Source organism: Flagellimonas myxillae (assembly GCF_023502235.1).
GTDB lineage: Bacteria > Bacteroidota > Bacteroidia > Flavobacteriales > Flavobacteriaceae > Flagellimonas > Flagellimonas myxillae.
The window spans coordinates 461,371-519,041 of record NZ_JAMFLY010000003.1; the positions used below are offsets into that span (position 1 = coordinate 461,371).

51 protein-coding genes and 1 tRNA gene (2 of these 52 only partly in view) are annotated in these 57,671 nt (G+C 38.5%); 20 read left to right on the forward strand and 32 right to left on the reverse strand.

Going from position 1 to position 57,671, the window contains the following annotated elements; genetic code table 11:
- Positions 1-382, reverse strand: partial view of a DUF6786 family protein gene (locus M3P07_RS14700; RefSeq protein WP_249970691.1) — the 5' end (the start) only. Its footprint begins 959 nt before the window's first position; the window shows 382 of its 1,341 coding nt (coding positions 1-382); its start codon is at positions 380-382; the stop codon falls past the left edge of the window.
- A gap of 466 nt (positions 383-848) precedes the next feature.
- Here M3P07_RS14700 and M3P07_RS14705 point away from each other — a divergent pair, with 466 nt between their 5' ends.
- From M3P07_RS14705 to M3P07_RS14715, 3 genes are read left to right on the forward strand one after another with little or no spacing between them, the layout of a single operon-like run.
- A complete protein-coding gene (locus tag M3P07_RS14705) occupies positions 849-1,844 on the forward strand; it encodes a formylglycine-generating enzyme family protein (protein WP_249970692.1) in 996 nt (331 codons plus the stop codon).
- Positions 1,845-1,849: 5 nt separating this feature from the next.
- A complete protein-coding gene (locus M3P07_RS14710) occupies positions 1,850-3,196 on the forward strand; it encodes a Gfo/Idh/MocA family protein (RefSeq protein WP_249970693.1) in 1,347 nt (448 codons plus the stop codon).
- Between the two features lie 17 nt (positions 3,197-3,213).
- The gene (locus M3P07_RS14715; protein ID WP_249970694.1) at positions 3,214-4,131 is read left to right on the forward strand and encodes a hydroxypyruvate isomerase family protein; all 918 of its coding nucleotides are present in this window, start codon (positions 3,214-3,216) and stop codon (positions 4,129-4,131) included.
- A 223-nt stretch (positions 4,132-4,354) separates the two neighbouring features.
- Here the strand turns inward: M3P07_RS14715 and M3P07_RS14720 are convergent, their stop codons facing one another.
- The 9 genes from M3P07_RS14720 to M3P07_RS14760 all read right to left on the reverse strand — a co-directional run bounded on the left by M3P07_RS14720 (position 4,355) and on the right by M3P07_RS14760 (position 12,514).
- A complete protein-coding gene (locus M3P07_RS14720; protein WP_249970695.1) occupies positions 4,355-4,924 on the reverse strand; it encodes a carboxymuconolactone decarboxylase family protein in 570 nt (189 codons plus the stop codon).
- Between the two features lie 54 nt (positions 4,925-4,978).
- Positions 4,979-5,326 carry a DUF983 domain-containing protein gene (locus M3P07_RS14725; RefSeq protein ID WP_249970696.1) on the reverse strand — a complete coding sequence of 116 codons (348 nt, stop codon included), beginning with the start codon at positions 5,324-5,326 and terminating at the stop codon, positions 4,979-4,981.
- Between the two features lie 38 nt (positions 5,327-5,364).
- The gene (locus M3P07_RS14730; RefSeq protein WP_249970697.1) at positions 5,365-6,750 is read right to left on the reverse strand and encodes an alginate export family protein; all 1,386 of its coding nucleotides are present in this window, start codon (positions 6,748-6,750) and stop codon (positions 5,365-5,367) included.
- A gap of 10 nt (positions 6,751-6,760) precedes the next feature.
- Positions 6,761-7,615 carry a phosphatase PAP2 family protein gene (locus tag M3P07_RS14735; RefSeq protein WP_249970698.1) on the reverse strand — a complete coding sequence of 285 codons (855 nt, stop codon included), beginning with the start codon at positions 7,613-7,615 and terminating at the stop codon, positions 6,761-6,763.
- A 159-nt stretch (positions 7,616-7,774) separates the two neighbouring features.
- Entirely contained in the window at positions 7,775-9,148 is a 1,374-nt protein-coding gene (locus tag M3P07_RS14740; RefSeq protein WP_249970699.1) for an FAD-containing oxidoreductase, read from the reverse strand.
- Between the two features lie 184 nt (positions 9,149-9,332).
- The gene (locus M3P07_RS14745; RefSeq protein WP_249970700.1) at positions 9,333-9,890 is read right to left on the reverse strand and encodes a sigma-70 family RNA polymerase sigma factor; all 558 of its coding nucleotides are present in this window, start codon (positions 9,888-9,890) and stop codon (positions 9,333-9,335) included.
- 613 nt (positions 9,891-10,503) lie between these two features.
- The gene (locus M3P07_RS14750) at positions 10,504-10,992 is read right to left on the reverse strand and encodes a YHS domain-containing (seleno)protein (protein WP_249656892.1); all 489 of its coding nucleotides are present in this window, start codon (positions 10,990-10,992) and stop codon (positions 10,504-10,506) included.
- 182 nt (positions 10,993-11,174) lie between these two features.
- On the reverse strand, positions 11,175-11,585 hold the full coding sequence (locus tag M3P07_RS14755; protein ID WP_249970701.1) for a nuclear transport factor 2 family protein: 411 nt from the start codon (positions 11,583-11,585) through the stop codon (positions 11,175-11,177).
- Positions 11,586-11,872: 287 nt separating this feature from the next.
- On the reverse strand, positions 11,873-12,514 hold the full coding sequence (locus M3P07_RS14760; protein WP_417952750.1) for a peroxiredoxin: 642 nt from the start codon (positions 12,512-12,514) through the stop codon (positions 11,873-11,875).
- An 84-nt stretch (positions 12,515-12,598) separates the two neighbouring features.
- Here M3P07_RS14760 and M3P07_RS14765 point away from each other — a divergent pair, with 84 nt between their 5' ends.
- Positions 12,599-13,351 carry a LytR/AlgR family response regulator transcription factor gene (locus tag M3P07_RS14765; protein WP_249656889.1) on the forward strand — a complete coding sequence of 251 codons (753 nt, stop codon included), beginning with the start codon at positions 12,599-12,601 and terminating at the stop codon, positions 13,349-13,351.
- A 58-nt stretch (positions 13,352-13,409) separates the two neighbouring features.
- Here the strand turns inward: M3P07_RS14765 and M3P07_RS14770 are convergent, their stop codons facing one another.
- The 4 genes from M3P07_RS14770 to M3P07_RS14785 form a co-directional block, all read right to left on the reverse strand.
- Positions 13,410-14,264, reverse strand: a complete 855-nt coding sequence (locus M3P07_RS14770; RefSeq protein WP_249970703.1) for a sulfite exporter TauE/SafE family protein — start codon at positions 14,262-14,264, stop codon at positions 13,410-13,412.
- A 142-nt stretch (positions 14,265-14,406) separates the two neighbouring features.
- Positions 14,407-15,114, reverse strand: coding sequence for an isochorismatase family protein (locus tag M3P07_RS14775; protein WP_249970704.1), 708 nt, complete (start codon positions 15,112-15,114; stop codon positions 14,407-14,409).
- Between the two features lie 270 nt (positions 15,115-15,384).
- Positions 15,385-16,434, reverse strand: coding sequence for a response regulator (locus tag M3P07_RS14780; protein WP_249656886.1), 1,050 nt, complete (start codon positions 16,432-16,434; stop codon positions 15,385-15,387).
- Positions 16,424-22,210 carry an ATP-binding protein gene (locus M3P07_RS14785; RefSeq protein WP_249970705.1) on the reverse strand — a complete coding sequence of 1,929 codons (5,787 nt, stop codon included), beginning with the start codon at positions 22,208-22,210 and terminating at the stop codon, positions 16,424-16,426. The genes M3P07_RS14780 and M3P07_RS14785 overlap by 11 nt, the downstream gene beginning before the upstream one ends.
- Positions 22,211-22,467: 257 nt before the next feature.
- Here M3P07_RS14785 and M3P07_RS14790 point away from each other — a divergent pair, with 257 nt between their 5' ends.
- From M3P07_RS14790 to M3P07_RS14835, 10 genes are all read left to right on the forward strand, one after another.
- Positions 22,468-23,253, forward strand: a complete 786-nt coding sequence (locus M3P07_RS14790; RefSeq protein WP_249656884.1) for a helix-turn-helix domain-containing protein — start codon at positions 22,468-22,470, stop codon at positions 23,251-23,253.
- Positions 23,254-23,282: 29 nt separating this feature from the next.
- Positions 23,283-23,426, forward strand: coding sequence for a hypothetical protein (locus tag M3P07_RS14795; protein ID WP_249656883.1), 144 nt, complete (start codon positions 23,283-23,285; stop codon positions 23,424-23,426).
- Between the two features lie 42 nt (positions 23,427-23,468).
- Entirely contained in the window at positions 23,469-23,828 is a 360-nt protein-coding gene (locus M3P07_RS14800) for a VOC family protein (protein ID WP_249656882.1), read from the forward strand.
- 512 nt (positions 23,829-24,340) lie between these two features.
- Complete coding sequence (locus M3P07_RS14805; protein WP_249970706.1) at positions 24,341-25,072, forward strand: cysteine hydrolase family protein; 732 nt, start codon at positions 24,341-24,343, stop codon at positions 25,070-25,072.
- Positions 25,073-25,241: 169 nt separating this feature from the next.
- On the forward strand, positions 25,242-26,063 hold the full coding sequence (locus M3P07_RS14810; protein ID WP_249970707.1) for a CPBP family intramembrane glutamic endopeptidase: 822 nt from the start codon (positions 25,242-25,244) through the stop codon (positions 26,061-26,063).
- Positions 26,064-26,202: 139 nt separating this feature from the next.
- Positions 26,203-26,790, forward strand: a complete 588-nt coding sequence (locus M3P07_RS14815) for a Crp/Fnr family transcriptional regulator (protein WP_249970708.1) — start codon at positions 26,203-26,205, stop codon at positions 26,788-26,790.
- A 226-nt stretch (positions 26,791-27,016) separates the two neighbouring features.
- Positions 27,017-27,976 carry an NAD(P)H-dependent oxidoreductase gene (locus tag M3P07_RS14820; protein WP_249970709.1) on the forward strand — a complete coding sequence of 320 codons (960 nt, stop codon included), beginning with the start codon at positions 27,017-27,019 and terminating at the stop codon, positions 27,974-27,976.
- Positions 27,973-28,683, forward strand: coding sequence for a GNAT family N-acetyltransferase (locus M3P07_RS14825; protein ID WP_249970710.1), 711 nt, complete (start codon positions 27,973-27,975; stop codon positions 28,681-28,683). The genes M3P07_RS14820 and M3P07_RS14825 overlap by 4 nt, the downstream gene beginning before the upstream one ends.
- Before the next feature lie 10 nt (positions 28,684-28,693).
- Entirely contained in the window at positions 28,694-29,818 is a 1,125-nt protein-coding gene (locus tag M3P07_RS14830; RefSeq protein ID WP_249970711.1) for a serine hydrolase domain-containing protein, read from the forward strand.
- 308 nt (positions 29,819-30,126) lie between these two features.
- Complete coding sequence (locus tag M3P07_RS14835) at positions 30,127-30,948, forward strand: endonuclease/exonuclease/phosphatase family protein (RefSeq protein ID WP_249970712.1); 822 nt, start codon at positions 30,127-30,129, stop codon at positions 30,946-30,948.
- A gap of 4 nt (positions 30,949-30,952) precedes the next feature.
- Here M3P07_RS14835 and M3P07_RS14840 read toward each other — a convergent pair whose 3' ends face one another.
- The 12 genes from M3P07_RS14840 to M3P07_RS14895 form a co-directional block, all read right to left on the reverse strand.
- Positions 30,953-31,330 (reverse strand): hypothetical protein, encoded by a 378-nt coding sequence (locus tag M3P07_RS14840; RefSeq protein ID WP_249970713.1) that lies wholly within the window; start codon positions 31,328-31,330, stop codon positions 30,953-30,955.
- 21 nt (positions 31,331-31,351) lie between these two features.
- Positions 31,352-33,220, reverse strand: a complete 1,869-nt coding sequence (locus M3P07_RS14845; RefSeq protein ID WP_249970714.1) for a hypothetical protein — start codon at positions 33,218-33,220, stop codon at positions 31,352-31,354.
- On the reverse strand, positions 33,157-33,405 hold the full coding sequence (locus M3P07_RS17865; RefSeq protein WP_417952747.1) for a DUF4236 domain-containing protein: 249 nt from the start codon (positions 33,403-33,405) through the stop codon (positions 33,157-33,159). The genes M3P07_RS14845 and M3P07_RS17865 overlap by 64 nt, the downstream gene beginning before the upstream one ends.
- Before the next feature lies 1 nt (position 33,406).
- Complete coding sequence (locus tag M3P07_RS14850) at positions 33,407-34,318, reverse strand: hypothetical protein (protein ID WP_249970715.1); 912 nt, start codon at positions 34,316-34,318, stop codon at positions 33,407-33,409.
- Positions 34,319-34,323: 5 nt separating this feature from the next.
- Positions 34,324-35,583 carry an ABC transporter permease gene (locus tag M3P07_RS14855; RefSeq protein WP_249970716.1) on the reverse strand — a complete coding sequence of 420 codons (1,260 nt, stop codon included), beginning with the start codon at positions 35,581-35,583 and terminating at the stop codon, positions 34,324-34,326.
- A 1-nt stretch (position 35,584) separates the two neighbouring features.
- Entirely contained in the window at positions 35,585-35,983 is a 399-nt protein-coding gene (locus M3P07_RS14860; protein ID WP_319946578.1) for a hypothetical protein, read from the reverse strand.
- 9 nt (positions 35,984-35,992) lie between these two features.
- Positions 35,993-36,292: an excalibur calcium-binding domain-containing protein gene (locus tag M3P07_RS14865; protein WP_249970717.1), complete on the reverse strand. Its 300-nt coding sequence runs from the start codon at positions 36,290-36,292 to the stop codon at positions 35,993-35,995.
- Between the two features lie 145 nt (positions 36,293-36,437).
- Positions 36,438-36,626, reverse strand: coding sequence for a YegP family protein (locus M3P07_RS14870; RefSeq protein WP_249970718.1), 189 nt, complete (start codon positions 36,624-36,626; stop codon positions 36,438-36,440).
- Positions 36,627-37,048: 422 nt separating this feature from the next.
- Positions 37,049-37,423, reverse strand: coding sequence for a hypothetical protein (locus M3P07_RS14880; RefSeq protein ID WP_249970720.1), 375 nt, complete (start codon positions 37,421-37,423; stop codon positions 37,049-37,051).
- 484 nt (positions 37,424-37,907) lie between these two features.
- On the reverse strand, positions 37,908-38,573 hold the full coding sequence (locus tag M3P07_RS14885; RefSeq protein ID WP_249970721.1) for a response regulator transcription factor: 666 nt from the start codon (positions 38,571-38,573) through the stop codon (positions 37,908-37,910).
- 11 nt (positions 38,574-38,584) lie between these two features.
- Positions 38,585-40,525, reverse strand: a complete 1,941-nt coding sequence (locus M3P07_RS14890) for a tetratricopeptide repeat-containing sensor histidine kinase (RefSeq protein WP_249970722.1) — start codon at positions 40,523-40,525, stop codon at positions 38,585-38,587.
- A 71-nt stretch (positions 40,526-40,596) separates the two neighbouring features.
- A complete protein-coding gene (locus M3P07_RS14895) occupies positions 40,597-40,761 on the reverse strand; it encodes a hypothetical protein (protein WP_249970723.1) in 165 nt (54 codons plus the stop codon).
- A gap of 383 nt (positions 40,762-41,144) precedes the next feature.
- Between M3P07_RS14895 and M3P07_RS14900 the strand changes: the two genes are divergently transcribed.
- Positions 41,145-41,864 (forward strand): hypothetical protein, encoded by a 720-nt coding sequence (locus tag M3P07_RS14900; RefSeq protein ID WP_249970724.1) that lies wholly within the window; start codon positions 41,145-41,147, stop codon positions 41,862-41,864.
- 33 nt (positions 41,865-41,897) lie between these two features.
- On the opposite strand, the gene M3P07_RS14905 is transcribed toward M3P07_RS14900, so the two are convergent.
- The 3 genes from M3P07_RS14905 to M3P07_RS14915 all read right to left on the reverse strand — a co-directional run bounded on the left by M3P07_RS14905 (position 41,898) and on the right by M3P07_RS14915 (position 44,300).
- Positions 41,898-42,695 carry a hypothetical protein gene (locus M3P07_RS14905; protein WP_249970725.1) on the reverse strand — a complete coding sequence of 266 codons (798 nt, stop codon included), beginning with the start codon at positions 42,693-42,695 and terminating at the stop codon, positions 41,898-41,900.
- 107 nt (positions 42,696-42,802) lie between these two features.
- Positions 42,803-44,173 (reverse strand): tyrosine-type recombinase/integrase, encoded by a 1,371-nt coding sequence (locus M3P07_RS14910; protein ID WP_249970726.1) that lies wholly within the window; start codon positions 44,171-44,173, stop codon positions 42,803-42,805.
- Positions 44,174-44,227: 54 nt separating this feature from the next.
- Positions 44,228-44,300 (reverse strand) — tRNA-Met (locus tag M3P07_RS14915).
- Between the two features lie 362 nt (positions 44,301-44,662).
- Here M3P07_RS14915 and M3P07_RS14920 point away from each other — a divergent pair.
- Positions 44,663-46,030: an alanine/glycine:cation symporter family protein gene (locus tag M3P07_RS14920; RefSeq protein ID WP_249970727.1), complete on the forward strand. Its 1,368-nt coding sequence runs from the start codon at positions 44,663-44,665 to the stop codon at positions 46,028-46,030.
- Positions 46,017-46,901 carry a GTPase Era gene (gene era / locus M3P07_RS14925; RefSeq protein WP_249970728.1) on the forward strand — a complete coding sequence of 295 codons (885 nt, stop codon included), beginning with the start codon at positions 46,017-46,019 and terminating at the stop codon, positions 46,899-46,901. Before M3P07_RS14920 ends, era begins: the two co-directional genes overlap by 14 nt.
- Positions 46,902-46,908: 7 nt before the next feature.
- Here the strand turns inward: era and M3P07_RS14930 are convergent, their stop codons facing one another.
- Positions 46,909-47,409, reverse strand: a complete 501-nt coding sequence (locus M3P07_RS14930) for a GTP-binding protein (protein WP_249970729.1) — start codon at positions 47,407-47,409, stop codon at positions 46,909-46,911.
- Between the two features lie 76 nt (positions 47,410-47,485).
- Between M3P07_RS14930 and der the strand changes: the two genes are divergently transcribed.
- On the forward strand, positions 47,486-48,787 hold the full coding sequence (der, locus tag M3P07_RS14935; RefSeq protein WP_249970730.1) for a ribosome biogenesis GTPase Der: 1,302 nt from the start codon (positions 47,486-47,488) through the stop codon (positions 48,785-48,787).
- A 6-nt stretch (positions 48,788-48,793) separates the two neighbouring features.
- On the opposite strand, the gene pbpC is transcribed toward der, so the two are convergent.
- Positions 48,794-51,166: a penicillin-binding protein 1C gene (gene pbpC / locus M3P07_RS14940; RefSeq protein WP_249970731.1), complete on the reverse strand. Its 2,373-nt coding sequence runs from the start codon at positions 51,164-51,166 to the stop codon at positions 48,794-48,796.
- 10 nt (positions 51,167-51,176) lie between these two features.
- On the reverse strand, positions 51,177-56,732 hold the full coding sequence (locus M3P07_RS14945) for an alpha-2-macroglobulin family protein (RefSeq protein ID WP_249970732.1): 5,556 nt from the start codon (positions 56,730-56,732) through the stop codon (positions 51,177-51,179).
- A 216-nt stretch (positions 56,733-56,948) separates the two neighbouring features.
- Here M3P07_RS14945 and M3P07_RS14950 point away from each other — a divergent pair, with 216 nt between their 5' ends.
- Positions 56,949-57,356, forward strand: coding sequence for a nuclear transport factor 2 family protein (locus M3P07_RS14950; RefSeq protein ID WP_249970733.1), 408 nt, complete (start codon positions 56,949-56,951; stop codon positions 57,354-57,356).
- Positions 57,357-57,382: 26 nt separating this feature from the next.
- A protein-coding gene (locus M3P07_RS14955) for a nuclear transport factor 2 family protein (protein ID WP_249970734.1) crosses the window boundary here: on the forward strand, positions 57,383-57,671 show its 5' portion. It continues 182 nt past the right edge of the window; the window shows 289 of its 471 coding nt (coding positions 1-289); the start codon lies at positions 57,383-57,385; the stop codon falls past the right edge of the window.

Genomic DNA, 57,671 nt, shown 5'->3' on the forward strand with positions numbered 1-57,671 from the left:
TTTCCCCGGACTCATAATGCGCCTTGTTGATCCAACCATAACTTGATCCCTGCATGCCGTTGGCAGAGCTTGTCATGATTCGTCCTTGCAAGGAAGGAGACACCAGCACCAAGCCGTTTCCATTTTGCAATAATGCAAGTTTTGGGTCGTGCTGTTGAAGGAAATCATAATCCGCCTGGAAGGATTCCGCTACCGGTGCATTTTCCAATACTGAGGGTTCTTCAGTGTTGTTCTTTGCTTTGTTTTGGCAGGCAATGACCAAAATCGCCAATAGAAAAATCTGGCCACTTTTCTGAAGTGTTTTAAAAGTTGGGTTGTGCATGCTATTCTTTAATGCTACTGAATCGTCAGCGCGAAAACGGTCAAATTTAGGAGATTGCATATATGTCAACCTGTTGAAAAATAACTTTGACCGATACTTTTTTAACAATAGGCTTCTTAATGAATTCAGATAAGGTATGGCATGGGCTTTGTTTCCTATTCAAGAAAATCCGATTTATGAAAAAAACGCATCAAAAATCGTCTAACAAAATGAGGTAAATAAGTTAAAATTAAAGCATTGAAAAAACCGTTTCCGGTGATTAATTGTACGCTTTTGGTGTCTCTTAGGAGGAAGCCTGTAAAAGGCGTTACCGACTTTAACTATAAAGGGTTGTAGGGTTTTTGATGGTTCAGGTGTACTAATTTTTGAACACGGGGTTGATCATTGGATCCGATCTGAAGTTGAAATAAAAGAAGTTATATTTACTACCGAAATATTTTTCAGGCTCTAAATCCTGCATAAAATATGATAGTTTCCGAATGGAAGACTTCAAAAAATTATAACTAATAAAGATTCTTAACCAAATATGGTAAAAAGACAAAACCTGCTCTTCGCAGCAATTTTTACTTGTGCTATTTCTGTTAACGTTAACGGCCAAAAAAAATCATTTCAGGCCTATGAACAAAAAATTTCCGGGACAGAACTAACGGTTTCCATGTTACCCATTCCTGGTGGAAGTTTTTCCATGGGCAGCCCTAGTTCCGAAAACGGAAGGTCCGATGATGAAGGGCCGGCCCACAAGGTGAATATTGCCCCTTTTTGGATGGGAGAGTTTGAGATTACCTGGGACTTATACCAATTGTTTATGTCCCGTGAAATAGATAAAACGGACGGAAAAGTTGCCAAAGGTGGGGAAGTTTCCTTGGACGTGGATGCAGTTTCTGGCGCTACCACCCCCTACGTGGAAATGAGTTTCGGTATGGGTACCGAGGGGTATCCCGCGATTTGCATGACCCAATATGCCGCCTCCAAGTTTTGCGAATGGTTATCGGCTATGACCGGAAACTTTTATCGCCTTCCCACCGAAGCCGAATGGGAATATGCCTGCAGGGCAGGGACGGAAACGGCCTACTCTTTTGGAGGGAGTGCCTATAGAATCAATGATTATGCTTGGTATGCGAACAATAGTGGCAACAAATACCAGAAAGTAGGACAGAAAAAACCAAATTTGTGGGGATTGCACGATATGCATGGAAATGTTGCCGAATGGACGTTGGATGCCTATAGCGCTGACACTTATGGCGACCGCAAGGGCGGGAATAGTGCAAATCCTTTTATTAAACCTGTTAAAACCTATCCCAGAGTAGTTCGCGGTGGGTCATGGAAAGACAGCTCGACCAAATTGAGAAGCGCTGCTAGGGTATTTTCAGAAAAGCGTTGGAAAATGCGCGACCCGCAAATTCCCAAGAGCAAATGGTGGCATACGGATGCTACCTTCGTTGGCTTCCGAATTGTAAGACCTTATAACACTCCAAGTCAAAAGGAGCAGAAAATATATTGGAAAGAAAAACATTCAAACTAAATATCATGGGCAAGCAAAAAACAAATCAAAAGAGCGACGCGTTTACTCGCAGATCGTTCGTAAAAACAACCGGATTGGCCACCGGCGGAATATTGGCCAGCAGCATTCCGTTTGAGTCAATGGCTCAAACAGGAAAAGTGGAAAAATTAAAACTAGCGGTAGTTGGTTGTGGTGGACGAGGTACCGGAGCCACTGTACAGGCACTTACCGCAGACCCAGATGTGGAATTGGTAGCTATGGCGGATGCCTTCCAGGATCGTTTGGAAGGAAGTCTAACTGCCATCCAAGAGCACTTTGACGGGGAACGAAAAATCAATGTCAAGGAAAAAAATCGTTTTGTTGGGTTCGATGCCTACAAGAATGCCATCGATAGTGCGGATGTAGTGGTTTTGGCAACTCCTCCCGGATTTCGACCCTTGCATTTTGAATACGCCATCGCCCAAGACAAGCATGTGTTTATGGAAAAACCCGTTGCCACCGATGCAGCAGGGGTTAGGAGAGTGCTTCAAGCGGCCAAGTCGGCCAAGGAGAAAAAGCTAAATGTTGTTGTGGGACTTCAAAGACATTACCAGAAAAAGTATACCACGCTTTATGATCAAATCCAACAGGGAGCCATGGGTAAGATTGTTGGAGGTCAGGTATACTGGAATAGTGGTGGTGTTTGGGTAAGACCACGTAAAGAAGGGCAGAGCGAATTGGAGTATCAAATGCGAAATTGGTATTATTTCAACTGGCTTTGCGGAGACCATATTTTAGAGCAGCACATCCACAATATTGATGTGGCCAACTGGTTTATCGGTGAATATCCTTCAATGGCGCAAGGTATGGGCGGTAGAGAAGTCCGTAACGGAAAAGACCATGGAGAGATATTTGACCATCACTTTGTAGAATACACCTACCCAACAGGGGCTGTAATATCAAGTCAGTGCAGACACCAAAAAGGATGTCACAGTAGAGTGGATGAAGCTTTCCAAGGAAGCAATGGTAGCGTTGTGGTCAGCAAGGGAATTATTGCCGATTTGAACGGGCAGGAGAAATTCAATTACTCCAAAATGAACGAAGGTCAGCACGACCCAAATCCATATCAGGTAGAACACGACAGACTTTTTGCGGCCATTCGTACGAAGTCAGAATTGTTGGCTGATGCGGAAAATGGTGCCAAATCCACTTTGGCGGCGATTATGGGACGTATGGCTACCTATTCAGGTGATATTATCACTTGGGACCAAGCCTTGAACTCTGACTTGCAATTGGTCCCCGACAATTTAAGCTGGGATTCTGTAGCCCCAACTTTGCCGGATGCCGATGGAAAATATAAGATTCCAGTTCCTGGAATTACCAAGTTTTCATAAGACCTAAATAGAAAAAGATGAAACGAAGAAAATTTGTAGGCTCTGTTGCAGCAACTTCTGCCTTGGGATTTGTTCCCGGAATACTATCGGCACAACAGGGGAGCGAACCTGCTTATAAGGGATTCAACTTGAAATATGCCCCACATTTGGGAATGTTCAAAAATCTGGCAGGGGACGATCCCATTGATCAGCTCAATTTTATGGCGGATCAAGGATTTATGGCCTTTGAAGATAATGGTATGAAGGGAAGGTCACTTGATCTTCAGGAAAAAATGGCTTCCACAATGGCCAAAAGAGGGATTTCCATGGGAGTTTTCGTTGCGCACAAAATTTATTGGAAGGAGCCCAACCTAGCAAGTGGTGACGAAAACTTGAGGGAGGAATTCCTGTCCCAAATAAAGGAATCGGTGGAAGTGGCCAAAAGGGTGAACGCAAAATGGATGACCGTAGTTCCCGGACATGTGGATCTACGACAAAATATTGGATATCAAACGGCCCATGTAGTCGAATCCTTGAAAAGGGCATCCGAAATTTTGGAGCCACATGGATTGGTCATGGTCTTGGAGCCCTTGAACTTTAGGAACCATCCTGGACTGTTTTTATCCGAGAGTCCGCAGGCGTATGAAGTATGCAAAGCTGTGGACTCCCCTTCCTGTAAAATACTTTTTGATATTTACCATCAACAGATACAAGAGGGTAATCTTATTCCGAATATCGATGCGTGTTGGGAGGAAATCGCCTATTACCAGATTGGTGACAATCCTGGAAGAAACGAGCCCACTTCCGGGGAGGTCAATTATAAAAATGTCTTCAAATTTATCCACAGCAAAGGGTTTAAAGGTATCCTTGGAATGGAGCACGGAAATTCCATTAAGGGTAAAGAGGGGGAACAAAGAGTAATTGACGCATATAAGGAGTCGGACAGCTTTATCTGATTTTTCGCTTGCCCATAAAAAAACCGCCGAATTAGATTTTAATAGATTCTAATTCGGCGGTTTGTAGTAGCGGGAACAGGACTCGAACCTGTGACCTTCGGGTTATGAGTTCCAAAAAGTACACACTTTTCAAGATTTCCCGGCTCAATTTTGTACAAAAACGTGTACGGTATCGTGTACGGTTTTCATGACAAATATAATCATTTGTTTTAGCTAGATACTTTTATTTAGCTTCCCATAAATTGGCCTGAAAAGGTACGTCCACTGGAGTTTGGGCTAAATGGTCCATATAATTGGTCATTACTTTGAAGCCTACAATGGTAATTACTTCTAGAATTGCCTCTTTTGGATAGCCAGCGTTTAAAAACTTATTGATGTCTTCATTGCTTACTTGACCTCTTTTGGTCGTTGTCGCTTTGACATATTCACTCAGAGCATTCAGTTTTTTATCTGGTAATTCCCGTCCTTCACGCAAAGCATCTATGTTTTCTTGAGAAACCCTATGCATTTGTGCAATACTGGAATGGGCAGCCATGCAATACTGGCAATTGTTTTCATAACTCGATGCCAAAAATGCAATCTGCCTTTCTTTTGCCGTAAGCACGCTGTTTTTGGTTAAAAATTTATCACCTTCCCAGTAGGCGTAAAGTAATGCTGGGTGATTTGCCATCAAACCCAACAAATTTGCGTCAAATCCATAGGCTGATTTAGCAGCTGTTAGTATGGATTTTGATGCCTCTGGGGCATCTTCGATAGTTCTGATTTTGAATTCTACATTTTGCAACGTTTCCATTTTACTGATATTTAATTGACTTTATTTATAAATAGATTATGTTTTCCGTTAAGACTAGATGTCTTTCAATAGATAGATCCATATGATCCTTGAAATGCGCATATTGAAAGAGGAGAGCGCTATTAAAACAACCGCAATCCAAATGAAAATTTGGTAATTGAAGATGTTTTCATAATAAAAGGTAGCAGCAAAAACAACCATAATAGCTTCTATGATTCCTATTGCATAACTGACATACATGGCACCAAAAAAGAAGCCTGGCTCTTTTTCAAATACATAACCGCAGTGGGTACAACTTTTATGCATTTTCGGTTTATACCAGTTCTCCAAAAAGTTATTCTGTTTGTAGATTTTACCTGTGTGGCAGTTAGGGCATTTATTTGAGAGTATATTCTTAATCATTGGATTGTGTTTTTTGATCATTGATTATTATATCCTCTTCAAAACTTAAACTCAGTGGTAAATACAAAGTGAAACAGACTATTTGTTAAACCACTTTCCTTTAGAAAGGAACCTGGAAATATAAAATTGGTTTCCAGTTCCAAACTCACATATTCATTTAACTCAAAACTTGTGAAAGTACCGAGTTGTGTACCTATATAGGGCTGGTTGTTTAAAGAGGGATACTCTAGTTGCAGGGCGGGATTGTAAACCCCATCCTTTGTAGATTCACGCCAAAAAAAGTCGATGTCAAATTCATAAAAGAAACGGTCCTTTTTAAAATTGACATAAGGATGGATGTCGATAAGATTTGATGGACCAAAACGTGCTACACGTCCAAAATAGGCTCCCTTAGGGTAAAAGGCATCAAAAGTTCCAACCTTGTTGTCTGCCGGGTCGTCATCCCCATCAATGACTTCAAATTTCAATCCTGTTTTTAGGTTGTTTGGCGTATTTCGAAATGCATACTCGACTTGAAAATAATAGGCCAATGCTGAAATTCTGGAATCCTCAAAGCTTCCAAATTGGTGGATAATTTCATTGTTGTAACTCCAGCCTTTCAAAGTGCCGTAATGGTGAATGCCCACAGCGCTTCTCCGTTCATTTCCCGTAATGTTGTTATAAACTACATCATTCTGCTTCTGGAAGAAATAGTACGCATCTAAATTGATTAAACCAGAGATGTAATCGGAAAAATGAAAACCATAAAAAGACTCCTTGAATTCGAAAAAGTCATTGTCTAGAACACCTACTTCATTTCGAACTATCGAGGCTGTGAAAATATCCGCTTCAAGTGTATTTTTTTTGAATTTAAGTTGTAGAAGGTCAAATGATCTCCTCACATTTGGGAGGTTGCGGACATCTACTAATCTTCCAGAGCCATAACTCAAGTTCTTCCTGCCAACTGCCATTTGGAGTTCGGGCATGAACTTGTATTGGACAAAGATTTGGTTGAAGGCAAGTACGTCTTTATCCACTGCGGTTAAATCATCTTTTCCAATCACTGTGCTGGAGGAAAGCTCAACAAAGGCATTTAGGTTTTTACCAAAATTCCAGTCTGTGTTTAGCATAATGCGATTAAGTAGCCAAGCATTATCTTGTCCATCATGGGAGCCAAATTCCTCATTAATGAATGATTCTGCTTGGAAACGGTAGTCACCCCCAATGGATAGTGTGGTGTTTTCACCTAGTTTAATCCCCTTTAACCCGCTCAGAATTAGGCGTTCTTCAGTTTTTTCGGTAGCATCAATATGTTGAATGTGCTGACCATACAACAGATTACTCCAGAACAATAAGAGTATAATAAGCTGGACACATCGGTTGTATTCAAACATCAACCGAATTATATATGTGCAAAAAGCTTTGTGCTGCGTTCCTTTTTTCATAATAAATCGATTAAAAATTCATGGCCACTCCAAGCCCGTTTCCTTTTATAATCATTCTCCAGGCCACCCTCTTTTTATTCTTGTGTGCGTTCTCTTTGGATTGATTTTGATAGCGCCCATCCAGATACTTGTCAATTGCTTCAACGTTAGCAACGCTTAGCACAACACTAAGTGCAATATCTGTGAGCCAATGAGCTCCATTCCAAAGACGGGTCAATGGTGGAATACTGCCTAGCAGATATATACCGCCTTTGATCCATGGATTTTTGAATTGTTTGGCCAAGGCATGGGCATTACTAATTGCAAGTGCAGTATGACCGGAGGGAAAAGAATGAAAATCAGAGTCTCGTTGAAAAGGCCGAAAGTCATTTTTATTCAGACCAGACCTTGGTCTTGCCCTACCGACCAAGGACTTGGAAATTTGTTGCAATACCCCTGTAGCGGTAGCAGATGAAATCATAAGCACACCTGTGCGACGTATTTTGTCATTTTTGCTGAACAAGCCTGTGAGGTATACAATACCATTGAACGCATAATTGTTTTGAGGATTCCCATAGTACCAGCCGTAATCTTTTAGGAGTTCGGGAATATGTGGTTCTTGATTTCTGAACCACCTGTCAGCTTCATCATCAATTGTATACAACCCCATTGTTCCTAAAATTGTACCTGCAAAAAACCCTACTTGATTGTTTTCCCATGAAAGAGGACGTGTATAAGCATGGCCAACCCCTCCTAAAATGCTGTTCAAATCATAGGTGAACTTTTGCCAATTTGATTGTGATGTTGTTTTGTTAAGCTGTTGGGTAAACACAGCGGAAGTTTGCATCAGTAATAGTAAGGCGGTTATGAGTTGGTTGTTTTTCATGATTCAAATCTAGAATCATGGACGAAGATGTTTTTTAAGGAAATGAGCTACTTGTTCAATTATTGCTCCTTCCTTTAAATGGAAAAACCCAAGCAATTGCCTGGGCTTTTTGAAAATGTAATGTTTTTTGATTTTATAGCTTATTCCTCTTAACTGCTTTTAGAAATTTAAGGGTTTAAGTTCGCCCAAAATGGTAGGAATAAGTTCCGAAACTGTTGGATGTATATGCACGGCGTTCAATATTGTTCTATACGAAGCTTTTGCGTACATTATGTCCAACATACCATGAATAATTTCATCACCATTAAGGCCAAGAATAGTTGCACCAAGAATTCGTTCTGTGTTTGCATCGATGATTACTTTCATGAATCCTTTTTCCTCGCCATTTTCCTTGGCTCTTGAAATCTTGGAAAAAGGACGATGTCCTATTAGTAATTTTTCAGTTGATTTAAGGGCCTCTTTTTCAGTAATTCCAATTCTTGCCAATGGTGGATCGGTGAACAAAGCATAACATGGAATTCTATCGTTAATGCTTCTTTTGGAGTCTTGAAAAATATGATTTTCAACAATTTCAAAATCATTGTATGCGGTATGCGTAAAAGCACCTTTGGCATTCACATCTCCCAATGCCCAAATACCTTCAACGTTGGTTTTTAGGTGTTTATCTACCGCTATATATCCATTTTTATTTAGAATTAGGTCAGTATTTTCCAGGCCTAAATCATGGGTATTGGGTAGCCTTCCTGTTGCTGCAAAAATGTGTGACCCTATTATTTTTGTTGGACCATTGTTGGTATCAAGATTTATTTCAATTCCTTTGGAATGTTGTGAGGCATTAAGGTTGGTTGCTCCCAATTTAAATTCAATCCCTTCTCCTTCCAAAATATTTTTTAGCTCCTTAGAAACATCACCGTCCTCTCGAGGTACAAGTTCCGTGTTTGTTTCGATTACAGTTACTTTACTACCAAACCTTCGATACATTTGTGCAAATTCCAATCCAATGTAACTTCCTCCTAAAATAATAAGATGTTCAGGTACAAAATCAACATCCATGATCGTACTATTTGTGAAATGGGGCACTTGTTGAACTTCCTGGGGGACCCGCGCTCTCGTTCCTACATTAATAAAAATCTTAGGTGCTGAAATTTTCCTTTCACCGACTTGGATTATCGTATTAGCCAAAAATTTTGCATGGCCTTCAATGATTTCAAGGTTAGTTACACTTGACAACCAATTTTGAAGACCTTTTGAGGACCTTTGCACTATTTGGTCCTTTCGCCTTTTTACGAGTTTCATGTCCGTTTTAATTTCCCCCTGCACGTTAAAGCCAAATTCAGCTCCTCTTTTTGCGGTGTGAATGGCTTTTGCACTTGCTATCAGTGTTTTAGTAGGAGTACAGCCATTGTTGACACAAGTACCGCCCAACCATTTTCGTTCAACCAGCGCTGTTTTGTGGCCTTGTGTGGCAAACTTGGCTGCTAGTGATGGCCCGGCTTGTCCAGCTCCTATAATTATTGCATCGAAATTTTCCATTGTATGAATCTGTTTTGTTCGTAGTGGTGTGTTAAGCTACAATCGGTTTGAGTGTGTAATTTGTACAACCCAATTGATTTATTTTAATCTTATTCTAATCGCTCTGAAGAATTCAATTAATTTGATTCCTACAAAGTACAAATACAGTTGTAGGTTGGTCCATGTTTTCCAAAGGACTTCGTTATTAGGCCACATTATACCAATTTTCACTTAGATATTGTTGAAGTTTCTTCCGAGCCCTATGCAAAAGTACCCAGCAATGCGTGCGACTGATTTGCAACTCTTCACAAATTGCCTCAGTACTGAAACCGTTTTGTTTCAATTCCAATATTTGGTTTTCACTTTTGGATAATGTGCTCATGCCAGTATTGAGTACTAGTTTTAAGTCATCCTCATCAAGGCTTTCAGGAATAGGGTCGTAGGTAAACCGGTGATTGGATTCTATTTTTCTTTCAGAACTCAATCTGGATTCGATATTTTCCCTTATGTGGTATTGCTTGCCGTTGTTGCCTCTGTAATGGTCTGCAATTTTGTATTTTAAAATAGCAGTAAGCCAAACTCTTTCGCTGGAGGTACCCTTAAATCTGTGCGCAGAATTCAAAGCAGCTAGAAATGTATCCTGCACAATGTCTTCTACAAGGTCTTGTGGCAGTTTTTTGTAGGCGAAATGGAATAAATACCCTTTGTGTTTGTTTACCCAATTCTGGGGTTCCAATTGTCGTAGAGGTTGCGTGGAATGCATTATTGTTCTTATTGGTTGTTAATTAAAATTTTAATGGACAACTACATTTATTAGCTTGAGTATTGACCTACTCTCACATAGTTTAGTAGTTGCTTGTTCGTTTTTAAGTGTTTAATAATGGCAGGACACTGTGTAAAAACCTCATACTCCATTCTTCGAGCATGAACCATAATTCTCTCAATCAATGCTAGTGTAACGTCTTCAGCCAAATATTTTGATTTATTGATGTTCATGAGCATTAGCTGATTTTTATCTATAAACCGATATTCAATTGAAGCGGACTGACCATTTAGAATGAATTCATAGAACAATTGATTTTCATCGCTTCTGAAGATTAACGGGATAATAGCGTTCTCGTACATGATCCTTTTATTTTCTTATGCTAAAGCTCCCAAATATTCAAGATGTATTTATGGCAGATTCTGCTGTTTTGTTGTCAAATTGATCTTATGAATATGAAGCATAGTCGTAATCAGGATTGATTATTTTATGATGAATAGCCTAAATCAAAAAAGGAGTAGATCCCCGATCTACCCCTTCTTCCATGGTACTTCTAAAAGAAACTTAATTTCCGTATTAAATATTCAACATTATTGAATTACAACACGGTAAATTAACTTTTGAACTTCTCCATTGTCTCCCAGTTTTTGTCAGCCTGCGAGATGTGTTTTCCACGACCTTCTTTTTCCCAAACTTTTACGAAATCCCCTTCAACGTTGCGAGTGAACATATATAGTTTCCCGTTCACAACCCGGAACCTGAATGGATCTGGTTGGAATTTACCGCCAAGAGAAACAGCAAAAGCACACCAACCTCCATACTGTGGTTTGTATTTCAATGGATTGGCGTCAAAAGCCTCCTGTTGTTTCTTGTTTGTGAAATAGTAGGCAACACCATCGTATGTGGATTTGTATTTCTTATTACCTAATTCTGCTTTTCCAAGATCAACGTAGGAAACAGGACTATACCCTTCCAGAGCAATTTTACTGTCATCAATGCTGTAGCTATGGGATTGAGCGGATAGTGTACCTAAACCCATAAATAAAATAACAGCTAGCCCACTAACTGCTTTAATTAAATTAAGATTACCAATAGTTTTCATTTGATATAATTTTAATAATGAATATGATTTATTGGTAAAAGTATATCGATGGTAAAGCTGGAAATTTAGTGTATTAACCGTCCTATCGAATACTTGCTATTATTGCTTTGAATTTTTGGAATGGAGCAACAAAAAAAGCAGGACTAGATTGTCCTGCTTTTTTTGTTTAAGGTTTATTATGTTCAAAGAAGTTTTCGCTCTGATTCTTGAATTGGAACGTCATTGATGCTGGCATATCTTTTTCGCATATAGCCCTCATCGTCAAATTCCCAGTTTTCATTTCCGTATGCTCGGAACCACTCACCAGATGGGTTACGATATTCATATTCAAATCGGACAGCAATCCTGTTCTCTGAATGTGCCCAGTATTCCTTTTTCAATTTATAGTCTAATTCGTTTTCCCATTTGTTGGTCAGAAATTTTTGGATTTCCTCTCGTCCATTGATGAACTGCGACCGATTACGCCATTCGCTATCAATTGTGTAGGCCTTAGACACCTTTATTGGATCTTGACTGTTCCAAGCATCTTCTGCTAATTGTATTTTCTCCTCCGCGCTTTGCCTTGTGAATGGAGGTATAGGATTTTTTACCATTTTAAATATGCTATTGTTATTACTAAAAAAAGGTCATCCGGACGACCGTTCAAACCACTAACTCAAACTATGAAAAAACTAAACTTTGTGCGCGCAGCTTCTTAAGCTTAAAGTATAGGACAAAATTCGCCGAAGATTCGATTGTAATACATTTAGAAATTGCCTCTATATTCAGATTTTGCGTTCATCAGGGGTGGACCAAATAATTTTGATAGAAATCACTTGAATTAATTGGCTATGAATTGTGAGAGGGAAGGCCTTGGATCACGGATTTTATCCGAATAGAATTAATCCGAGGACGGATTTGGCGTGAATCTTAGATAAGATGCTTCTTCAGAGGATTCGTAAGGGTAAAGTTCTTTGGCTTCATCATCACTTAGGGAAACGTCCACAATGACATTGTCACCTTGGTTCCAGTTGGCAGGAGTAACAACTTGGTGTTGACAACTTAACTGTAGCGCATCTATAACACGTAAAATTTCATCAAAGTTTCTACCAACGGACATGGGATAAGTCAAATGCAGTTTGATTTTCTTATCAGCACCAATGACGAACACCGATCTAATGGTATGCGTCGAGGAGCTATTCTCGTGAATCATACCATATAATTGAGCAATTTTTGCATCTTCATCAGCAATAATCGGAAATCCAATTTTCACATTCATCGATTTCTCAATTTCAACCTTCCATCCATGATGTGACTCCAAACTGTCAACACTCAGTGCAATTGCCTTGACATTTCTATCACTGAATTCCTTTTCCAATTGTGCCACGGCACCAAGCTCCGTTGTACAAACAGGGGTATAATCTTCAGGGTGGGAAAATAACAAGCCCCAAGCGTCTCCCAACCAATTATGAAAATCAATAGGTCCACTAGTAGTTATTGCCTTAAAGTTAGGCGCATTGCTTTCAAGCCCTAATGCCATGATAAACTTCTGATAATAAGCCCTAAATTAACATATTAGTTTTATTTAAATTATATTTAAAACAAATATTTCAAATATTCTTAATTGGTGGAAATACGTGCGGTTATAGTAGATGACGAGGAACGACATCATAGCGTATTGGATAAGATGTTAAAGAACTTTTGTCCAGGAATACTAGTAGAAGGAAATGCGTTTTCAATTCGAGAGGCCGTCCCCATTATTGAAGAAAAACAACCACATTTGGTATTCTTGGATATTGAGATGCCAGGAGGTAATGGTTTTACAATTTTTGATCATTTTGAGGAACCGCCATTCCAGGTCATATTTACGACTGCATTTGACCTCTATGCCATAAACGCCATCAAATATGCCGCTTTGGATTATTTGTTGAAACCAATCAACATTCAGGAACTGAAAAATGCAGTGGCCAGAGCTGAAAAAGTATTGGAAAAGCAGAGCAAGGAGAATATTGAAAAGATACAAGCACTTAAATCCAATATTCAACTGGAAGATAGAAGTTTGACCAAAATTGCATTGCGCTCTTCTGATGGGATAGATTTTGTGGAAGCCAAAGATGTTATTCGGGTGGAAGCCAATCAAGTGTATTCCAATTTCTACCTTCAAAATGGTAAGAAAATATTGGTGTCCAAGCCATTAGGGGAATTTGAAAGTATGTTGGAATCCTGTAACTTTTTTAGAGTTCATAAATCGCATATGGTCAATCTGGATCATATAGTGAAGTATGTGAAAGGTAAAGGAGGTTATGTAATAATGAAAGACGGTTCCAATGTTGATGTTTCGGTTCGGAAAAAGGAAAAATTCTTGAAAAGGTTGGTTTAACTTCTTACTGGCCTTCCTTTTTTGAAGATTTCGCAACATGTTTTCTTCGCATTAATAATCAAATAAAAAGAATGGTCAACATCAATATTCCGATGAATGCGAATAACACAGAAAGACCTACTTTCAAATACTTTTCAGGTAGGATTTTTTGCAATCGTGGCCCAAGCTGGCCTCCAATCAATACGCCTGGTATTGTGAAGGTTATTACGTTTACAACCTGATCTATTACACCTTCTTGAGAATTGAAAAAGAACTCGTAAAAATGGCCAGAGGAAGCGACTAAAACGGTAATTACAACACAAAATATGGCAGTTCCCACAGCTACTGGCGTTGGAACCTTACATTTTGATACAAGGTGATAGTCCAAAAGTTCACCCAAACCTACCGAAATCAACCCTACAAAAGCGCCTCCAATAAATCCAAATAATCTAGCTCGTGGTTTATTGCAATAGGTGTATTGGTAAACTTGGTTTCTACTATCAATAAGGGTAGTCTCGTAATTTCCCTTTTCCAATTGGTTTTTTCCAGACTTGTGTTCGTTGACTTCTTTACTATAGGATCTATAGATTTGGATGCCTATATAAAGAATTCCAATTCCAAAAAGTGCCTTTAAAAAGTCCGAGGGAACATAAGATGAAACCAATGTTCCAATAATTGCCGCGGGAATAGAGAATTTCAGGATGTCTTTCCCCAATTTAAAGTCAATCAGTTTACTGCGGAAATATGCAACCAATCCGGAGGAAAATCCAAACAACTCAGTTAGTAACGCGGTTCCTATTGCAACCTGAGCATCAAGCCCCAAGACTAAAATGAACAAAGGGGAAAAGAAAATTGCACCGCCAACACCGGAAGCCATTGCTATCGTAGCTATTGCTGTTGCTACGGGAAATAAATACCATAATTCTGTTGCCATTTCCATAATGATGAGTTTAGTAATTATTGAATTAAGTAAGGTTTTTGGATTTGGTCAAAGGCTCCCAAGATCAGTAGATTATGGAAGCCATTCAACCTAAAATAGCCTGTTAATTGTTGTTGATTCTCTTGGTGGTGGAAATTTAGGACTCTACAACACCTACCAACTCTTTAGTGGTGAATACATGGCTAGCCAACATTGCGTAATTCGTTTGAGCAGCCAGGTCACCGTCCAAGTTTGGTAATTTTGCGGAACCCGTTGCATCCCCAACAACGGCGACTTCAAAACCACATTCTAACAATTCTCGCAAATGCGATTCCACACATAAGTTTCCAGACATACCTGCCAAGATAACTTTGTCGACTTTTCGTTTTCTTAACTGCAATACGACATCGTTGTTTTCAGGTCCAAAAACCTTGTGTGGGCTAGTAACCGTAACATTGTCTTTATTATTTATGTACTTTTTATACTGTGGAAGCCAATCTGCTCCAGAACCTTCAAATCCCTCAACATTCAGTTGGTCTCCACGATCGAACATCTTTATGTTATGCATCAATTTTTCCAGAGCACCTTCAAAGTACCATTTATGGTCATGCTCGTAATAATAATGGGGAGAAACAAATACATGGATACCGTTATCTGCACCCAGTTTGAAAAGGGTCTCCAAGTTCTCAATGGTACCATTTTCCGTAACGCTCTCACCAACTACTGGCCAGGCTACCCCTTCTGTGCTCAAAAAGTCATTTTGGGGATCAATGATCAAAATCGCGGTTGTTTCATCAATTTCGAAACCAGTTTCGGGTAATTGTGCCTCGCGCTTTCCTTGCATGGCTCTTTCTGTAGAATTCATAAGATTAATTTTTTTAGATTATTAACTATGTTGATATCCATTTGGATTTAGAGCAAACTTCAAGGAATACAATCGCTTTAAATTTTTGTATTTAGCCTTTATGTTGGAAAATTGATGCTACGTAGATTTCGAGCTTGGGGTAGAATATTTAAAAGGCGGAAAAGATATTGTTGGCGCGTTTAGCTAAGATTAAAGTTCTAAGCAATGCAATACTTTGAACTAAGTCATCAAATTGATCAGGTCAATAAAGAAAAGGCAAAGGGTCAAAGGTTAGTGGAGGTCATTTGGGAAGCACAGGGATACTATGGTCCCCGCAGGAGAATCATTTTCTACAATATCTTCGATTACTACCTTGAACTCTTTCATTTTTGCGTCAAGATTAAGTAATTCCAATCGTGCTTCAATATTCGACATTGCAATGGATCTATGTTTTCTTGGATTGTCTAATTCAGCTTGTTTTCTACCAATTCCGTTATCCGTGATGATACATTGAATTCGATTGTTTTGTTCTTTGACCAACAATGTCAGTTTACCTATGCGGTCAACTTTGCGAAGTCCGTGTATAATGGCATTTTCCAAATAAGGTTGAATAATCATGGGTGGAACCATAATATCTTGGAATTCATCAATTTCCAATACAATTTCAAATTCAAAGGAATTATTGAACCTAGTTCGTTCCAAACTTAGATAGGTTTCCAAAAATTGCAGTTCATCTGCTAAAGTAATGTAAGGAACCAATGAATTTTCAAGATTTTGACGCATCAAACCGGCAAATTCAGAAACATAATCTATGGCTTTGTCCGTTTCATTGGATAAAATGAACTCTTGGATGGAAGAAAGCGCATTGAATATGAAATGAGGGTTCATTTGTGATGACAACATTTTCATTCTTGCCTGAAGCGCTTCTTCACGTTCATTTTTTATTTGGTTTAGATGAAATCGTGAAGCGGAAATAACAGATGAAACACGAACTTTAAGTACCAAATGATTGATGGGTTTCCTAATATAATCTTGCGCTCCTAAGGCAAAACACTTGGTAAGGGTTGTGTCTTCATCTTCGCCGGTTATAATGATTACAGGTAGATTATGGTATTTAGGATGTTTTCTAATTTCCTGAAGTAAATCATAGCCACTTATTCCAGGTAAATTGACATCCAGCAACACCAAATCAAACTCTTGTCTGTCCAATCGTTGAAACAGAAATTCACCTTTTGGTATAAATGAGATTTCAAACCCCTCTTCGGCCAAAATATGATTGACTTGTTCCAGTACTTGGCGGTTGTCATCCACCACCAATATTTTTGCAATTTTATTGGGCATTGATGGTATTTGATAAAAGGGTTCTCAATGCTTCATCGTCTCCCGAGTAAATAGCTTCTTCCAGTTTATTAAATTCATCTGGGTGTAGGATTGAATTCAACGGCTCTGCTGCAACCACCAACTTTTCAGTTTCAAAAATAGGGAGTTGATTAAGTGAATTGAAAGCATAGTCCAATACCTGTTTTTCTTCTTCGCTTAAAATTTTGACTGCCGGGAAGCTGTTTTCTACCTTAACATAAAGGTATTTTTTTAGTACACGGACTAATTCTGTTATTTGAATTGGTTTTGTGAGATAATCACAAAATCCAGAATTTAACGCTATCTCACGATGTTCTGTAAAAGCATCCGCGGAAAGGCCAATTATTGGAATCTTATTGTTCATTTTCCGTATTCTTTTGACAGTTTCAAATCCGTCCATGGTTGGCATATGTACATCCATGAATATAATTTCTGGATGATATGTTTTGGCGATGTTAATCCCGGATTCACCATCCTTTGCCAACATGATTTCCGATCCAAGTTCTGAAAATAGAGCTCTGATCATTTCCTGATTCATTGCATTATCTTCAACTACCAGTATTTTTTTGTTGGGCGGGATTTTAAAATCTGCTAAAGATGTTTCCTTTTCTTCTATCCAAGAGTTCTTGGCTTTTTCAAAAGGAAGATAGATTTTAAATGAAGTACCTTGGCCTAATTGACTCCTAACTTCAATTTTTCCTTCCAACAATTCAATAAGTTTTTTAGTTATTGTCAATCCAAGTCCGGTACCTCCAAATTTGCGGTCTATTCCTGCATCGGCTTGTATGAATGGGTTGAAAATATGTTGTAGCTGGTTCTCAGGTATGCCGATGCCTTCATCGGCAACTTCGCACACAATCCAGGAATTTTCGCGTTGTACATTCACATATACATTTTTCCCTTCTGGCGTAAATTTTATGGCATTCCCGATTATGTTCATTAAAATCTGTTTCAGTTTACTGCCATCGGTGTAAACATATTTCGGAAGCTTATCATTGAAGTTACTAATGAGTTTGACTTCCTTTGACTTACCTAGTCCTTTGTTGATGCGACAGACAGAGGTTACGATTTGGTTTAAGTTGACGTCCTCTTTGGTAATTGTAAACTTGCCGGCCTCAATTTTGGATAAATCTAGAATATCGTTGATTACCTCAGAAAGTGATTCTGCACTTTGGTTGATATTGTTCAGATACCTTTCAAATTTTTGGGTTAAGTCTAGATTTTTACCTTGGTTTAGTAAAATTTGTGAGAAGCCTACTATTGCATTGAGAGGTGTTCTGATTTCGTGACTCATGTTGGCAAGAAATTGCGTTTTTGCACTGTTAGCATTGTCCGCATCATTTTTTGCATAGATTAAGTTCTTTTCAGCTTTTTTACGCATTTCAATCTCTTGCTGAAGGTGTTCGGTTCTTTTTTTAATACGGTCCTCAAGAACTTCGTTTATTTTGGCCAATTCTTCTTTGGATGAAGATAATTCCTGATTTAAGGTGTTGGACTGCTCATACAGCAATGAATTGGTAATGGAGATTGCCGCTTGGGAGGCAATAATTCGAAGAATTTCCAAATCACCTTCCGTAAAAAGACCTTTTACTTGTTTGTTTTCCAAGTAAAGCACACCCACTAGATCTTTCTGTTTTAGAAGTGGTAGAATAATTAATGAAGAAACACCATTATTGCGGAAATAACTTTCCTTAGGATAATTAGTATTTATGACATCATCTATGCTCAACTCTTTTCTTGTTGAAATTACATGCTCTATAATATTAACCGGTAACTGTGCGCAATTCCGTAGTTCAATTTCAGAGAAACTGGAATTATTCTCGCTGTTAGTGTTGACAATCGACTCTAAATAAGGGGTCTCGTTTTTCATCAGAATAAGTGCGCCTTTATCGGCACCAGCATTTTCCATAACAATATTCAACAGTTGCTGTACTAGGCTACCTAGATTTACTTCCGCGGAAATTGCCTGTGTGGCCTTTAACAGACTTTGTGTGTCAAAACTAGAATGATTTGGTTGTTGTTCTGGGGCCGATATTGAGTGTCCATCAAATTTCTGAGGGTATAGTGAAGCTTTCCATTCCTCAATAATTTGCTGTTTTTCTCGTTTTAGATGCTTGATTGAAAAACCAAAGTTTTCTTCAGGTAAAAGTTTACTACCTAGATCACATAGGAGTGCTTTGTTATTGATTAAACCTTCTCTTTCTGACCATTTAATACCTTCTTCAAGTCTAAATAACGCTTTGCTAAAATCATGGTTGCATATGGAAATCAGAAACTCAATTAATTCATAATCGGCCCTAAAATTATCAGGGCATTCAATTGACCACGGTTCAATCTTTTTGCGCAGCTTTTCTAGATTGACCACAATTTCATTTTTGGGAGAAGTACCCAAACTTAATTCACAGATTACCCTTAGAATACCTTGGCGTATGACTTGTGGTTGGGAGGTGGCCAAACCAATAAATTTCTTATTCTCATTCAAATAAAATAGGGCCTTTTTATAATCACCGAGTAAGCAATTGGTGAGACTTTTGAAAACGTACTGTTCGGAGAGAATGAAGTAGCATTTCTTTTTGCGTAACGTCTCTATTGCGCCAGTATCGGAGGTTAAACTTTTCAATTCCTTTTGAGACAGCAAATTCGCAAGACTATTTTTAATCAGAACCAGTTGCGCACCAAAACATTCACTGTACTCCCAAGGCATAATCTCGATGGCCTTTTCGCAGGTATTTAAAGTCTCGGTTAAAGTTTTGCCGGTAATAAGTTGGTTTCTTACACTTACTCTGCATAAGGCGTTAATGGAATTATAATTGCTGGTCTTCATGTGCTCAGCCACTCTTTTTTCAAGATCATGTTGAATTGACGCGTATGATTCCTTAAAATGATTTACCAAATCGTAATGACATAATATAGCTCGGGATATGTATTTTTCTGAATTTGACTGATCCAGCAACTTCATCCCTAGATTGATAATTTTTATGCCTAATTGTAACTGGTTAAACTCATTGATGAGGACGGAACCTAAATGCACAAGAGCAAAAGAAGATGAATCTGCTAACCCATTTTTAAATGTATGAATGGACATTTTAAGAACTGTCCATAAGTAAAGTTCTTTTTTTACATGAGCTGCAGATATGACCATATTCGCAAATACATTCATTTGGTCCCGCTCATGACCATCATTCATTTCTTTCTCGAAATATGACTCTAAGGAATAATTGTTTTGAAGTATATTCATTAGGTTGTTGTACTCGGCATCAACTCTTTTGGCCATTGCATTTCCCTTGTCAATTGCATTTCTTGAAAGAGTTTCATTAAGCAGATTGAGAATGGAAATTCCGGCATCTACGCTTTCGTCATAAAGGGTGAATGCTTCATAAAAGTCCTGCTTTAATCGCAGTAACAGTATTTTTTCATTCTTATTCTTAGATGCAATACTCGCTTTATCGGCATATTCATTCCCTTTTTCAATGTTCTTCATCAAAAAGTGTGCTTTGGCAAGTCCATAAAGCATCGGAAACGAAAATTCCACGAAATTAAATTTTACTGCCAAATCAAGCCCAAATTCATAATACTGTTTGGCTGAAGCTGAAGAATTGGAGGCGGTAGCCAAATCGCCCGCTTTTACAATATACTTCAGGGCTTTGTTTACCGTGTTTTTGGAAAGTAATTCTCTAGAAGAAATCAAATGCCTGACAAACTGATTTAACTCAACAAAGTGTTTGATATTGTTAATTCGAAGCTTGTATAATGCAATTTTATGGTGTAGCTGTTCATTATTGAAACTAAACCCAGGTATCGTGAGTTCAAGTGCCACTTTTTGGATTCTCTTGTGATTGAAAATATAAGTGCCGTGAATAGGGTCCAATTTAGTCAGTAGTCCTGCTTCTGAAAGAATGTCCAATAGTAGGGTTATAATTTGTGGAGCGGTATCTCCAATGGTAGCTAAAAGTGGTATGTCAAAAATACCATTATTGTAGGCAGCTATTTTCAGTAATACCTGTGCCTGGTAGGATTGCAGTTTGATCTGCTCTTCAATATGCTCCACTACATTTTCCCTTACTTCTTGAAGTTTTACCTCATTTAAGTTGTAATTCCATTTGTTTTCTTCTTCATTGTAATAAAGAACATTATTCTTGTATAGCGACTGAACCAGATTATTTATTTGCTGTGGATTTCCATGTGTTTTAGCATATATAGTTTTGGATAGCTCATTAATGGGTTTACTTTGCTCCATTAAGATTTTGGATACCATACCAGCTGTGGCGGATTTCGAAAGTTCGTTGAGATGTATATGATTTACCAAATAATCACTTTTGTCGAGGTCCTTCTTAAGTTTCTGAAGCGGATGGTTTTCATTTACGAATTTCTTGTTGTAGGCCAGTATGAACATTACCCCAGATATTTGGGATTTCGTAAGATATCTTATCAAATTCAACGACGATTCATCAAACCATTGAACATCATCAAAAAACAACACTCGTTTCAGCCCCAGTTGCCCTAATGTTCCACAATACCTTACAAAAACATTGAGAAATCGATTCTGAGTTTCAATCGGATTTAACTGTTCTGGGGAATCAGTGAATCCTGTTAATTCCTTTAAATCTGGGATGACATCAAAAAGAAGGGATAAATCCTTGCCTACACCAGTTTTGAAAATAGCACTTAATTGAGCATGGCTTTTGCCAGTTTTCATTAATAATCTTCGGACAATATCCTGGAAAGCAAGGTGAAAGGCCAGATAATCCGACGATTGGAATTGATCTGAGCAAGCATTGAAAAAACAAGCTTCAGTATCCGTTACAACATTCTTCAATTGATTGCTAAATGATGTTTTTCCTAATCCTTCATCAGATTCAACAAATGCGATGGATACACCACCCTTCTTTGTTTCTTCATAGCATTCAGTCAACAGTCTCATTTCATTTTCACGTTCAAAAAGCACTGCTTCGGAATTTAATACTCCTGGATTGTGGTAAATACTTAATTCCGGCATTTTGGAAAAGTCCTCTAAATCCAAAAGCGCTCTTAAAGAAACAAGGTCTTTTATGATTCCTTCCGTAGATTGATATCGCTCTTTGGGATTCTTTTGCAGTAATCCCGAAATGATCCGGTAAATACCAGTGTAATGCCATAAACAATTCTCAGAAGCTTTATAACTTTTTGTGAGGTGTTGGTGCATAATAGCTTGTTCGTCTTCTGCATCAACAAAATAGCTCCCGGTCAACCAATAGTTCAAAAGAACCCCAAAGGCATAAAAGTCTGCCCTGTAATCTGGATTTTGATTAGATCTGGAACTGAATTCCGGAGCCATATATCTGTATGCTGATTTTCCATACGCTCCTGCATTTAGTGTATTGTATTTTTTCCGAATTGCAGCTAGACCAACGATTATTAATCGCTCCTTTTCATCTATTAAAAAACGTTCTTCGTTTAATAGGCCGAAGAGGTACCCAGCCCTATGAACAGCAGCCATTGATTTAGATATCACTATTGCTAAATCCAAAAAACGAACAAATTCATTCTTGTTTTCTGGTATAGTAATCAATTCTGTTTGGAAAGGAGGAATACTATAAGTGATATTGTTGTCTTCGCCAAGGGTGATGTCAGCAATAGAACTAAATTCAAAAAAACCAAGTTGTTTTAATGTTTTTAGAGCCGCGTGGTCCAATTCCTCATTTAATCGTTCATCAACAAAATACCTGTTGATTTGTTCATCTTTCCTAAGATCCACATGTAAAATTTTTGTGGCTGGCATGGCACATTAATTAGACTTCAAAGTAGTGAATTTATGCTAAAATAGCGGTACGTTAAGAAGTTAAACGGCTACGTTAAGAAGATCTTTCTTCCTTCAGATTTCACCTAAAATTGAGGAGATTTCAAAGTTTTAGGCACTCAGTTACGATTATTAGAAAAGCACCAACGCTTATATACTTTGACTGGTGATTACATATTTGGCAAACTAGTTTTGAGTCAACAATTCAGAAATCAAGACAATCATCAAAAACAACTACTATGGAATATGTGAATAAACTTAAAGAGATTATTGGGGACAAGAATAGGGTAAGAACATTGGCGCACAAGAAAACGGTTTTTCTTTTCCTAATTAATGATAGGGAAAATGGAGCAGCGTTAAATAATGCCAAGAAAAACTATCAGTTCCTTTTTCAATTGGAATTACTGGACCCTTCTGTTATTGAAGGGCCTTTGGTATTGGGAATGTATAATGGGGTTTTCGGGAAAATGGATTTAAGTCTTGAAGTGGGAAGCTTTAAGAAATTGTCTTATTTGGATGACGCCTTAAGTAATCAGTTGGCAATTTATTTAACACAAGAGCTGCTTTACAAGCCCAAAGAGGATAAATGGTATTTGGAAAATATGGTGGTAACGATGACTGATTATTTAGTTAAACAGACGTCCCGAAACTTATCCAATACAGAAGAGCATAGGATGGGAATAACCCCATTTCAAATGCAAAAAATCAAACACCATGTTCTGGAGCATATTGATCATCAAATCAGTACCACAGAATTGGCAGCTCTGGTAAAATTAAGTGTACATCATTTCATTAGAATGTTCAAACGCACAACTGGTGAGACACCGCAGCAATTTACCAAGCGTCTTAAAATGCAACGCGCTAAGGAACTCTTATTGTATTCAGAGGATAATATAATCCAAGTCGGTATGGGTATAGGTTGTGACAATGCAAGTCATTTCACTCAGCTTTTCAAAAGTAGCTATGGCATAACTCCCTTAAAATTTAGAAAAGCACACAGACAAATGACCTTGGCTGCTTCTTAAACAGATTCATCAATTCTAATAAATGGGATATGAAATATCGAGGAAACCACAACGAGTTAAGTAAGAGCAGATTTAAAATGATCAGTGCCGAGGATGATCTAAGACCTCTTTTTAAACGAATCAAAAGAGATATTGAAGAAGCTAAATTCGATTGGGTCATCTGCTTGAATTAGAATCAATCGGAATAGCAACAAATTATTAACGAAAAAAGAGTCATGAAAATCAAAGAAATTATTGCTGCAATACCAATTAATGACGTAGACCGGGCAAAAACATTCTACACAGAGATATTAAATTTTGAATTGGAAACCCTAAGCGAAAAAATGAACATGTATTGGACCAAGGGAGCTGGAGCTAAATTTCTACTTTATAAAAGAAATGATCCAAATCTGGCAGAACATACAGCACTAAGTTTTTCAGTTCAGGATATTGAAAGTACAGTACACGAACTTGAGGAAAAGGGTGTGGTGTTCTATCAGTTTGAAGGGCAAAAAATCTTCGATATGGATGGAAGTTTATCTGCTTGGTTCAAAGATCCGGAGGGAAACAATCTGGAAATAAGTAAAAGACCATAATCTGAATTTGTCTGAACTACATAATCTAAAGTCATGTTTTAAAATGAAAACAATTAGAGAAACTACAAATGAATTGCTGTATTTACTTCGATTTCGGACTAAATCGGCACCAAATATTAGTAAACAAAATGACAACTATTGTGACCCTGGTATCCAATCAGAATACTACTGCGACGAAAATGGATGGTTTGTATAGGATAAATTGATCATAGAGCATAAACGAAACTTCACACTCTGGCTTTTAGGGTACTTTCTTCTTTACCCAATAAAATCACCTTTGGATTATTCCTTAGGTGATTTTTTGTTCTATGGGGTTAAATTTTCATATCGATAGGAATAAAGCAATCACACAACATTCCGGTCAGGATAGCACATTATTGGGTGTATTCACAAGCTACTTTTGGGACTGTAAATGATATGGTAATAAACCATCGCAATTACCAAAGGTGAATAAAAGATCACCATAAAACCTATCAAAAATTAATTGAACGTTTAACGTAAAATCAAGTAAAATGAAAAACAGGATTACCAAAACATTACTGATATTGACCATCATGGTAGTATCAAGTTTTAGACTAAATGCACAGATACCTGATCCAGGTTTCCAAGTGGATGAAACAACCGCAATTGTTATTACGGATCCTCAGAATGACTTTTTAAGTCCGCAGGGAGTTACATGGGGTGTTATTGGAGAAAGTGTAATAAAGAACAATACCGTCGAAAACCTGGAGACCTTGTTCAAAATAGCAGAAGCGAATGGTATAAAAGTATTTATCTCGCCACATTATTATTATGAACACGACCATAAATGGCAATTTGAAGGTGCGCTTGAAAAATTAATGCATGATATAGGGATGTTCGACCGCGGTGACCAATTGAACAAAGAAGGTTTTGAGGGGTCAGGAGCCGATTGGTTGCCAAGATATAAGAAATATATTGAAAAAGACTTTGTGACCGTTGTTGGTCCCCATAAAGTCTATGGTCCTGAGCAAAATGATTTGTCACTTCAGTTGAGAAAGCAAAAAATCGATAAAGTAGTATTAGCAGGAATGTCAGGAAACCTTTGTGTTGAATCGCATTTAAGGGAATTATTGGAAGATGGTTTTGAAGTGGCAGTAGTCAAAGATGCAACCGCTTCAGCTGTCGCCCCGGGTTATGATGGAAATTTGGCGGCTGAAATCAATTACAGATTTGTGGCGAGTCATGTATACACTACTGAAGAGTTTCAATCGCTCTTTAGGTAAGCAAGTGCAATTGTGTTTAGTGTGTTAGGGTAGGGTGAAAGCCCTGCCCTTTTATCGTTTTGTAGCTTATACAAAATTCCGGCTGAATATGAACCCACTGTTGACTCAATGATGGCTGGATTGTAACATTAGCTTTACCCATTCGTTTACGAATAGAACCTTATTTGACATGAAAAATAAATCTCCACTTTATATCGGTATTGCCATAATTGGTATTATTTTCCTAATCATGATCATTCCAATTGATGTCATGCTTGCCAATACTTTGTTGTCTGAATTCCAATTGGAAAATGTATCGCTTACAATTAAAATGTCATTGATTTTTATGGTTGCACTGGCGGGAGTATATCGATTGAAGTTAATAGCTCTATCCGGATTGTCCTCAGAGTACGGATGGACGTCCAAACTTCTGAATCTGATACCGGTCTACCTTTTTATTATCGGTATTTTAGGTTTTATGGGCAAGGATATGTCAGGCATAAACATATTAAACCTCCTGTTGTTGCTTTTTGCTTGTCTATCTGTAGGATTTGCCGAAGAATTTATGTTTCGAGGATTTCTTCAGCCCTTTTTTATTCAAAAGTATTTGTCAAAACGGAAAGGACTCTTTAAAAGTGTTCTTTATTCTGCAATGTTCTTCGGGGCTTCACATCTGATTAATTTAATGGTGAATGACAATATTCCACAAGTGATAGGTCAGGCGATTTATGCCATATTAATTGGATTTTTCTTTGGTGTTTTGGTATTGAAAACGAATAAATTGATACCCTTGGCCATCACCCATGGCCTCATCAACTTTTTCTTTTTGATTGGTACATTGCCGGGATTACAAAATACTGAAGACATAGTTTCAGAATCCCACCCCCTTCCTAGTTTGACGGAGCAAATTTTGGGAGGACTTTTACCAATAATCATATTCTTGCCTTTGTTTATTATTGGTCTATTAATGCTTAAAAAGATTGACTTAGAGCAAGTTCAGGATAAATTGTGAACTTGGAGCGCATTTGTTGTATGCTAGGTTTTATTGATTATCATTATTTGATAATGATTCTTAACTTTTAGGACGCCATTTAAAATGAAAACAAGATTTTAATTGAATTCTATCTCTGGAACTGGGTAAAAGTTGAGAAATGACAACAGCTAATCAAATAGATTTGTTAATTAATCATATAAACTATCACATCGAACTAAGTCAATATGATATTGGAAAAATCTCGGAAGTAATTGAATTCAAGGAGCTTAAAAAAAAGGATTTTTTAATCTCACCAGGAGATAGGTCAAATACCATGAACTTCATTGTCCAGGGTTGTATGAGGAGTTTTTATTTAGATGAGAATGCCCAAGAGCATACATTACAATTAGGCATTGAAGAATGGTGGATAAATGATTTGTATAGTTATTTGAGCAGAAAGGAATCAAGAATGTATGTTCAGGCCTTAGAACAAACTAAACTGATTTTACTTCCTCGGTTGAAATTGGAAAAGCTCTATTTTGAAGTCCCCGAAGTTTCACACTTTTTCCGCATGAAGTTTCAAAACGCATATGTTTCGATGCAAGAGCGCATAATTAATAGCATGAGTGATGAGGCATATGAGAGATATACGGATTTCATAAAAACGTATAGAGATATTGAACAACGAGTTCCACAGTATATTATCGCTTCTTATTTAGGGATTACTCCAGAATTTTTAAGTCACTTACGTAAAAAAAACTCCTAGAGTTCTTTCTTAAGCTATCTTAAGAGTTTTTCAATATTGTCATTATAGTTTTGACCTATAATCAATAAAAGGATTATGGGTTGACCATAGTTATAGTTGTAGGAACTCCGCTGTATAATGGTTCATGAAGTATACCCTGCAATTCTAAGAATTTATGTGTGTTAGATTAAACATTTGGAGCAAAGAATGATTCTAAAATTTAGGTACTAATTAAAAAAACAATGCTATGAAGAAAATAATGGCTTTTTCTGGGAGCAACAATCCGGAATCAATAAATGAAAAACTTGTTAAATCAATTATACAAAGGTATTCTAACTATGATATTCGGTTCATAGATTTAAAAAAATTCGATGCGCCCATCTATTCTAGAAGGATTCACCAACGTGGAATACCACAACAAATTCAAGATTTATATCAAGTATTTCAGCAGAGTGACGGTTTTATCATTGCCTCGCCAGAGCATAATGGACTACCCTCAGCATTTCTAAAAAATATAATAGACTGGCTTTCTGTAATAAACCAGAGATTCTTCAATAATAAACCTGTCTTATTGATAAGCACATCTCCTGGTGTAACCGGGGCCAAGACACATTTGGCCATATTGACCAAATTGATCCCTTTATGGGGTGGTATTTTAAGAGGCACCTATTCGTTGGGAAGTTTTAACAAAAGCTTTGATATTACTTCAAATACGATTATAAAGGAGGAAGAACTAGGATTGATTGATCAAAGATTTAAGGTGTTTATGGGTAAAGATGTAGCTTTAAAAAGTAACAAAGAAATTGTTCAAAACTACTTCACGGCATTCCAAAGTGGTAATTTGGAAGTAGTCCTGAGTACTTTTCATCCTAGTTGCTATATTGTTAGTGTGAAAGAGGAGGAACGTCCCGCTGAGCAACTTCATGGGATTTACCGAACACGTAAAGAAGCAAAACAATTCTTAAAAAATATTGTGACTCTATTTGACACCAAAGAATTTACTGTGGACATGATAGTTGAAGCAGAAGCTAATGTTGTAGTTTCTAAAGGATCATTTTCACATTTGGTAAAAAGCTCTGGAAAATTGTTCAGGAGTAATTGGGTGCAATGGTGTTTGGTTGAGGATGGAATGATAAAAGAATATAGATTTTATGAAGATTCCGCAGCTTTGATTGAAGCTTCAAACATTGAGTGTATAGAGTTATGAAATCCAAAGCTATAGCTCACCAATTTGAGTTTTGGAAATACCTGGGAAAAGCTGGCAATTACTTTTGGAGCGATGGTGGTTATTATACAATTTCGGCGAAAAATTTCACTTGGCCGTCTAGAATTTTTAACTTGATAAATCCTGATGTAGGCCTACTGAAGGAAAAAATCAAATTAAAACTAATACCTCATTCGATTGCTGTTGAAGATGGGAATTGCATTGGAGATGAGTTGAAAAATGAAGGTTTTTCTACAAAATCTATTGTAGATGGGATGACTTTGTTGTTGAAACCTTCCTCGTCGTTTTTGGCATCAACGCACATTGTCAGGATTAGCAATCAAGAAGAGCTCAAAGTATTTGCCAGTATTGCGTCAGAGGCTTTTGGTTATACGATTTACCCATCTTCTCTTTCTGGACTCCTTGTGGGTAACAGGGCCAAATTGTTTATTGGGAGTTATAAAGACAAATTCGTAAGCTGCGGAATCTTGTTTCTGGATTCCAACAATGACTGTGGGTTACATATGATTGGGACCAGAAAAGGATTCCGAGGTTTAGGTATAGGCAAAATGATGACAGAGCATTTATTGAATCAAGCAATAAAAAATAAAAGCAAAGAAATACACTTGGTAGCTTCAAAATTGGGATTGCCTATTTATAATAGTCTCGGTTTTCAAAAGCGAGGATATTTAAAGTCCTACATCATTTAATTAAGGAATTATGAAGTACATATTTTTGGTGATGTTTACTACTGTTTTCTATTCCAATGCGCAAGACCTTGATAAGTTATTGGAGAGTAAACTTAATTCCACAACTGAGAGTCCAGTGAATAGCATTTCCATTTATGTTAAAATCGCTGATAGTGTGATAGTAGAAAAAGCTGTTGGACTGAGGCAAAAAAATGGTGAGAAAGCCAAAACATCCGATCAATTTAGAATTGCAAGTAGCACAAAATTGTTTGTAGCAACAATAATATTACAACTTGAAGAAGAAGGGAAGCTTCATATTGATGATAAAGTATATCCTTACCTGAAAGATATTGAGTTTTTACGATTGGATGAATTTCATTATTATCAGGATTCGACGAATTTGGGTGGAGTAACCACAGGTTATTCGAAAGCAATGACGATTAAACAACTTTTATCGCATAGAAGTGGTCTTGCAGATATTTTTAATGATAGGGAAGCGGCTTTTTTCAGTATGGTTATGAATGAGCCTGAAAAAGAATATCACCCAAAAAACATTGTCAATTTATATTTTGAATACGGACTCAACAAAGAAGCCAAATTCAAACCCGATGAAGGCTGGCACTATTCCGATATGAACTATGTGCTGTTGGGGCTACTAATTGAAAAATTGGATGGTAAATTATTGTCCCAATCTATTCGTGACCGAATTCTAGATCCCTTAGGTTTAAAGAATACCTATTTCGAGTTTTATGAGTATACTGATGTTCAGGAAAACCGACTAAATCAATATGTAGGTACAATCGATTTCAATAATGTGAATACTTCTTTTGACTGGTCGGGAGGTGGATTGGTCAGTACGCATCAAGACTTAGCTATTTTTATATCAGCTTTGTTCGATAACCGGCTGATATCGGAAAAATCACTACGAAAAATGACAAAGACGCAAGCAACTATAAAGAACCATCTTCCATACGGACTTGGAGTATACGAATCCATTTACAATGAAGAAATCTACTACGGCCATTATGGGTTTTACGGGACTTACATCGGTTACAGTCCAAATACCAAAGCAGTACTTTCATACTGTATTTCGCAGGCATTACCTTCTTTTTATGTTTATGAATATGTTGATTCTTTGGTAATGATCATTCAATGACGTAATTGGTAATTTTAAATGAGACCTTCACAAAAGGTCTTTGTTCTATTTTTTGTTTATTGAAATTTAATAAGAGCAATTCGGTATATTTTTTCCACCGTTTTATTTAGCTATTGAATTAAATTAGAACTCTTGAGTTGAAAAGTTTAAAAGGCCATATAAATTAAATGGTATGACATCAAACTATTATTTATACTTTATTTCTCCAAGATTACTATCATCTTAAACGTAATGGATTACTACAGATTTCTGTAACTACTGAATTGTGCATTGTTTTAAATTTGGAGTAATCTCCAGGAACCTCAATTATGAACAAGCTTTTCCTTTTAATAACTTTACTAGCGGTTTGCTTTTTGCATTCACAAGAACAAAATGTTTTGCTTGTAACATGGAATATCAAAGACTTTGGGAAAACAAAAAATGCAGAAGAACTAAATCGAATTGCTGAAGTTGTAAAGGAGGCTGATATTTTAGCCATTCAAGAAGTTGTGGCCGGATATGGTGGAGCACAAGCCGTAGCTAAGCTATCGGATATTCTTAATAGAAAGGGAGCTCAGTGGGATTATGTAATCAGCAACCCTACCAATAGTCCTAAATATGCCACCGAACGTTACGCTTTTATTTGGAAAACAAAGAATATCAAAATAAAGAATAGAGGTTGGCTACTTGATGAATTGAATCCGAATATAGACAGAGAACCTTTTTTATTGGATTTCTACTTAAACAAGCAGAAATTTACTGTGATTAATTTTCACTCGAGACCCCACGATAAAAATCCTGAAAGTGAAATAGAGGCTTTGAGTAATTTTGTGATGGATTCACTAGGGACACCTTTAATAATTGCCGGTGATTTTAACGTGGATGAAAAAGAACCCGTTTTTGATCCTTTAAAAAGCAAAGGCTACACAGCAACTATTACCAATCAAAAAACCACACTAAAAAGAACTTGTAAACGTGGAGAGTACCTGAATTATCCAATAGATAACATTTTTTATTCAATCGATATAAAAAAAATTGATGGCGGGGTTATTGATTTTGTAAAGCTCTGTAATCGGATAGAACAGGCCAGAAAAATTTCGGATCATATACCAGTTTTTCTAATGTTTCATGTTGAACGAAAACAACAATGATTTTTTATTCTAACATACTTCCCAATGGGAACGTCTCAACATGATATGTGGGTTGTTTTCTTAAAAGCTTTACTTCATCAAAAACAAATGCAAATTCTTCCGTTTGGTAAGATGGAAGATAAATCTGTTTGGACTTTTCGTACTTATTTCCAGCTTGTTCGGCATAAGCCCTAATTATGACATACCCATCTCCGCCCTTATTTATTATCCGCCCCGAAATCTTCATACTATAATTGAATAAAGAGCTTGATGTTCCATCAGCATGAGAATTAACTATCTCAGGTTTTGGCGGCACGACGGATTTGAAAATACGTTGGTAATTCGTAAAAAGAAATATACCGATAATCAAAAGGATTCCTATAATGACATATTTACTTTTCATATTGATGGCCTGATGTAAAAGTTATCGTTTGCAATAAATATAAATTTCAGCTCCAACCTCATAGCAGCTTGAAACCAAAGAGGAAACAAACCATAATATTTGAATAACTTCATTTCTTTCTGCAAAATCATCCGCATTACGAAGTTTATTTAATCTATCTTCTAGTTCTATTTTAGAAATGAAATTAATTACAAGAACAACCCTCTTTTTAAGATTCGGATATAATTTTAGCTTTTTGAAATATTCAATTGCATCTGCCACATTGTTGCCTTTTCTTAATCTTGTAATTTCGGTTTGAACTTTGTTAATCTTGAATTTTTTAGCCCATAGATTTTCCTTAATTGGCCATTGGTTATCGGATGGACTAAGGTTTCCTAAGTTCTTTTGGGCTTGTCCTATTATTTCTTGAAAAGCAGATGCTGAAAATTTTGAATCTTTATATTTTGAATGATAGAACGAAATACTTTCATCGTTTAATCCAATGTGGTCTGCCCATTCTTTGCCTAAGTCATCGCAAATAAAATATTCCGATTCAGATGAAAACGTATGCTCTACAAATCCAAAAATGGAATCATCATCAAAGTTTTTAGAGTTAGCAGTGAAACTCCCTTTTTCAGATGTGACTAAGTCGAGTTTAGGATGCGGAATAAAAAGCTTTAAGAAAGCTTCTATGTTGCTTAAAAGTCTACTATCCTTAAAGAGTTTTCTATTACTGTAAACTAAGTCTGGTGTATCAAACGTAACGATAAAGCTATTTGTCCTATTTATGTATTGAAGAATCGGATAAACTGAATCTTCTGAAAACTGAATACATAGCCTGGCTAATTTTCTTGAACGAAGCGTGATGGAATGAGAGTTGAGTGATACGTACAAATCATTAATAATCTTATTGTTTATTTTGTAATTACTAACACCATTTTTTTCTTCAGATTCAATCTTCAAAAGGCGTTCAAAGTTGTTTAAGACTTTAATAATGTCAACCTCTCTTTCCTGTTCTTTATTTAGTATGAAGCACCTCTCGATTCGATTATCTTCGAAATCTGAGTATAATTTGGAAAGGGTGATTAAGATTGCAATTGGTAGTAGATTGTCTTTTTCATTTGAATAATCTATGGGAGTTGCAAACGATGAGAGAAAACTTGACTGTGGTTCGAAATTAATAATCCGGGCAACAATTTTATGTGCCCAATTTAGAAAAGCTTCGATATTGTTTTTAATTCCAAATTTGTTGATTCTCGAAGAATTCAATGAAAGAGACACTTTATGATCTTCATTATTTACCCTTAGATTACTTAGTACATAGCTTTGTAAACCCAAAGTTGAGAGATTTTCCTTTAGATCAGTAGATTCAATGCTTTTTTGACGAATTGACTTATCTGCAATATTTAAATTATTCATTGAAAATTTCTCAAAAGTTGTGTCATCATCAGTGAATATTGAGGTTAACACCTCATACTCAATTGGAGAGAATAATTTTAAAAAATCTTTAATCCCAGAAATATTTCTTTTTGCAATTACTAAATGGTTCTGAAAATCAACCAGGCATATATAAGCTAACTTTTTTTCGTCCCATCCTTCTATAGATTTCTCTATGAATGTTGGCTTTTTTTCATATTTGAAAACAGCGATGGAATAGTAGACAAAATCGTTATCGCTAATCTGGTATTTAGATTTTAATTCTTTCAAAAGAAAGTTTCCTTTCTTTTCTGCAGAAGCTTCTTTAAATGTATTTTTTATTAACCTCTTGCTTATAAACCCTTTCTTTTTTTTAAGAAAGAAATAAGCATTTTCGTTGAGAATAATGTTTTGAATCAATTTGTCTTTATTCACACTATATGTTTTAGAGATAGAAGGACCATTAGCAACAACAGCCATATTGATAGCATACATCCGCTATTTTTTGATTTGGAAAAAGTCTTTCGATAGGTTAATCCGGGTATTCCTGTTTTCAAGGAATATCCATTTGAACTTAAACTGCCTCTTTTGTTTCTATAACTAGGGGTAATACCTGATTTACTCACATTTATGCCCAGTCCCTTGCCTAACTTGATACGCTTGTTAAATCTAAATGCCATATTATTTACTCAAAATAAATTCCGCTATTATCTTCTCCATATTAGAAGGTAAATCTGCTTGTTTGATCTCGAAATTTTTAACCCCCATTTCCTCAAGCCACTTATTCCAGTAAGCTCTAATAACATCTTCTTCATAAGGGTTTTTATCACTCGGATTAATCCCCAACACTAAGACTTCCAAATTCGATAACTGATCATTTGCTTTAATAAACCCAAAATCCTGTTGGTCAAATTTTTCTTTCCAACCAGTATTGTTAAATCCAAAATGCTTTACATCCTGTGGTGTTAAATATGTAGTTCTGTTACCTTCTTTGATTTTTGTATTCTTATGAAATATGTAACCATCAGTTAGAACTACCAAAATGTTCCGAGACCCATCTTCTATGCAATAGTCATTTATCTTGTTCTTGAAAAACCTCCAAGTGTCCGAACCAACATAATGGTCGTCCTTTATTGCAGCTTCATAAATCAGCTTTGAAATACTGTCGTACTTTTTACAAGTATTTAAGATTTTCTCCTTCGTAACATTGTCCTTATTAAAAGATATTTTCAAGATGCTTAGTTTCTTGTTGAGCGTATTATCCGAAGGTTCAGGATCTATAAAAACTTGGATTTGATCATTTATCCTTATCATTTTCTTGTTCATTACATGAGCTTCAAAACTTTTTGCAATTATTTTTAAATAACCTATATCCCTCAAATAGAATTCCATTGCGGGAGATGGATATTTTTGAGGATTTATCCGATCCGACAGGTCCAAAAGCACACTAATATTCAAGTTTTCTCGATTAGGCGATAACTTTGGGATTTCATGGTTATGAAAGGATTTCTCCGAATTGGCATCTTCTATGCATGAGCTTAAAAATATTGAAGTCAGTATGGGCAAGAGTAAGGCACATAAATATTTTTTCATCAGGATTAGTTTATTAATTTATATAATCGCCCTTCGTAGTTTTCATCTGCAATATCATGCTCTTCTAGGTGCTTTTTTTCTTCCGCAGCACATTGTGATAATAGCTGATCACGCCTTTTCAGGGAATCAAAATTATCTGCGATAGCCAAAAACCAACCTTTGACATATTCTGCATGGTAGGTGAGGTAATGCTTGTTGGAAAAAACAAAACCGTCAATAGTTCTTTGTAGATCATTTATCTTTCCTTCAATCCCGGAAATTTCTTCTTTGATAGGATTCAGTTTTTCTACCTGATTGGCTATCTCTTGTTCACAATTAAGAATATCTTCTCTTTTGGATTTGATGAATGTTTTGATTTTATCAAAATTGTCATATTCCTTCATAATAAAATCAAATACTAAACCCCAGATAATGTAGACAACAAACCCGGCGAATATTATGCCCCAAAACTCTGCTTTGGTAAAAGCAATTTGAACATTGAAATCCGGTGAGTTTAGTGTTTTCTCAATGTCATATATCTTTTTTTCTATTTGGTATGCCAGTATCGCATCAAAAATAAAAGTGACAATAAATAGGGTACCTATCTTGATATAGGAGGTCCAATTTTTATGTTTTTGGAACATGTGGATAAGATATCCTAGCCCCATAAAAGCGAAGGGTATGGTAGAAACGAAAATACCCTCAAGCCACCCATCTTCAATCGCCTTGGTCAAGGCATTGGCATCAAAGATTGCATTGGTCAATTGGTTGGTGTCAAACACTTTGAAAAAAGCGGAATACGATGCCGATATATAAAAAACCAGTAGATAGAATGTAATAGGAATCAATACTATTAAGCCTAAGTAAAATTGGGCTTTGGGCTTTTTGTCTGCATCTTCAACATATTTTTCAGGGTTTTGTTTTACATCGGCTATTTCATTTCTATAGTTTGAGATTTTTTGTTCCAAAGCTGAAATGCCTTCTTCTGCTATGGCCTTAACGGTTTTCCTTTTTTTCAATTCAATCTCATACTTGCTTTTTTCCTGTACATAGGGCTCTTTCAATTCTTTTTGCAGTTTCTGGTTTTCCCTGCATTTCCCCTTATAATCCATATACACATCTTGCAAGCAGGCTTTGAAAATCATATGATTTCCTTCTGCTTGTTTTGAGGAACCGTAACCGCTTTCAAAAAATGTGAGCTTTATTTTTTCTTCTTCTTGCTCTTTTCCCTCTACTTCCTGAGGGGCCGTTTTTTTAATCGAAAATATTTTTTTTAAGGAGTTCATATTATTCTTCCATTTTGGATATCAATTCTTTTAGCGGAATATTGGCCTTGGCGTTTTCTAAAAGAAATTCACAGATATCTTTAATATTCTCTTCTTCGAAATCAAATTTTAGGCAGTACTTTCTTAGGGTATTTACCTCATCATCTGTTACAATGCCATCGGCCCATATCATTATGGCCAAATCATATAGATATTCAATTTTTTTCTCTAGTGATGTTGGTATGATGGAATCTTGTGATGGATGTAATAAAATATCGTTTAATTGATCTTTACTTATTCCTCTTTCCTCAGCAAATTTGTAAAGCATTTGCAATTCCAGAACATCAAAATTGTCATCAGTAAATGCAATCTGATAAAGTCTCAAAAAATGACTTTTCAATTCAGTGGAAATATTCATCATCACAACATGTTAGTTAATATTGTTTTCACAGGCTATTCCATCATTGTCTCTATCTAAATTGGAATAGCAATTTCTATTACTTTCAAAAGCGGACTGAGCTGCAGTTTGAGACGAAAAATCAGAACAATTGCTATCGCAATCTGAATCGTTTTCACATGATATGGTTATTAAGATTATTGCCGTAATTATAGCGAAGCCAAAGCAACCCTTTTTCGTTTTCCTTCCTTTGGATTTTTTAAGTGATTTGTTCACAAAATGGCCTTGAACGTATGTGCCATCTTTCTTGTAATATCCTCTGCGATACTTCATTTAATACTTTATTTAGGAGGTTTTCTTTTATGCGGTTTCACAGGTACGGTTTTAGGACTATTAGGATTTTTTCTTGGCACTGGAGAAGGTTTAGATCTTTTGTGTGGTTTTACGGGAACTGTTTTCTTTGCCATTTCAAAATGTATTAACTGGTCAAATCTTCTACCTGCGCAAAGGGCGCATCTCTTTTTACCGCTTCGATTCCGTTTTTGCACGATTGTTTATAGTTGTACATCTCGCTTGTAGCGATGATTTCACCATTGCCTTTGGAGCGAAGGTTAAAATAGAATTTACCGTTGCTACTCTTTTTGATTTCAAATTTTGGAAATGCCATGATTCTTTTGATTTTTATTTTGTTTACGCAAACCTAAAGGCATTCAAAAAAAATTCCTTACAGATATCTGTAAAGCAAAAAAGTAATATCAAAAAGATTTTTAAATGCTTAGTATTGTTGTTGAAATGAGAACTAATCTTCCCATCCGCAAAGCGTTCTACCCATATTTTTCGCCTCTTTCAAAGTGACCTCATAGATTTTGGTGGAGCAACAGGAAAGCCCTCGGCAATGCTTGTTATAATGATATCGCTTACTTCCCTTGCCCTTGCAGACATAAACTTTGTTTTTCTCAATAGTTGAAGAATTTAAACCAACAAAAAGTATGCAGAGACATATGGCAAATGATTTCATAACTAGCAGTAATAATTCAAATTAATAGTTATTTATTCCAATATTTTGCTTTCATTTTTTAGTCCAAGGCTTTAATTGGGTTGTGAGTACCACGATGAGTCGTTTAATAGTGTTAGACAGAGTCCTGCTATTTCGGAAATTTCAGATTGGTCTACTACATCGTGATCTTTTACTGCTCCATCGATGCAGATTTTCAAGTCGGTCGCACTACTCTTCACTTCACTTAGTGATAAATCCTTATTTATCGAATAGACGAAGTCAGCACAAGTTGCCAGTTTATTTCTTTCTGTAGCTGATTTCCAATCGATTATTTTGGCTTTATGTAGAGTCCCTCCATTAAACCATTCCTTGGATTCTGCAATTGGACCTGATAAATTACTATTATTAGAACAACCACATTTCCAAATGAATAAAACAACCACAATAACAATGATGACTTTTTTCATGACTTATCGGTTATTTGCTTATCTGAGTTTTCGATTAGTTTTCTTAGTAGATTATTTGTTTCATTCATAATGCTTATACGCTCATCAATTTTATAATACCATAGGACGACCCAACGAAATATGAAAAACAATACTAGAAGGAAGCATAGCAATAAAACGAATATTAGGGCTGGCAAGCTAAATTCATTCATCATTAAATCGATTGTAAATAATATTAGCATTTAATTTTTGCACCCATTTCTGTCACAGGTAATCCTCTCATTAGAGTATACCCAATGACTTGCAGAAGTATCAAAACCACATCCTGTTTCTCCACCTTTATATCCAATGTGCACTTCTCCAGTTTCTGTATTTTTTACAGCCATGATAATTGTTTTTAAGTTTCCATTAAACAAACCTAATCTCATAAAACAATAATCCCTTACAGGATTCTGTAAGGGATTTAAATTTGTTTTGATAATCGGGTCTTAGGAAAAATTAAAAATCAAATTTTACCTTCCTTTGCGAGTTTAAATAGCAGGCTTGTGGTATTCTTTGCCTTGTATTCATCATATAGCTTGCTTATTCTTTTGTCAATTGTACTCTCGCTATTTGGAGTCCTATTTTCTTTTTTAAACTTATCGGAAACTTCTTTCTTGGTGAGGCCGTTTGCGAGTTCTTTTAATATAGCACGATCAAAAGCATCCAATTCAAAAGAATTGTTAGCGGCAGTCAAATTCAGTTGGGGCGATACAAAAGTCCTATTGTGAAACACTTCGTTAACGGCATTGACCAACTCAACCATTCCTCTTCGGCCCTTGCAGACATACCCGTTAATTTTATCCTCTTTAAAAAGAGCATTGACGTGGCTAGGATTGTTTTCCATAGAGTGGACAATAATTTTTAATTCTGGTTGCTGCGCTCTTGCTACTTTAATGAGTTCTTGTCCAGAAGTGAGTTTGCGGTCCACATGGTCTTTTTCGAAAAATAAATCGGTGACCATTAACTCGTAAGGCTCATTTTTTTTGAGGGCCACTTTCAAACGATTAAATGCCTTGTCACAATAAAACTCGCTTTGCAATTCTTCGATTGCCAATTTTTCAGTTAAGGTTTCGGCAATACCTTGGTTTTCTCCCTGAAAATCTTCTACTAATACTACCTTTTTGAACATGTCGTATTCAACTATTTGGGGATTCGGATTTCGGCGCGAAAGCCTTTCTCTTCTTCTGAATCAAAAGTAATACTTCCACCGAGGGCTTGAATACGCTTTTCTGTATTCCATAGTCCATTTTTTCTCAATAATGATTTTTTTGAAGCCCCGACGCCGTCATCTTCATAATAAATAGAGAGCTCTTTCTTTTTGACTCTGAATAAAATCACAGTTTGGTCGGCCTTACTATGTTGCGCCATATTCTTAACCAACTCTTGCAGCACCTTAAAAATTATCGTTTTTGTTTGATGAGATACTAATGGCCAATCAAGTTCTTTGCCACCATCAAAAATCATTTCAACTTCTACCGGTTTGAGATATTCCAAAGTCACTTTCAGACTATTCCAAAAATCAGAACCGGTGTCTACCGTATTAATTTCACGCGAGAAACTTCTAATTTGATTGTAGACAGATTCCAATTTATCTAAAATGGCAGATTTGTCTTCACCTCTTTGCAGCATTAGCATGGCTTGATTGATTTTACCACCATGGTCATCATGTAATTTTCGGGAAAGTTGTTCCTCGGTTTCTTGGATAGCCACCAACTTCTCGGCTTTACTTTCCTGTTTTAGCCGATAAGTACGTTGTCTAAAACCGTAAAGCGAAAGGCCTAAAACAGAGGTAATGAAAAGGAGGCCACCCAAATACAGGGTCTTCTGATTTCGTTGTTGACTGGCCTCCAGTTCTTTTTCAGCATTTTCTTTTTCGAGACGCAAAATGGATTCTTGTTTTAGCCGATCATCGTATTTGTATTTAGCAAACTGGGTTTTAACCTTCAGTTCTTGTGTATACAAACTGTCTTGCAAATGAACATAGCGGTCACGGAGATTGATATTTTGCGGTTGCAATTCCATCAAAAATTTTAAAGCATCTTTTTCTGCACGAGGGATTTTTAAAGTTCTCGAAAGTTGAATAACAGAATCAAAATAGGATGTTGCTCTTCTTGGGTAAGTTTTAATGTAGAATTCTCCTAAGTGTGTATAACTGGCAATTAGTCCACGATTGTCATTGATTCGTTTTCGAATTTTTAGTGGTTCAAAAAAGATTTTTGGTTTTTTGTTCTTTTCTGAAAGCCATTTTGCATAAGCTAGGTTGTCCAATGCTCGGGCATACTCACGTTGATTTTGTTTTAATAAGGAATCTTGGATGATACTTCTCAATATGGCAATGGCATCCTCATACTGGGCATTATCAATATAAGTAACTGCCAAATTATTTCGATATATTAATCCATCTATTTCAATGCCAGTCATGTTAATGGCCCGATTATAATTCCTTATGGCATCTGAATAATTTAATAACTTACGATGGTTAGTGGCTAAAAGGTTATAGCATTGAGCAATATATGTGGTGTCTTTTTTAGGTGTTAAAAACTCTATGGCTTCAGTTAGAGTTTCTTTACTACCAAAAAAATCATTAAAATCCTTTTGGATTGTACCCATATTTAAAAGATTTCTACCTACCCAACTACTATCACCTACTTGCTCATAGTAGCCCTTTGAAAGTGTGTAATTTTGAAATGCTTTATCTGAATTATGGACTATTTCTGAGAAATAATAGCCCATCAAATAACGCTGCTTAGCGATATAATATGAATCAAGGCCTTCAATAGAGTCTTGGAATAAATATTCATCGAAAAAAATTAAACTATCATATTGCCTTGAAGAATAGTGGATCCAGGATTTTTGATATGCCAGTTGACCCATAATTTCCTGATCCCTGACTTTTCTTGAGATTTCGAGTGCCTTATTAATCGCTCTTAATCTTTCATCCAATTTAAGCTTCAAATCCTGGGATTCCAAGAAATAGTGACTAATACTATCATTTACTTTTTCGGCTTTTAAGTCATCTCCTTTCTTAGTACAACAAGAAATTGACACTACAATAAGAAGCAAAAGAAGAGAATGTTTCAAATGAAATGAGGTTAAATAAGCTGCACCTTAAAGATATTAAGGTACAGCTCAAATAAAACAAATTATTACAATTATTTGTCCCCGCCAGGAGGAGGAGGAGGAGGAGGGTTTCCATCATCCCCCTCAGTTGCAATAACTTGGTGTAACGCCTCCGTAGAAGCCACATCTTCCTTGTTACAGGAAAATAAGAATATGTTAAAAACGACAGCCATAATGGCCAAAAACACTTTTTTCATCTTTGTGATTTTTTTAATGTTGAACAAAGGGGTGGCTGTCCAGGGTTTTCCCAGAGCTGTTCATTTGGCTTTTCAGCCACCCGTGAGTTTGGAGTACTCCTTTGTTTTTGGAAAGTGGAAACTGCAAGCGGCTGATTTAGCTACTTTCCATTGGCCTAACACTGGCCGCTTTACAGAATCCCACAAAAATGAATCTTCTAGAAAAGCTATGTTAGCAAGGCATAGCAAAATTCATTCTTGGTACAAATTAAATTGATGAGGTTAAAATTCTGATAGACACGGATCTGACATGTATTGGACATGTATTGGACATCAATAAAACTGGTAATTACCAAGGTGAAAACTTCTATTGTTGAAGACGAAAAACTTGTATTTTTAGTTAGATGAATGAGAAAAGAACCAAGGAAATAGTTAAGGAGGTCTATACAAAGGCTAAAATAAACTGTATTTCTAATGCTAAAAATGCTCTGGCCATTCACGTGGAGAATGAGTTGTTAGAGCGTTACAAGAAATCTTTAAGCTATAAAACCATTGAAAGGGCTTTTGATAAATACATTGATGGAAAGAAAATCGGACCTCCTTTGGCAGAAAGTGTCAACTTAATGTGTGTTTATTTAGGGTTTGAGAACTTTACTGATTATGTTAGGCGTCGACAAAAATGGAAATGGAAAGTAACAATAGGGATTTCATTGGCCGCAATTTTAATCTCTCTTTTGGTTTTGTTGCCCAAATTCTCAAAAAATAGCAATACTTCTTCTATATCTAGGAACGGTTGCATGACTTGGGCTGATTCAATATATGTTACGGCTTCTTGCGATTCGGGGCCATATTCGAAATATGAAACCCCAATAGTTCCAATGAATCAAAATAAAATGAAGAATTTTAAAAAAGTTGAGGTGGATGCAGCGTATTCATTTTTTACGGAAGATGGTAAACCGTTAATATGGTATCATAAAAAGAATGATAGGGAACTTGAGTATTTTACCGCACCTGGATTGCATCCTATAACAGGGAAAACACTTGACGAAATCACCGAGTATATGATTGAGAAATATGTCCCAATACATTCAAATAAAAGTGATTCTTTCATAAAGGAAAACTAAACACTAATATGTGTAGCAAAAGTCAAGAATTGTTTATTTACTCTTTGATTTAGTGAACACATTGTTTATTAAGTAATCTATGGCCTGCTGATCGGTTATCGGTCTGTTCTTCTTTTGTTGATTTGTTAAGCTGCTAGTATTTATTTTGTTTGAGGATTTCTGCGTGGTTTCAAATGTGCTTTTTACTGCTTCCGTGTTGTCACTTTTGTAGTCTTTCTCAAAACCATAGATTTCATTCAAGGACACAACAATCTTAAATACGGTTTCAAATTCTATGAAACGAGTAAATTCTTCATTTGTCGATGCATTCACCCTATCAAAATAGACATTGTTGCCCTCAAGAAAGGGTATGAGCAGAAAAGAGTTGGCCAGATTGTTTTTAATGGCCTCCTGTTGGCCCAACAACACCTCCATTTTAGCGAGTCCCTTTACCCTTTCAATACCATTATTGTCCCTTGTGGTATTGAAAAACCGGACTGTCCTGGTCAAGATCTGATCGGAAAAAACCTTGAAATACCCCAGAGCCACCTTTTTTTCAGATTCTTTGTCCAATCCAAAGATCTCGTCCTCAAAGTCCAAATAGAACGCATAATAGGGGGTAGTAATACTCTCTATGAACCTATCAAGTAGAAAACCATAAAGATCATCCATAAGTTGCTTTGTGGGCTGCGGGATGGGAGGGGTGTCCAAGGGGTATACCTGATTGACCCCATTGTTTAGGGTAATACGGTATACCTGTTGAAAAAGACCTTCTTCAACAAGGAAATTGTTGCGTTCATCTTCATCCATGGACCCTAGTCCATGTCCTTTAAATTGGCCAAAATATGACATAGTGTGGTAAAAATAGAGAAACTGGCAAATTGTCTGACCAATCTGTTGATGGGTGCAACAATTTTTTTGTTGGTCGTCAATAGGGTATAACACCCTATTTGGATACCCTATTCCAACTCCTTCAATAAATGTGAGTAGTCCTCTGGTAATTCAGCATTGATATCCCTTAGGTATTTTTCCAGTGCGGACATAGTTGTGTGTCCGGTTATAAGCATTAATTTCCCCTTTGCCATTGCCGGTGGGAACTTCTTTGCCAATTTATGGTAGACCTGTGTAATGAAGGTATGGCGATAACTATATAGACCGTATTCCTTCCCGAGACCCAGGGCATCCTTGGCTTTTTTGAATTGTTTGCTGTAATGGTTCCTTTTGTTGTCCTCTAGGGTGTCCCAATAACCCCCGATACTATCCAAAGCGAACAAGTTACTTTTAGGGTCAAAGGCGCTAAGGTCAGGTAAGTGCTCCAAAAGGATGTCGGGAAGGATCTTTGTTGCCCTTTGCTTTGTCTTGGTCCGTACATGGATCAGTTTGTTGACAGTGTCGATGTCACCAACGAGAAGTCTACATACCTCTATTGGCCTTAGGAAGGCATATGAAACGAACCTGACAAAGAGCAATAGGACAGGATCGTTGCTGGCCAAATAGTTGTCCAACATTTTAAGTTGGTCCAAGCTATAGGTCCTATGTAGGTTGGGTTTTGTAGGCAAGGAACGGATGCCCTTGACAAAATTGTTGGTGATAAGACCATTGTCCTCGAAGAACTGGAACAATGAGCTAAGGTCGGCCTTGGTATTGTTGTGTGTTCTAGCGCTGGTCCTCTCCAATACGGTCCGCAGGTACTCCATTGCCAACTTTCGGTCAAGGTCCTCCACCGCAAGATCGTTGCCCAATTTGTTGCGAGCCCATTCGCTAAATTGGTTCGCCCTGCTCTTGAACCTCGAGAAAGAGGTTGCACTAAGGGTGTGCGATTTGAATGCCAACGCATCATCAACCGCACTGATAAGGGTAGTTTTTCCAGAATCGGTCCCAATTGAGATTGTTGTGTCCACAGTAACGGGCTTGTCCTGTTTTGGCGCAACAATCCCAGTTTGTTGCTGAATCTCTTCATTGGCCGGATCGAACATTGGTAGAAGGTGCGTATTGTCCGAATAGGGGTCGAATCCCTTGTCCAGTAGGAACAGCAGGTTCCGGCTCAATGTCCTGAGATGTGCCAGGCGTTCTCGTTTGTTGGCCATCCTGTTGGCCCCTGCCTTTATGTTGGGCTGGCGTTTGAGTTTCCCGGTATTGGGGTCGCGATAGGACCAATAGACATACCAGTCCTTCGAAAGTGCGTCCTCTTTTTCCTTTTTGGACAGTTTGGACCACTCGGAAGGGTCTATGCCGCCGGTGTAGATCTTGGGTTCGGAAAAGGAAGGTTTTTTGCCCAAAACGTGTACGGTATCGTGTACGGTCTTCAAAAATAGCGAAACTGTGGCCATAAAAAAACGGATTGCTGGTACACAATCCGTTGTCTTTGTTGCCTTTGGGCCTTGTAGCGGGAACAGGACTCGAACCTGTGACCTTCGGGTTATGAGCCCGACGAGCTACCTACTGCTCTATCCCGCGATATATGTTTTAATCGGAATTTACTAACCGATTTCTTTGTTTTTTCTTTTCCCAAAAGTAAAGTAGGTACTTTATCCTGAGCCCAGTCGAAGGATACTGCTCTATCCCGCGATGTGGACGGCAAATATACAACCGTTTTTCCTTTATTTCCAAATTTAACGAGACTTTGATTTGAAAAATGAAGTACATCCAAATCAATTGGTCGAACAAATACTGAACGAAGCCTTGGTCTCAGTCTAAATATTTTGATCTGAAAGTTGTTAATGGGTGGTTAGACCCCAATATCTGATTGGATGCTGGAAGTTCGGATTATCGGATTATTAGTTCTTGTCCTTACCGCATAAATATTTACCTTCGGAACCATGGAACAAGTCAACGATTTCTTATCCGCAATGCTGCCATACACAGAATGGGCCATGCTCATCCTGTTGATAGGCGGCGGATTATTCTTGGTATTTCGATCTAAATTTTTACCCTACCGGTATTTTGGGCATGCTATTGCCATAACTGCTGGTAAACATGACAAAGAGGGAGCTAAAGGAGATGTAAGCCATTTACAGGCTTTGTCCGCTGCGGTAGCCGCTACTGTCGGCTTGGGCAATATTTCCGGAGTGGCCATAGCCATATATATGGGTGGCCCCGGAGTGGTGTTTTGGATTTGGATCACTGCATTGATCGGAATGTGCATAAAATTCTATTCATGTAGTTTGTCAATCATGTACCGCGGACAAGATTCGGACGGAAAGTTGCAAGGTGGCCCCATGTTTTATATTACCCAGGGTATTGGCAGCAAAGCCAAACCGCTTGCCACCTTTTTCTGTATTGCGGGACTTTTTGGTTTTCTGGGCGTGTTTACGGCCAATCAGTTTACCCAAACCTTTATGAATGTGGTGAAGCCGGATGAGAATTTGGCAGTGCTTGGCGATTTCAATTGGAAACTAATAGTTGGGATTTCGTTAGCGATAATTACCTCCTTTGTAATTTTTGGAGGACTTAAGAAAATCGCACGTGTTGCATCGGCCATTGTTCCCTTTATGGTCCTCATTTATTTTGTGGCCGTAATGGTTGTAATGGCAACCAATAGCGGTGATATTTTACCTTCATTAAAATTGATCATTACGGAGGCCTTTAACTTTGATACCATGGTTAAAGGTGGTTTTTGGGGATTGGTAATTCTCGGTGTTCGGCGCGCCATGTTCTCCAATGAAGCAGGTCTCGGAAGTGCCCCTATGTATCACGGTCAGTCAAAAACGGACGAACCCGTCCAAGAAGGATTGGTGGCAATGTTGGGACCCTTTATCGACACCATAATTGTGTGTACCCTAACAGCTATTGTAATTATTTTGAGTGGCGCATATTTGGAAGCAGAGAGCAACGGCATCCTTATGACATTGATTGCCTTTAAAAAATCACTTTTTGGATATGGTGATGTACTGTTGATGATCATTGTAGCTGCATTTGCCCTTTCTACCTTGTTCACCTATTCGTATTATGGAGTAAAATGCCTGTCTTTTTTGACCAACGCCAAGATTGGCAAGTTTTACAATGGCTATTTTGTCGTAACCATAGTTTTTGCAGCGGTTGCTTCCGTTGATCTTGTGATCAACCTCATTGATTTGGCTTATGCACTAATGGTCATTCCGAATATGATCGCTGTACTTTACCTATCACCAAAAGTAAACGCCGCGGCTAAACAGTATTTTTCTAAATTAAAGGATGAAAAAGCATAGATCAGGTTTCGTAAACATTATCGGTAATCCCAATGTGGGCAAATCCACATTGATGAACGCTTTTGTGGGCGAGAAACTTTCTATCATCACTTCCAAGGCGCAAACCACCCGTCACCGTATTTTGGGGATTGTAAATGGTGATGATTTTCAAGTAATTCTTTCGGATACCCCGGGAATTATTAAGCCTGCCTACGAGCTGCAAACCAGCATGATGGATTTTGTGAAATCCGCTTTTGAGGATGCTGATGTGCTTGTGTACATGGTGGAAATAGGTGAAAAAGGTCTGAAAGATGAGGCCTTTTTCAAAAAAATTGAGAATAGCAAGATACCTGTACTTCTGTTGCTCAACAAAATAGACACTTCGGAACAGTCAATGTTGGAGGAACAGATCCAACATTGGCAAAAATTATTGCCCAAAGCGGAAATCCATCCCATTTCGGCTTTGGAGAATTTCAATGTCGAGGAAGTTTTTCAAAGAATATTGGAGCTGCTACCAGAAGCTCCCCCTTTTTATCCGAAGGATCAACTGACCGATAAGCCTGAACGTTTTTTTGTAAACGAGACCATACGTGAAAAAATACTGCTCAACTACAAAAAGGAGATTCCGTATGCGGTGGAAGTGGAAACCGAGGAATTTTTAGAAGATGAGAATATTATCCGAATCCGTTCCGTGATCATGGTCGAGAGGAATACCCAAAAAGGAATCATTATAGGGCACAAGGGCAGTGCCTTAAAAAAGGTAGGGGTGCAAGCAAGGAAGGACTTGGAGAAATTCTTCGCCAAACAAGTTCATATTGAGCTCTACGTGAAGGTAAACAAGAACTGGCGGAGCAGTTCCCAGCAATTAAAGCGTTTTGGCTATAATGGTTGATGGCAGTTTAACGTTTTAGCTCGGAAATCAACTCTTTGATATACGTTTTGAGCTGTTCCATTTGTGGACCTCCCTTTGATTTTCCCAACCGTCCGAACGCATATAGGGCAAACCAAATAACTACCAAGAAAAACATGCCCACCAACCAAGGGGTAACATCGTTCCCCAAGGAGTACTTGGAATAGGCAAATACCCCTAAAATGATAAACACAGTGCCCACCCCAAAATGAAGGAACATAAAAAAGGTCCAAAGGGTAGGATTGGGGCCAAAAACCCCATGGATTTTACTGATACCTTTTTCAAATGAGGTCAACTCCAAATGCACTTGGGGGGTCCAAAAATTGGTCTCCGATTTTTTAAAGCGGATATATACGTGTTCATCCAACCTTTTTACCAAGAAGGGGTGGGGGGCCTTACGGTCAAAAACCGTCTTAAGCCGATCCAAATCTTCCTTTAGGGGAACTTCAAAACGGGGCCTAAGCACTATCTCGTTGGTAAAATCACTCATAAGTGGTTGAAATTGAAAAAAAAAGGTATCATTTTTTCTTCATAAATAATGGTATTTTTGCCAAAATTTAATGCGGATGAGTGCTATAGTGGCCATTGTGGGAAGACCCAATGTTGGTAAGTCCACCTTTTTCAATAGACTAATACAACGTCGCGAAGCAATCGTGGACGCTGTTAGTGGGGTCACCCGCGACCGTCATTATGGAAAAAGTGACTGGAATGGAAAGGAATTTTCCCTAATCGATACTGGAGGATATGTGGTTGGAAGTGACGATGTCTTCGAAAAGGAAATCGACAAACAAGTGGAGCTTGCGATTGACGAAGCGGATGCAATTATCTTCATGGTCGATGTGGAATCTGGGGTCACCGGAATGGACGAAGATGTGGCCAAATTGCTTAGGAAAGTAAACAAACCCGTCTTTTTGGCGGTAAACAAAGTGGATAACGTCCAGCGACAAGCCGATGCCGTGGAGTTTTATGCTTTGGGACTTGGGAACTATTACTCCCTTTCAAGCATTAATGGAAGTGGAACGGGAGACCTTTTGGACGCCGTTGTAAAAGAACTGCCCGATATCGAAGAGGAGGAAAGCGAACTTCCAAGATTTGCCGTTGTGGGAAGACCCAACGCCGGTAAATCATCTTTTATAAATGCCCTTATCGGGGAAGAACGTTATATCGTAACCGACATAGCTGGGACCACCCGGGATAGTATCGATACCAAATACAATCGATTTGGTTTCGAATTCAATTTGGTGGATACGGCGGGTATCCGAAGAAAGGCCAAGGTAAAGGAAGATTTGGAGTTCTATTCGGTGATGAGGTCCGTAAGGGCCATTGAACATGCCGATGTCTGCATTTTGTTACTGGATGCTACCCGTGGATTTGATGGGCAGGTGCAGAACATTTTCTGGTTGGCCCAACGCAACAACAAAGGCATCGTGATTCTTGTCAATAAATGGGATTTGGTAGAGAAAGAGACCAATTCCGTTCGCGATTTCACCGCAAAAATCAAAAAGGCCATTGAGCCATTCGATGATGTGCCTATCCTGTTTATTTCGGTGCTGACTAAACAGCGGATTTTCAAAGCAATTGAAACGGCAGTGGATGTGTTTAAGAACCGTTCAAAAAAAGTTCCTACCAGAAAGTTGAACGATATCATGCTGCCCATCATTGAGCATACCCCACCACCAGCCTATAAGGGGAAGTATGTGAAAATCAAGTTTTGCACCCAATTGCCAACGCCCTACCCCCAATTTGCCTTTTTCTGTAATTTACCGCAGTATGTGCGGGATCCCTACAAACGATTTTTGGAAAATAAGCTTAGGGAGAATTTTGATTTTAGCGGAGTACCCATCACCATCTTTATGCGAAAGAAATAGGGGATTCTAGTTTTCCGAAGCAATCTTGACCTTGACATTCTGCTGAATGCGGTTTCCTGTGTGGTCCACAGCGGTTAGTAAATAGCTACCTTCACCAAGTGGCAGGACTATTTCATGAAAATCCGATGTTGAACTAACATAAGTCTCGTCCAAGTACCAATGGACGGTACTGTCCTTTTGTTGGTGCGCCAATTTAAAAATAACTTCTTGGGCAATGGAACCAAAATCTTTCGGGAGCAGGATTTCTTCATTGCTTCTTGGATGGATAAACTCCATTTTAGCCAGTTCCCCACCCTGGCAACCCTCCAAATACGGGGGAAGTGGTTCGTAATTGGGGTTGGTATTGGCATAGAAGTATTCCACAATGGGAGGTAGCTTAAACCAATTTTTGGGTACAATGTCTTTCAAAGGGTAGCAACTGGAATTTACCCTGTAAGTGGCGTTAGCGTCCAAGAAAATGCGCTGATGGTAAGGGCAAACAGCAGTTCTTTCCCCCTGTTCAGGAAGAAGCGTTTCTTCAACCTCGCTGCAATACACGGAAGCGACAAACCCACTATCCTTGCACGTTTCAAGTGCGGCAAGGTCGTCGTAGGGTTCAAGGAACCAACCGCTTGGTGGAAGTTGACCCAAAACTTCGAAAAACAGGGGTGCGGCGGCTGTAATTCCAGTTAATCCCGGTCTACCTTCCCCATCGGCGTTGCCCACCCATACACCAATGGCGTATTTTGGTGTAACCCCAACTGCCCAGGCGTCCTTAAACCCAAAGCTGGTTCCTGTTTTCCAGGCAATGGGCTGTGAGGAATCAAAAAACTCCCAGTTTTCATCCCCATTCGGGCGGTTTACATCCCTTAGGGATTTAAAAGTGTGGTAAACGGCCCCAGCATTGAATAAGGGGGCTTCGAATTGACTTTCTCCAAAATCGATATTTTCATTTGTAGCATAACGGGCTTCTGTAAATTCATAAGGTCTATAGGTACTGGAATTGGACACATAATGGTTGAGGGTGGATGCTGTAGCAGCGTAGGCGTTGGTTACTTGCCATAGCGAACTTTCAGCACCTCCAAGAATAAGGGGCAGACCATAATGTTCTGCAGGTTTTGTCAATGATTGCAGTCCCATTTTTTGAAGCTTGTTGTAAAACTTTTGCAGCCCAAATTGTTGAAGTAAGCGAACAGCGGGTACGTTTAAGGAACGACTTAGGGCCAGACTTGCTGGTACTGCACCACTATGTTTTTTGTTGAAATTCTCGGGATGATAACCGTTGATGACCGTGGGAACATCTTTCACCAGACTATGGGGCAAAAGGTCGCCCTCGTGTAACATGGAGGTAAATAAAAAGGGTTTAAGCGTACTCCCTGTACTTCTATTCTTTGTTATGATGTCTACAGAATTACCGTGTTCCACACTAGTGGGGGCATTGCCCACATAGGCCAGTACCTTTCGGGTTTCCACATCCAAAACCAAAACGGCTAGATTATGGATTTCGTTGCCTTTCAATCTTTGGGAATGCTGCCTCGCCAATCGGTTTACCTGAATTTGCAAATGCCGATCTAAGGAAGTTTGAACATGGGTTCCAGGATGTTCCATTTTTATCCGTTCGGTTAAATGGGGAGCAATGTTGGGTAGCGGCAAAGGTTTTTGTGGCAAGGGCTCTGCAATAGCCAGTTCGTATGTGGTTTCGTCAATGATTTCCCTGGAATACAACTTTTTCAGCAATCTGTTGCGTTTGGCCCGCAGGGCTCCCTCATTTTTACCTGGAAAAATCAAGGAAGGTGCATTTGGCAACACAGCCAAAGAAGCCGACTGTCCCCAACTCAACTCATGGGCTGGGATTCCAAAATATCGCCATGAAGCGGTTTCCAATCCAACCACATTTCCTCCATAGGGGGTATGGCTGGCGTAAAGCGTAAGAATTTCTTTTTTGGAGTACTTAAACTCCAAACGAGTGGCCATAAAAAGTTCAATTCCCTTTTCCCAATAGGTCCGTTTTTTATTTTTTCTGCTCAATCGAACCAACTGTTGTGTAATGGTACTTCCGCCGCGCCTACTTTTTTTGGTGAGGTTATGTTTAATGGCCTTAAGAATGGAAACGGGATTAAAACCAGGGTGTTTGTAGAAATGTTCATCCTCAAACAGAAGGACACATTGCTCGTACCGTGTGGGAATTGAGTCCATTTCCGGAAAGCGGTATTGACCATCTTCCGCCACCCTTGCCCCAATCAAAACATGATCGGCGCTGCTTACCACAGTAGATACTGGGTCCTTAAAAAGATGTTTGGGCAAGCAAAACATCCAAAGAAGAACTATTGCCAAAAACGCAATAAGCCTAAACTTATACTTAAGCACAATTCTCATCACTATGGAATCCCTGTTTTCCATCAAATTTGCACTACTGAATTACCTTTATCCATTGGCCTTTGTTTCGAGCCAAATAATTATTGTCGTACATGGCTTCGGCCTGGGCACCGGGTAAATAGTAATCCCCAAGGAAGGATGCATTGAGTTTAACCGTAAAGGTTTTTCCCTTTTTGGACCCCAGGTCAAAATAGAAATGGGTACGGTCGTCTCTGGTATCCACATAATCGGCATTTCCCATGTTTTCATTGTTTCCAACGGCATAGGAAGTGTCCACGATCTCCCAACCACTAGGAACAATTTGTGTCAGGGCTACATTGTCTATAGCATCATTGGAGGCATTGAATACACGAATTTGCGCCCGTAGCTCCGTCCCTTGTCGCAATTGGGCTATATCCAAAGAACTTCCCGAAGCGTCCTGGTAGCTTACGGACAACGTAAGGTTTTTTTGCTGTTCCAACTCCTTACCAACTGGAAGTTTACCACTTTGAACAAGGGTTGCATAAATAACATTTCCCTGTTCGTTTTTGACATGTATTTCATCCTGTAAGGCCGATATGGGCAAACTTCTTTGTGCGATGGCCTTATCTGACCTTACCTGAATTTCTTTTCCATTGTGGGTATAGGTTAGCTGTATGGACTTACCTCCATTTTTAGCGACCATTTTGGAAAGGGATAACAGCGCAAAAGCTGTTTCCTGGGTGCTATACCACCTTTGGGAAGATAGGTTTTTACCCAAGGATTCCGCCAATCCGCGTTGTTGGGTATCGCCGAGGATTACCATGGTCTCCAAGGCCATTGCCCTATTCCGAAAAACGGAACCGTATGTACGATAATCATAGGTGTTGGAGGTAAAATTGATATTGGCGCTTTGCGCAAGTTCCTTGGCCACCCCATGTTTGCCCGAAAGGGCATAGGCCGCAGCCAAACGCCATTTAGCCTCGTTACTGAGATTGTTGGATTCCCGCAATCGGTTCATCGCTGCAAGTTCTGGTTGTTGGGCCAAAGCCAGGGTATAAAGGCGGTATGCTTGCCCAATGTCATTGTTGTACCGGGTTTGTTGATTGCTCCATCGCTGGGCCGTGTTCTTTTGATATCGTAACCAGTTGCTCAAAAAAGTAAGTGGCAATTGATACCCTTTCTTTTTGGCCTCCAACATAAAATGTCCGGCATAGGATGTTCCCCAATCGTTGGCACTTCCGTATCCGGCCCAATAGCTTAATCCTCCACTGGGCAATTGAAAGTCGTTAAGGCGCTTAATGGCAGCCTTGATGTTTTTTTCAGCTTCTTTTTTACGGTCAAAAGTGATGTCGAGTACTTCGTCCAAAAACAGTTGTGGAAATGCCGCAGAAGTAGTTTGTTCCACACACCCATGCGGGTATCGGAGCAAATATTCAATCCGTCCGGAAAAATCCATGGGCGGTAGGGTCGAAAATTCTATAGCGGCTGTATTCGTTCCAGAAGTACCGAAAGTTTCCAGCGAAATGGATTTTGTTTGATTCGCTTCTACTGTGTACAAGGAGTTTTTAGTGGTAATGGGATTGGGATTTTCCACATCGATTTCCGTTTCACTATAGGCTGTTTCGCCAGCACCTATTACATCAACCCTTATCTGTTGGTAAGCACTGGAAGGGTTCACTTTGAATTCAAAATTTACAATTTGCTCCCCAACATCGGAAAAGGCAATGTTCTTAGTGGTACCCCCCAAGGGTTCCAAGGCTTTTCCCGCTTCAATGGCCACTTTCACGTTTTTGATTTTCTTTTCCATGGCAAAAACAGTAACGGGAATGGTCACTTTTTCTCCTGGGGATAGTTTTCTTGGGATAGAGGTCAGAACCATCAGCGGTTTACGCACTGGGGTTGTTGCTTCGGCGTTCCCATAAGCACCCTTTTTATTGCCCGCTACCAACATAGTTCGCACGGAACCGACATAGTTGGACATATTTAAGCTATGTTCTACTTTCTCCCCTGCTGCTAGTTCAAAAGGTCCAAGATATTGCACAACAGGTTTGAATCGTTGGGCTTTCCGATTTTTGGCACCTTCGCCAATGGCCCCGCCCCCAATGGCATATATGTTGTCAACACTCACGGAATAAGCCCCCATCACATCGTCAAAAATGTCGAAGGTTTTAACCCCCAAGGCTTGTCTGGCGTAAAATGCGCTATGGATATCTGGTGTTTTAAACCGTGTAAGGTCCAATAGCCCTTCGTCCACAACAGCTACGGAATACGTCATGGGTTTACCACTCGCTTCAGAAACACTAATGGTATAGTCTTTTTCCGGTTGCAGCACCTCGGGTAGTCGGAGTTTGGGCTCCAAAAATGTAGCTGGATTTTCTACCAATAGGGGGACCACTCCATATAAACGAATTGGGAGGTCGTTGGCTACTTGACCATGTGGCTGTAGCAAAGAAATGTTTACGTAGACATTCGGTGCCATTTCCGAAGTAATGGGGATATTGACCTGCGTTTCTTGGGATGAGGTTTCAATCCATTGCTGTGATAAGACCTCTGACCCATTTTCGACGCTAACAAGGGCACGACCACCTTTATCCGAGGGAAAGGTCACGATAGCTTCTTCTCCCAAGCTGTATTTTTCCTTGTCGGCCGAAAACACCAAGATTTTGGAACTTTCACTGTCTCCCGAAGAAGGGGATCTCCACCAATTTCTATAGAAATAGGCGGTGCGGCCTGTTGCATGGCCCGATGCTTCATCCAATACCCGAATTAGAAATCGCCCTCCATCTTCATCTGGAATGTTGAGGTCGAAGTTTGCCTTGCCCATCGAATTTGTGGTAATGTTTAGCTCCTTATACGGTCTATGTACGGTGGCATTTTCATAACGGGATAGATTGTCTCGACCCCGGTTCCACCACCATCTCCATTCAATTTTGAATACCTGTACTTTCAATTTCCGATTGCTGGAATTTTCTCCCTGACTGTTTACACTCACCACTTCAAAAGTGTTATTGTCATCTGTTAGAAAAGAGCCGTACCGCTTCGCTTTTGGCGAACGAAGTCCCGCAAAATGGGAAAAGGGAGCCAATTTTTTGGTAAATACATCAATAGAAAAGTCCCCGCCGTTTTCAAAAACTTTGGTGGTAAAAACGGCCTGGAGCATTCCGGGTGCTTTTTTGCTGGCCCTTATTTCTTCGTCAATTTCCAAAACACCATTGGCATTCAATGTGGTGTTCACAAATTGAAGTTCGGTTGCATCAAAATTTCGAACAGGATCTTGGAAAACGTATCCCTCCCAATCTGGAAAAGGATTGTTGGCTGTCTGAAGTTTTGTGTTGATATCGATTTTTAAATTTCGGGCAGGGGCACCGTGGAGCCACTGCACTTTTACCTCTCCCTTGTTGGTTTCATTGGCCTTTAATATCTCGTTTTCAAATTGGAAATCCACTTTTAGCCGGTTGGGTTTTATGGCAGCTACCTTAAGGTCCTTGTGGAATTGGGCCCCTCCTACAATAATCTTTGTGTTCCAACTTCCGGTGGGAGCATTTGCCTTGGTTGGTATTGGAAAATAATAGAATTTACCCTCCCTGTTGGCAAAAAGTCCATTTTGAATTGGAACTGCATTATCCTTCAATACAGTTCGCTGTACCAATTTGCCTCGTGAGTCACTCACTTCTAAGATTACTGGGTGGTTTTCGGGTAAGGGATTGTTGCGGTCATCCAAAACGAAGGTCAAATGGGCTGTGTCCCCTGGTCGATATACACCTCTTTCCGTATAAACAAACCCCTGCAATCCACTTTGCAGTTCTTGTCCCGATACGTCAAATTTGCTTAAGGAAAGCGCATTTCCATCGCCCAACTTGGCGTAGGCAAAATGATCGTTTTTTTCGGCTACGGCAAAAGCAAGGCTTTTGTCCGAATCAAAAATTCCTAAACCGGTGGCGTCGGTCAAGACTTCGCCCATCAACTGTTGTTGGAAATTGTACAATCTAATTTTTGTATTGGATTCAGGTTTGGTCGACAAGAGATTGGTAGTGGCAAAATGATAGGTTTTGTTGTTGCCTTTTTTTACGATCAACCCTAGGTCACTTCCCAATAAATGGGTGTGCGCAATTCGGTCATAATTATAATAGGCTTGATGGCAAGGATTGTCCTGTTCTTCCCAATTGTAATCCACATTTCTCCAATAGTAGATTTCGTTGTCCCAATAGCGTTCTTCCTGGGTTTCTGATTCCAAATCGGTAGTTCCTGAACCATCAATTTCGTAAGTTTCATCAGTTTCCCCACAATTATAGGTAGTGTGCTCTTTCTTAAAGCTAAATTCAACACGGTAGAGGGAACCCGGGCTTATTTGGACGATCTCTGAAAGGTCAAGTGCATGGGCCTTCCAATAGCTATTGTTTTGTTCCTTGTTCTTTAGCAGGGGTAGCACCTTAAAAGCAACCCTGCGCCCAACCGGTCGTAAATCTGAACGGTATTGCGGGCTTAGGTCGTTGTTTTGTAAATATTGGAGCATATTGTCTTGGTACACCTGAATAACGCGTACCTCCACGGCCGAAAGATTGACGGTCTCAAAATATATTGGGGTCGCTGTCGCGTTCGGTAAAATTGTACCCTTGGAAATCAATCGGACATTGGGTTTGAGCTGTTCAAAGGATACGTACTCCGAAAATTGTTTTTTTAAGCTGTAGCCATAAACACTCTTTATGCCTTCAAAAACCTGTACCTGTGCTTCGCCAACAATTTTATTGGACGGATATACCCGGAGAACGTTCCCGTCTGTTTCAAATCGCAAACTTTCGGCTCCTTCAATGGTCACTAGACCATTAAGGTTTTGATTTTCCTGTAAAGGCTCTGAAAAATTTAAGCTAAGGGCGGCGTTGGTACCTGTTGAGGTCTTGGCATCCATAACCACAAACTTGTTCAAGCCTGGAATGGTATAGCTTTCCGTTCCCTTATTATCTACCCCTAGGGCGGAACCGTTCCATGATATAACCAATTCCGAATCATCGACTTGACGTGCTACGCTATCAATTTTAAAATTGTAATAGCTGGCATCTTCCGTTGTGTTTTCCCATTGGATGGACATTTTTCCTGTTCCTTGGGAAGCGGAAAGGACAGATCTTATTTTTGAAGCTGGTAGTACATCGGAAGCTTCCAATGTTCCGGTGAGATACTGCCAGTCTTTGCTGTAAGACTGAAGATTATCCAGATTGATCTTGAAATTGGGGGTCAGGGTCTTGAATCCAAAGGTGAAGGTTTCGTAGTCCTTGTCGATATTTTCAAACAGCTTGTGTAAATGCAGTGTTAGGGTGTACTCGGTATCTGGTTTTAGTCGTTCATTTGGTTGGAAAACCAGTTCGGTGCCATTTTCGATGGCCAATTTCCCATCCACTTTTGGTGAAATTTTCAGGTATTCCAAGGGCAGTTCCTGGGTTAATTCATATTGATCCAATTGCTGGGAAAGAGCTATGCGGATAGGAGAGGAAACACTCTGGTGTCCATGGGTATGGTAACTTATATAATCCTTGAATTTGAAGAGGTTGTCCAGACTGTCCGGATCTGCCTTCTTTTTGCAGGAAATTGTGGTAATTAGTAAAAAGGCTGAAAAAAAACGAAGGAAACGTACCATCTTGAAAAGGAAATTAATTCAACAATTATTTTGCCAGAGACAAGATAGCCTAAATTCGATGAGAGAGGGGGCGTGATCTTATGAAGAGCACATTATGATTTACGGATGGCCCGTTTGAATGGATGGAACCTTATGAAATATTTATGATTTTGCCCATTTCAAATGCCTCTTAAAAGCAATATCTTCAAGCTTCATAACAACTTAAAAACGAACATCATGCGCAATCTTTTGCTATTATTTTTTTCCGTTGGGTTTTTCTTCAGCGCAAACGCCCAATCTGACTATGAACTGGTGGAACAAACTTTGAATTATTATATGGAAGGGGGCTCCAATAGGGATTTCAATACCCTAAAAAAGGCTTTCCATGAAACCGCAACCATGAAATACATCACCGACGTGGGCTATAAGGAGGTAAATGCCCTGGAATTCTTTAGTAAAATGAAAACAGGAGACCGGGTAAATAGGAAAAACAGGATAGCAGAAATTACCATATCGGGCCATGCGGCCAATGCCAGATTGGAACTGGAATATCCCGATTTCACCTTTGTTGATTTCATGAATCTGCTCAAGATAGATGGAGAGTGGAAGATCGTGAACAAGATTTTTTACAAACGCGTTGACTAACTCCTAATCCAAACAACTTTTTAACAATGATAAGAACTGCATTGACCATGGCGGTAATGGTAGTATTTGCCGCATGTAAACAAACGGAAACCCCTGTTGTCGAACCTGAAATAGTGGATGAAATCACCAAAGAGGAGGCCCTTGACTTGCTTCATACCTGGACCAACGCCTATTTAAAGGGCGACGCGGGTCCACTTATTGAAGTGTTGGATGATAGTTGGGTGTATTCCGGTTCCGGTGACGGGAGTACTTCAAACAAAATAGCGACAATTGATGAATTTAGTACCGCTGACTACTCCTTTGATGAAATCAAGT

Coding starts and splice junctions, on each gene's coding strand:
- M3P07_RS14865 (WP_249970717.1), bottom strand. CDS start 36,292: ATGAAGTATCGCAGAGGATATTACAAGAAAGATGGCACATACGTTCAA.
- M3P07_RS14825 (WP_249970710.1), top strand. CDS start 27,973: ATGAAATCCAAAGCTATAGCTCACCAATTTGAGTTTTGGAAATACCTG.
- M3P07_RS14775 (WP_249970704.1), bottom strand. CDS start 15,114: ATGAATTCTACAGAAAGAGCCATGCAAGGAAAGCGCGAGGCACAATTA.
- M3P07_RS14735 (WP_249970698.1), bottom strand. CDS start 7,615: ATGAAAAACAACCAACTCATAACCGCCTTACTATTACTGATGCAAACT.
- M3P07_RS14815 (WP_249970708.1), top strand. CDS start 26,203: ATGACAACAGCTAATCAAATAGATTTGTTAATTAATCATATAAACTAT.
- M3P07_RS14770 (WP_249970703.1), bottom strand. CDS start 14,264: ATGGCAACAGAATTATGGTATTTATTTCCCGTAGCAACAGCAATAGCT.
- M3P07_RS14730 (WP_249970697.1), bottom strand. CDS start 6,750: ATGAAAAAAGGAACGCAGCACAAAGCTTTTTGCACATATATAATTCGG.
- M3P07_RS14705 (WP_249970692.1), top strand. CDS start 849: ATGGTAAAAAGACAAAACCTGCTCTTCGCAGCAATTTTTACTTGTGCT.
- M3P07_RS14845 (WP_249970714.1), bottom strand. CDS start 33,220: ATGTATGCTATCAATATGGCTGTTGTTGCTAATGGTCCTTCTATCTCT.
- M3P07_RS14790 (WP_249656884.1), top strand. CDS start 22,468: ATGGAATATGTGAATAAACTTAAAGAGATTATTGGGGACAAGAATAGG.
- M3P07_RS14920 (WP_249970727.1), top strand. CDS start 44,663: ATGGAACAAGTCAACGATTTCTTATCCGCAATGCTGCCATACACAGAA.
- M3P07_RS14785 (WP_249970705.1), bottom strand. CDS start 22,210: ATGCCAGCCACAAAAATTTTACATGTGGATCTTAGGAAAGATGAACAA.
- M3P07_RS14930 (WP_249970729.1), bottom strand. CDS start 47,409: ATGAGTGATTTTACCAACGAGATAGTGCTTAGGCCCCGTTTTGAAGTT.
- M3P07_RS14780 (WP_249656886.1), bottom strand. CDS start 16,434: ATGCCCAATAAAATTGCAAAAATATTGGTGGTGGATGACAACCGCCAA.
- M3P07_RS14810 (WP_249970707.1), top strand. CDS start 25,242: ATGAAAAATAAATCTCCACTTTATATCGGTATTGCCATAATTGGTATT.
- M3P07_RS14950 (WP_249970733.1), top strand. CDS start 56,949: ATGCGCAATCTTTTGCTATTATTTTTTTCCGTTGGGTTTTTCTTCAGC.
- M3P07_RS14900 (WP_249970724.1), top strand. CDS start 41,145: ATGAATGAGAAAAGAACCAAGGAAATAGTTAAGGAGGTCTATACAAAG.
- M3P07_RS14755 (WP_249970701.1), bottom strand. CDS start 11,585: ATGGTAAAAAATCCTATACCTCCATTCACAAGGCAAAGCGCGGAGGAG.
- M3P07_RS14715 (WP_249970694.1), top strand. CDS start 3,214: ATGAAACGAAGAAAATTTGTAGGCTCTGTTGCAGCAACTTCTGCCTTG.
- M3P07_RS14745 (WP_249970700.1), bottom strand. CDS start 9,890: ATGCATTCCACGCAACCTCTACGACAATTGGAACCCCAGAATTGGGTA.
- M3P07_RS17865 (WP_417952747.1), bottom strand. CDS start 33,405: ATGGCATTTAGATTTAACAAGCGTATCAAGTTAGGCAAGGGACTGGGC.
- M3P07_RS14910 (WP_249970726.1), bottom strand. CDS start 44,173: ATGGCCACAGTTTCGCTATTTTTGAAGACCGTACACGATACCGTACAC.
- M3P07_RS14805 (WP_249970706.1), top strand. CDS start 24,341: ATGAAAAACAGGATTACCAAAACATTACTGATATTGACCATCATGGTA.
- M3P07_RS14835 (WP_249970712.1), top strand. CDS start 30,127: ATGAACAAGCTTTTCCTTTTAATAACTTTACTAGCGGTTTGCTTTTTG.
- M3P07_RS14895 (WP_249970723.1), bottom strand. CDS start 40,761: ATGAAAAAAGTGTTTTTGGCCATTATGGCTGTCGTTTTTAACATATTC.
- M3P07_RS14820 (WP_249970709.1), top strand. CDS start 27,017: ATGAAGAAAATAATGGCTTTTTCTGGGAGCAACAATCCGGAATCAATA.
- M3P07_RS14830 (WP_249970711.1), top strand. CDS start 28,694: ATGAAGTACATATTTTTGGTGATGTTTACTACTGTTTTCTATTCCAAT.
- M3P07_RS14800 (WP_249656882.1), top strand. CDS start 23,469: ATGAAAATCAAAGAAATTATTGCTGCAATACCAATTAATGACGTAGAC.
- pbpC (WP_249970731.1), bottom strand. CDS start 51,166: ATGGAAAACAGGGATTCCATAGTGATGAGAATTGTGCTTAAGTATAAG.
- M3P07_RS14880 (WP_249970720.1), bottom strand. CDS start 37,423: ATGAAAAAAGTCATCATTGTTATTGTGGTTGTTTTATTCATTTGGAAA.
- M3P07_RS14860 (WP_319946578.1), bottom strand. CDS start 35,983: ATGATGAATATTTCCACTGAATTGAAAAGTCATTTTTTGAGACTTTAT.
- M3P07_RS14855 (WP_249970716.1), bottom strand. CDS start 35,583: ATGAACTCCTTAAAAAAAATATTTTCGATTAAAAAAACGGCCCCTCAG.
- M3P07_RS14750 (WP_249656892.1), bottom strand. CDS start 10,992: ATGAAAACTATTGGTAATCTTAATTTAATTAAAGCAGTTAGTGGGCTA.
- M3P07_RS14840 (WP_249970713.1), bottom strand. CDS start 31,330: ATGAAAAGTAAATATGTCATTATAGGAATCCTTTTGATTATCGGTATA.
- M3P07_RS14945 (WP_249970732.1), bottom strand. CDS start 56,732: ATGGTACGTTTCCTTCGTTTTTTTTCAGCCTTTTTACTAATTACCACA.
- M3P07_RS14720 (WP_249970695.1), bottom strand. CDS start 4,924: ATGGAAACGTTGCAAAATGTAGAATTCAAAATCAGAACTATCGAAGAT.
- M3P07_RS14710 (WP_249970693.1), top strand. CDS start 1,850: ATGGGCAAGCAAAAAACAAATCAAAAGAGCGACGCGTTTACTCGCAGA.
- M3P07_RS14870 (WP_249970718.1), bottom strand. CDS start 36,626: ATGGCATTTCCAAAATTTGAAATCAAAAAGAGTAGCAACGGTAAATTC.
- M3P07_RS14725 (WP_249970696.1), bottom strand. CDS start 5,326: ATGATTAAGAATATACTCTCAAATAAATGCCCTAACTGCCACACAGGT.
- M3P07_RS14885 (WP_249970721.1), bottom strand. CDS start 38,573: ATGTTCAAAAAGGTAGTATTAGTAGAAGATTTTCAGGGAGAAAACCAA.
- M3P07_RS14740 (WP_249970699.1), bottom strand. CDS start 9,148: ATGGAAAATTTCGATGCAATAATTATAGGAGCTGGACAAGCCGGGCCA.
- M3P07_RS14850 (WP_249970715.1), bottom strand. CDS start 34,318: ATGAAAAAATATTTATGTGCCTTACTCTTGCCCATACTGACTTCAATA.
- era (WP_249970728.1), top strand. CDS start 46,017: ATGAAAAAGCATAGATCAGGTTTCGTAAACATTATCGGTAATCCCAAT.
- der (WP_249970730.1), top strand. CDS start 47,486: ATGAGTGCTATAGTGGCCATTGTGGGAAGACCCAATGTTGGTAAGTCC.
- M3P07_RS14905 (WP_249970725.1), bottom strand. CDS start 42,695: ATGTCATATTTTGGCCAATTTAAAGGACATGGACTAGGGTCCATGGAT.
- M3P07_RS14795 (WP_249656883.1), top strand. CDS start 23,283: ATGAAATATCGAGGAAACCACAACGAGTTAAGTAAGAGCAGATTTAAA.